Raw genomic sequence first — 57671 nt, forward strand, 5'->3', positions numbered from 1 at the left:
CGGCTTGGGCTCCGCCATCCATGGCTCCGCACAGTTTTGGAAAGGCCTCCCCGTAATACAGCCCCGACTACAGAGCTATCCTCAACAGACTTATCACTCGACAGGGATAATGTTGTCGGGGGCCGGCTCTGTCAATGACTTGCGCGCCAGATTGAGATGGCGGCACAGTCGGTAGGCTCAACCGCCGATATCACCCCACAACCACTGACACAGCGCCATGGCGGCAACCGGGGCGGTTTCGGTGCGTAAAACGCGGGGGCCGAGGGCAACGGGGAGGAAGCCGGCGGTTTCGGCAGCGGTGATTTCGTCCGGGCTTAGGCCGCCTTCGGGGCCGATCATCAGCGCGACGCGAGCGGGCTTGGCAAGGGTGTCCAGGGATTGTTCGGTGCGGTGGTGTAGAACCAGGCGCAAGTCGCAGTCACCCGAGCTTTCAAACCATTCCGACAGTGTCATCACCGGTACTATCTCGGGCACCCGGGCTCGGCCGCATTGTTCGGCGGCGCTGATAGCGACGGATTGCCAGTGGCGCAGGCGTTTGTCTTCACGGTCGCCTTTGAGTTTGACGTCGCAGCGTTCGGTGGTCAGCGGTACGATGCGGGTAACGCCCATTTCCACGGCTTTCTGAACGGCGTAGTCCATACGGTCGCCTTTCGACAGGGTTTGCCCGAGTACGACCTCCAGATGGGACTCGGTGACATTGGCGGACGGCGTTCCTACCTCGACCGACACGTGTTTCTTGCCGGCCTCGGTGATGGTGGCGGGGTAGTCGTTGCCGTCGCCATTGAACAGCAGCAGCTCCTGGCCGGGTTGCATGCGCAGCACACGGCCGACGTGTTGCGCTGCATTGTCGTCCAGGCCGGCCGTGGCGCCTTCACTCAGGGGTGAGTCGGTGTAGATGCGGGGGATGCGCATGGTGTTTGTCAGTCCCGTACGGCGATTTCGATGCCTTCTGTGGCCACTTGGGCCAGGTGGCGGATCTGTTCTTCGGTGATCACGTAAGGGGGCATAAAGTAGACTACGTTACCCAGTGGCCGCAATAGCGACTGGCGGGTGAGCGCATGCTGGTATACGCGGATGCCGCGCCGCTCCTGCCAGGGGAAGGGCTCTTTGGTGGCTTTGTTTTTCACCATTTCCACCGCCAGGGTCATGCCGTGCTGGCGGATGTCGCCGACGTTGGGGTGGTCCGCCAGGTGGGCGACGGAGTCTGCCATACAGGTGCTCAGGCGTTTGTTGTTTTCGATGACGTTGTCGTCGCGGAAGATGTCCAGGGTGGCCAGCGCCACGGCGCAACCGATGGGGTTGCCGGTGTAGCTGTGGCTGTGCAGGAAGGCCTTCAGGGTTTCGTAATCGTCGTAGAAGGCGTTGTAGACGGTGTCCGTTGTCAACACCACCGACAATGGCAGGTAGCCCGCGGTCAGGCCTTTGGACAGGCACATGAAATCCGGAGTGATACCGGACTGCTCGCAGGCGAACAGGGTGCCGGTGCGGCCGAAGCCAACTGCGATCTCGTCGGCGATCAGGTGCACGCCATATTTGTCGCAGGCTTCGCGCAGTTTGGTGTGGTAAATCGGATGGTGCATGCGCATGCCCCCTGCGCACTGAATCAGTGGTTCGACCACCACGGCACAGATTTCGTCATGCTTTTCGGCCAGTAGCGCGTCCATGGCCTCGAACTGCCGCAGCGCGTACTCCTCGTCGGTCTCGCCCGGCTCCTTGTTGAACGCATCCGGGGAGGGCGCGGTCATGACTTCCATCAGCAGCGGCTGATAGGTGTCCTTGTAGAGGGCAACATCGCCCAGTGCCAGTGCCCCCAGGGTTTCGCCATGGTAGCTGTTGCTCAGGTTGACGAAGTTTTTCTTGCCCGGTTTGCCCTGATTCTTCCAGTAGTGGAAGCTCATCTTGAGCGCGGCTTCAATCGCAGAAGAGCCGTTGTCGGCGTAGAAGCACTTATTGAGGCCTTCAGGGGTCACTTCGATCAGTCTCTCGGAGAGGCTGACCACCGGCTCGTGGGTAAACCCCGCCAGGATCACATGCTCCAACTGACCAATCTGCTCCTGAATAGCCGCGTTGATTCTGGGGTTCGCATGGCCGAACAGGTTGACCCACCAGGAGCTCACGGCGTCGATGTAGCGGTTGCTTTCGAAGTCCTCAAGCCAGACACCTTCGCCCCGTTTGATGGGCACCAGGGGCAAGGTGCCTTCGTGGTCTTTCATCTGGGTGCAGGGGTGCCATACGGATTTGAGGCCGCGGGCGACGAGGTCAGCGTTGCGCATGATAAATCTCCATCAAACGGTGGGGTTCTGTCAGGTTCCAACAAAAGGTCGGCTGTTAACCAGTGCGAATATTACAGTTAACAACGCCTGCTGACCACTATGCCATCCACCGATGACCGGCGGGCCAATGTGTGAATGAAACTCACCGCGCACAATCAGGCCATTCTTTTACGGAGGCCTTTATGGAACTGGAATTGAGACATTCATACGATGCTGGCCTGGACCGGGTGCTTGGGGCTTTCTTCGACGAGGCCCATATCCAGGAGAAAAACCAGCGGCTGGGTTCGCGCAATGTGAATATACCGGAGCTGACCCGTGACGACTTGTCCGCGAAGGTTGTGGTTGAGCGTGAAATGACGGCCTCCACCGAGGTGCCCGGCATCCTGGCGAGCTTTCACAAAGAGTGGAATCGCGTACGCCAGGAAGAGCACTGGTTCCGCAAGGACGACGGGGAATGGCATTGCGAGTTCCGGGTAAAAATTGAAGGCGTGCCCGCGAAGATCAAGGGCAATATGCGCCTGCAGGGCACAGACCAGGCCTGCATCAACTACGTTACGCTGAATGTCTGGTGCGAAGTGCCGTTACTGGGCAAGAAGATTGCGCGGTTTCTGGCGGATGATTCCCATACCAAGATCGAGAAGGAGTACAGGATCACCCGCCAGTTGCTTTAACGCGTCTGGCGGGGTAAGTCAGTGCGCCAACACCCGGCTCAGGAATGCCTGGGTGCGTTCATTCTGCGGATTGTCGAACACATCCGCCGGTTTGCCTTCCTCGACAATCTGGCCTTCGTGGATGTAGATCACGCGGTCGGCCACTTCCCGGGCGAAGCCCATTTCGTGGGTGACCACCATCATGGTCATACCTTCCTTGGCCAACTCTCGCATCACGTCCAGCACTTCGCCGATCATTTCCGGGTCCAGCGCGGAGGTGGGTTCGTCGAACAGCATCAGCCGGGGTTCCATGGCCAGTGCGCGGGCAATGGCTACGCGCTGCTGCTGGCCGCCCGAGAGCTGGCTGGGAAACTTGTCAGCCTGACTGCCGATACCGACGCGGTTCAACAGTCTCTCCGCCGTGGCGTTGGCGACGGTTTCGGGGGCATCCTTGACCTTCCTGGGCGCCAGCATGATGTTCTTTTTCACCGTCAGGTGCGGGAACAGGTTGAACTGCTGGAACACCATGCCGACTTCCTTGCGGATTTCAGCCAGGGCTTTCGGGTTGCCACTCTTCGGGGCAAGCTCGTTACCGTCCACCACCAGCTTGCCGGACTCGAACTCTTCCAGGCCGTTAACGCAGCGGATGAGGGTGGATTTGCCGGAGCCACTGGCGCCGATAACCACCACCACTTCGCCGGCTTCAACGGTCAGGTCAATTTCCTTGAGGACATGCAGGGTACCGAAGTACTTGTTCATGCCCTGCATTTGCACGATCTGTGTCATGGGTACCTATCCTTCAGACAGAAGCCAGTCCGCGCCGCTCTATCAGGCGGAGCACGAGTGAGAGGGAGAGGGTAATCGCGAGGTACATGATCGCCACCACGAAGTAGACCTCGAAGGCGGTAAAGGTGTTGGCGATGTACACCTGGCCCTGGCGAACCAGCTCGCCCACACCGATGACCGAGAACAGTGACGTGTCCTTGATACTCACGATCGCCTGATTGCCCAAGGGCGGAATCATGCGGCGGAAGGCCTGGGGCCAGATAATCGACCAGAAGGTCTGGGAGCGCGACAGGCCCAGCGACAGGCCGGCTTCGGTCTGGCCCTTGTCGATGGATTGCACGCCGCCCCGGACCACTTCGGAAATATAGGCGCCGGAGTTCAGGGCAATGGCGGCGATACCGGCGGTCAGCGGGTCAATCGGGCCGCCAACCAGATCGGGCAGACCGTAGAAGATAAACAGCACCTGCACGAGAATGGGGGTGCCGCGGAAAATTTCGATGTACGCGGTTGCGGGCCAGCGAAAAAACCATTTTTTGTTGATGCTCAGCAGGCCGAAAATAATGCCCAGCACAAAACCAATGGCGAGGCCGCCAAAAGAAATAAGCAGGGTATAGGGAATACCTTTGAGCAAATAAGGAACGGCGTTGATGGCTGCCTGCCAGTCAAACTGAAACTGGAATTCCACAGTGGATGTCTCCGTTGGATGGGGAGTTACCAGCCGGGGCGTTGTACACCCCGGCTGTGGTTTTCAGTTTTACATGTCTTCCGGCATGGGGCCGAACCACTTCTCGTAGATTTTCTTGTAGGTGCCGTCTTCCTTGATGGAAGCCAGGGCTTCGTTAACGTCATCCACCCACTCACTGCCGTTTTTCAGGGCGATGCCGTACTGCTGGCCTTCGTACAGCTTGCCAACGGTTTTAACTTTGCCTTCACCACGGGTGCTGGCGAAGTAGCCAACGTTAGGCGCATCGTAGAACACAGCGTCAACGGCGCCTGACATAAGCGCCATGTACATGTCTGAGCTGCCTGGGTAGGGCGTTACGCCGTCATTTTCGTCCAGCGTTTTCATCAGGTAGTCGTAGCTGGTGCTGCCGATCTTGGTGCCGATCTTCACACCTTCGAGGTCTGAAATTTCCTCGACTTTTCCATTGTCCTGGCGCACCAGGATGCGCAGGCCGGAGTCGTAATACGGATCGGAGAAATCAACGATTTCTTCACGCTCTTCGGTGATGGTGATCCCGGCAATGGCGATGTCCACGTTGCCCGTCTGCAGGGCAGGGATGATGCCGTTAAAGTCCATGGTGTTCAGGTCGATCTCAAAGCCGGCACGGTCTGCCACTTCGCGGATGATCTCCATGTCGAAACCGATCATCTCGCCGGTTTCCTGATCCATCATCTCGAACGGCACGAAGCTGGGGTCGGTGACGACGCGCAGGGTCTCTGCGCTGGCAGTGCCTGCGGCAACGGTAAGTGCCAGTGTTGCGCCAACCGTCTTAAGCCATTTGGTGCTCATACAATCTCCTGTTTTTACTTTTGTTGCCCGTGCACCCGGTGGAGTGCTCCAGAAATGCGGGCTGATCAAGCCTGTTCTTTCCGGGGGCGGTTTGTGGAACTGCAACCCTTACACTTTAGACCATCAGGCGGAGAAATGCAGAAAATCAAATGGTTGGAGGGGAGCCCTCTCCCATGGAGGGAGAGGGTTTGGGGAGCGTTGGGGAGAGTTGGGGAAAGCAGCGAATCTTAAAACGCAATCTTCTCCCGCTCACCAATCCCCAGGTTTTTCCAGATACTCTGGCTCGGTTCCGCCTGGTTCAGGGTATAGAAGTGAAGCCCGGGCGCCCCGGCGGCAAGCAGTTTCGCGCACATTTCGGTGACCACTTCCTCACCAAACTTGCGGATGCTGTCGCTGTCGTCGCCGTAGGCTTCCAGCTGCTTGCGGATCCAGCGGGGGATCTCCGCACCGCACATGTCCGAGAAGCGGGTCAGGTTGGAGAAGTTGACGATGGGCATAATGCCCGGCACCACCGGAATGGTAACGCCCATCTTCTCCAGACGGTCGATAAAGTAGAAGTAGCTGTCCGCGTTGAAGAAGTACTGGGTGATGGCGCTGTTGGCGCCTGCTTCAACCTTGCGGGCGAAGTTCTTCAGGTCGTCTTCCGCGGTGCGGGCCTGGGGGTGGAACTCCGGGTAGGCCGCTACTTCAATATTGAAGGTATCGCCGCTGTACTCGCGGATAAAGCTGACCAGCTCATTGGCGTACCGCAGTTCACCGGCGGCGCCCATGCCTGATGGCATGTCGCCACGCAGGGCGACGATGCGGTTGATGCCGTTGTCGCGATAGACATCCAGCAGTTCCGCAATGCTGTCGCGGGTGGCGCCCACGCAGGACAGATGCGGCGCGGTGGACACGCCCCGTTTGTGAAGGTCCAGCACCGTCTGCACAGTGCGGTCCCGGGTGGAGCCGCCGGCACCGAAGGTGACCGAGAAGAAATCCGGGTCAACCTCGGCCAGCGTATTGCGCACGCCCTGCAGCTTTTCCCAGCCCTTGTCGGTCTTGGGCGGGAAAAACTCAAAGCTGAAGCGGCGTTTGAACTGTTTCTGGGTTTCCATGCTGCTACCTGATCAGTACTTGTAACTTTCCGGCTTGTACGGGCCTTCGACCGGTACGCCAATATACTTCGCCTGCTCAGGTGTCATCTTGGTGATCACGCCACCAAAGCCTTCCACCATGGCGCGGGCCACTTCCTCGTCCAGATGCTTGGGCAGAACCTGAACATAGATACCCTTTTCGCGGGCCTCTTCGGGAAGGTCGGCGAACTTGCGCTCGAACAGGTACATCTGCGCCAGCACCTGGTTGGCGAAGGAACCGTCCATGATCCGTGACGGGTGACCGGTGGCGTTACCCAGGTTTACCAGGCGGCCTTCGGACAGCAGGATCAGATGGTCGTTGGCGACCTTGTCGCGATACACCACGTGCACCTGCGGTTTGACCTCGTCCCACTCCCAGTTCTTGCGCATGTAGGCGGTGTCGATTTCGTTGTCGAAGTGGCCGATGTTACACACCACGGCGCCGCTCTTGATCGCCTTGAGCATGTTGGCATCACATACGTTCATGTTGCCGGTGGTGGTGACTAGCAGGTCGGTGTTCTGCAGCAGTGCCTTGTCCACGCCTGCTTCAGTGCCGGTGTTGACACCATCGAGGTACGGCGACACCACTTCGAAACCGTCCATGCAGGCCTGCATGGCGCAGATCGGGTCGGCTTCGGTAACCTTCACGATCATGCCTTCCTGACGCAGGGACGCAGCAGAACCCTTGCCCACATCGCCGTAGCCGATGACCAGCGCTTTCTTGCCGGCCAGCAGGTGGTCGGTGGCGCGCTTGATGGCGTCGTTCAGGCTGTGGCGGCAGCCGTACTTGTTGTCGTTCTTGGACTTGGTCACTGCGTCGTTGACGTTGATGGCCGGCACTTTCAACTTGCCGTCCCGCAGCATTTCCTGCAGGCGGTGTACACCGGTGGTGGTTTCCTCGGTGACACCGTGGCAGTTAGCCAGAATCTCCGGATACTTTTCGTGGAGCAGGGCCGTCAGGTCGCCGCCGTCGTCCAGAATCATGTTGGGTTCCCAGCCCTCTACGTCGGCACCGACGGTGCGCTCCAGGCACCAGTCATACTCTTCGTCGGTCTCACCTTTCCAGGCGAAAACGGGGACACCACTCTCGGCGATCGCGGCGGCTGCCTGATCCTGGGTCGAGAAGATGTTGCACGATGACCAGCGCACTGTGGCGCCCAGCTCAACCAGTGTTTCGATCAGCACGGCGGTCTGGATAGTCATGTGAATGCAGCCCATGATGTTGGCGCCTTTCAGCGGCTGCTCGGTTTTGTACTTTTCACGCAGGGCCATCAGCGCAGGCATTTCGCCTTCGGCGATGTTGATTTCCTTACGGCCCCAGCCCGCGAGAGAGATATCGCGAACTTTGTAATCATCGAATTGCTTCAGTTTTTCTGCCGGAGTGCTCATGGTGTTCTCCCGTCGTATAAATAGTGGTGATGGTCGTGTGTACGACCGGTCTTCAAATCAAATACCAGCGGCATCCTTCAACAGGTCAGCCCGATCTGTCTTCTCCCATGGGAAGGCAGTAAACGTCTTGCCGCCAACCGTCATCTCAACCGGCTCGCGACCAAAGTGGCCGTAGGCCGCGGTGGCCCGATACATCGGGTGCAGCAGGTCCAGCATGTTGGTAATTGCATACGGGCGAAGGTCGAAGTGCTCGCGGACCAGCTTGATGATCTTGTCGTCGCTGATCTTGCCAGTGCCGAAGGTGTTCAGGGAGATGGACGTTGGCTGCGCCACGCCGATGGCGTAGGACACCTGGATCTCGCACTTTTCAGCCAGGCCAGCAGCAACAATGTTCTTGGCCACGTAACGGCCGGCGTAGGCCGCGGAACGGTCGACCTTGGACGGGTCCTTGCCGGAGAAGGCGCCGCCGCCGTGACGGGCCATGCCGCCGTAGGTGTCGACGATGATCTTGCGACCGGTCAGGCCGCAGTCGCCCACAGGGCCGCCGATCACGAACTTGCCAGTCGGGTTGATGTGGAACTGGGTATCCTTGTGCAGCAACTCCGCCGGCAGAGCGTGCTTGACGATCAGTTCCATGACGGCTTCTTTCAGATCTGCCTGGGACACGTCTTCGTCGTGCTGGGTGGACAGAACAATGGCATCGATGCCGGTGACCTTGCCGTTTTCATAGCGGCAGGTGACCTGGCTTTTCGCATCGGGGCGCAGCCATGGCAGCAAGCCGCTCTTGCGGGCTTCGGCCTGGCGTTGTACCAGACGGTGAGAGAAAGTGATCGGGGCCGGCATCAGCACGTCGGTTTCGTTGCTGGCGTAGCCGAACATCAGGCCCTGGTCGCCGGCGCCCTGGTCTTCCGGCTTCTGGCGGTCAACACCCTGGGCGATGTCCACGGACTGCTTGCCGATGATGTTGATAATGCCGCAGGTGTCACCGTCGTAGCCCACGGTAGAGGAGGTGTAGCCGATGTCCTTGATCACGCCGCGCACCAGGTCTTCCAGATCCACCCAGGCGCTGGTGGTGATTTCCCCACCGACGATAGCGACCCCGGTCTTTACCATGGTTTCGCACGCAACCCGGGCATGGGGGTCGTCAACCAGAATGGCGTCGAGGACGGCATCGGAAATCTGGTCAGCCAATTTATCAGGGTGGCCTTCAGAGACCGATTCGGAGGTAAAGACGCTGTAGTCAGACATAGGGTTGCTCCTCTGTGAGCGTTGCAAATTCGGGCCGGCAATGGATTTTTGAGTGGGGCCGGCAGTTTTGATGTTGGTATCGTAAATCAGTTTTCAGAGTCTGCATATTTCTATATCAAAAAAAGTTGATACAGTTTTATTTCTGTCCTATGTGGACTCTGCGGTTTTCCAGAATTCTCTCACCTGCACCTGGAAGCCGTTTCTCAGCCCGATGAACAGCGACTCACCAGCAACCAGGCCTGCATCGGTGGCCCAACTGGTAAGCTCTTCCGGTTCAAAGCCCAGCCACAGATCGCCGCAGGCTTCCTTCGCCCAATCCTGGTCATGGCTGCACAGATCGCTGACGAACAGGCAACCTCCGGTGTTCATCAATGCCGAGGCATCGAGAAAAATGTCCGCGGGGCTGGGTACGTGGTGCAGGACCATGTTGGCCACCACCAGATCAAAATCGTCACCACGAGCCAACAGGTTGTCGGTGACACCTTCAATCAGATCGACATTGTTCAGACGTTCTTCGATGCAGGTACGGGTGGCCTTGGCCAGCATGTCGCGGGAGTTATCCAGTGCCACCACGTGCCTGCAGATCTTCGAGAGCACTGGCAGGAATGCACCTTCACCGGGACCGATTTCCAGGGCCGTTTTCCAGTCATGACGCTCGGAACGATTACGAATCAGGTTCGCCACCGGTTCGGCGTAGAGGTCAAACGCGGCAATGAGTTCCTGTTGCTCCCGGAATTTTTCGGCGTAACGGGAGAAGAAGGCCTGGGACTGGTCCGCGCGCTGATTGCGGATGGCTTCGATCTTTTCCTGCAGATGCTCCGGCAGCGGAATACGGTCCACGCTCTGGAAAACCTGGCGGATGGTCTGGTCCGTCAGCTTGTCGCTTTCGAGGTTCAGGGGGCGCCGGTAGAAAATGGCGTTGCCTTCCCGCTGGGGTTCCAGCAGTCCTGCCTTGTGCATCACCTTCAAATGATGACTCATGCCCGACTGGCGCATCTCGAAGAGCTGGCTCAGCTCCAGTACACCGAAGGTGTCCCGACGCAACACCCGCAGAATCTCCAGGCGTAACGGGTCACCGCTCGCTTTGAAGATCGGTGCCAGGGCGTCCACGGAGGACAGGTCAGTTGCAGGTGTGGTCATGGATGTCATGGGAAAGAAGTGTAGGCATGTCTTTCCGGGCAATCAACATCTATATCAAAATAAATTGATATAGATTTAGATCTGTTTGAAAAATCAGATAAAATTTCTGTGCAAAAATTCCGGCGTTGAAAACATCCGTAAAACTTCCATAAAAAGAGTGTCGCCGATTTGCCCCGGTGGTCACTAATCGGCGAAAATACGCGCCTTCTTTTTAACCGTTCACCTTTTGCCGACCAAAAACTGGAGAAACGTCAATGCCGTCTCGCACAGATCTCGCCAACGCCATTCGCGCGCTGAGCATGGATGCGGTTCAGAAAGCCAAATCCGGCCACCCGGGCGCGCCCATGGGTATGGCGGACATCGCCGAGGTCCTCTGGAACGATTTCCTTAGCCACAACCCGGCAAATCCCAATTGGGCTAACCGTGACCGGTTTGTGCTGTCCAACGGCCATGGCTCCATGCTGCAGTATTCCCTGCTGCACCTGAGCGGCTATGACGTCTCCATTGATGACATCAAGAACTTCCGCCAACTGCACTCCAAAACCCCGGGCCACCCGGAATACGGCTACACGCCGGGTGTTGAAACCACCACCGGCCCGCTGGGACAGGGTATTGCCAATGCGGTCGGCTTTGCGCTGGCGGAGAAAACCCTGGCGGAGCAGTTCAACCGCCCTGGTCACAATGTTGTTGATCACTACACCTACGCCTTTCTGGGCGATGGCTGCCTGATGGAAGGCATCTCCCACGAGGTGTCTTCCCTGGCCGGTACATTGGGCCTTGGCAAGCTGATCATGTTCTACGACGACAACGGCATCTCCATCGACGGTGAAGTGGACGGCTGGTTTACCGACGACACGCCCAAACGTTTCGAAGCTTATGGCTGGCAGGTGATTCCCGAGGTTGATGGCCATAACCCGGAGGCCGTTCGCGCTGCCATTGAGGCCGGCCGGGCCAACACAACTCAGCCCACGCTGATTTGCTGCAAGACCATCATTGGTTTTGGTTCCCCCAACAAGCAAGGCACCGAAGCCTGTCACGGCGCTGCGCTGGGTGAGGACGAAATTGCACTGACCCGCGAGAAGCTGGGTTGGAACCACGGTGCTTTCGAGATCCCGTCGGAAGTATACGGTGCCTGGGATGCCCGTGAAAAAGGCGCTGCCGCGCAGACCGAGTGGGAACAGGCATTTGCCGCCTACGAAAAGGCGGAACCGGAACTGGCCGCTGAGCTCAAGCGTCGTATGGCCGGAGAACTGCCGGCGGACTTCTCCGAGAAGGCCCAGGCGTATATTCAGGAGTGCCAGGACAAAGGCGAAACTGTTGCCAGCCGCAAGGCGTCCCAGAACACCCTGAACGCCTATGGCCCGATGCTGCCGGAATTGTTGGGTGGCTCTGCCGACCTGGCAGGCTCCAACCTCACCATCTGGAATGGCAGTAAGCCACTGACCAAGGAAGACGCCAGCGGTAACTACGTTTACTACGGTGTTCGCGAATTCGGCATGGCAGCCATCATGAACGGCGTCGCCCTGCATGGCGGCTTCGTACCTTACGGCGCTACCTTCCTGATCTTTATGGAGTACTGCCGTAACGCCGTACGCATGGCCGCGTTGATGAAACAGCGCTCCATCTATGTGTTCACCCACGACTCCATTGGTCTGGGCGAAGATGGTCCTACGCATCAGCCCATCGAGCAGTTGGCGAGCCTGCGCACCACGCCTAATATGAGCACCTGGCGCCCGGCGGATGCCGTTGAGTCAGCGGTCGCCTGGAAAGCTGCCCTGGAGCGTGTCGATGGCCCGACTGCGCTGGTCTTCTCCCGTCAGGGACTGCCGCACCAGAAGCGTGATGCCGAGCAACTGGCCAACATCGCCAAGGGTGGCTACATCCTGTCAGACAGCGAAGGCACGCCGGACCTGATCCTCATCGCCACTGGTGGTGAAGTGGGGCTGGCTCAGGACGCAGCCGAAGCGCTGCGCCAGAAGGGTAACAAGGTTCGCGTGGTGTCCATGCCATCCACCGACACCTTCGACGCCCAGAGCGCCGCCTATAAGCAGGAAGTGCTGCCGCTCGAAGTGACCAACCGGGTCGCCGTCGAGGCCGCTATTGAAGATTACTGGTACAAGTACGTTGGCCTGGACGGCCGCGTGGTGGGCATGAGCACCTTCGGCGAGTCAGCGCCTGCTGGTGAGCTGTTCAAGGAATTCGGCTTTACGGTGGACAACATCATCGCCGTGGCCGGGGAGCTGCTGGAAGCCTGATGAGCACCGCTGCACCGTATCGCATCGCCATCAATGGATACGGCCGTATCGGCCAGTGCGTCTTGCGTGCACTCTACGAGAATCGTTTTCGCGATCACCTTCAGGTGGTCGCGATTAACGAGCTGGCGGACATCGATACCATTGCCCATCTCACCCGCTACGATTCCACCCATGGTCGATTCCAGGGTGAGATAAACGTTGAGGGCGATTCCCTGCTGGTAAACGGGGACCGTATTCGCGTCGTCCGTTGCGCCGAAGCATCGGAGCTGCCCTGGGACGAGCTGGGCATTGATCTGGTGCTGGAGTGCTCCGGTGCTTTCACCGACCGTGCGACGGCCGAGCAACACCTGAAGGCTGGTGCTGAACGCCTGCTGTTCTCACAACCGGCGGAATCCGATGTGGATCGCACCATTGTTTATGGCGTGAATCAGGACCAACTGGCCGAGTCCGATCGTATCGTGGCTGCTGCCTCCTGCACCACCAATTGCCTGGTACCGGTTATCCAGGTACTTGATGACGCATTGGGAGTGAAGCACGGCACCACGACCACCATCCACGCGGCCATGAATGACCAGCCGGTGATCGACGCCTACCACCATCAGGACCTGCGCCGAACCCGCAGCGCCCTGCACAATATTGTTCCGGTCGACACAGGTCTTGCGAAGGGCATTGAGCGCTTGCTGCCTCACATGGAAGGCAGGTTCAGCTCGGTGGCCATGCGGGTGCCCACCATGAACGTGTCGGCCATCGACATGGTGGTGAATGTCAGGGAAAACACCTCGGTGGAGGCGGTGAACAACTTACTAAAAAACGCCGCCCACGGCCCGCTGAAACACATTCTGGGCTACACCGATGAGCTTCTGGCCAGCTCCGATTTTAATCACGACGCCCACTCCGGCATCGTCGACGGAGGCCAGACGCGCGTAACCGGTGGCACCATGGTGAAGGTGCTGTGCTGGTTTGATAACGAGTGGGGGTTCGCAAATCGGATGCTGGACGTCAGCAAACACTGGCTCTCCAGCCACTGACACATTTTTTGATCAGGGGATGAACAACGATGACTATCAAGAGAATGACCGATCTGGACCTCGCCGGTAAGCGGGTACTGATTCGTGAAGACCTCAACGTACCGGTAAAAAATGGCGAAGTGTCCAGCGACGCCCGCATCCGTGCCTCGCTGCCGACGATTAAGGCGGCAAAGGACGCAGGCGCAAAGGTCATGCTGATGTCCCATCTCGGCCGCCCGGAAGAAGGCGTTTACGACGAAGCCTCCTCCATGAAACCGGTGGCCGACCACCTCAGCAAGGTACTGGGTCAGGAAGTTCGCCTGATCACCGATTACCTCGAGGGCGTTGATGTAGCCGACGGCGAAGTCGTCCTTTTCGAAAACGTCCGTTTCAACAAGGGCGAGAAAAAAGACGACGAAGAGCTTTCCAAAAAGTACGCTGCGTTGTGTGATGTCTACGTGATGGACGCCTTCGGCACCGCCCACCGCGCCCAGGCCTCTACCCATGGCGTTGCCCGCTTCGCCCCGGAAGCCTGCGCTGGCCCGCTGCTGGCCGCAGAGCTGGAAGCCCTCGGCAAAGCCCTGGATAACCCGGCCAAGCCCGTGGTTGCGATTGTCGGCGGCTCCAAAGTATCCACCAAACTGGACGTGCTCAACGCCCTGGAAAAAGTCTGCGACTCCATCATCGTCGGTGGCGGCATCGCCAACACCTTCCTGGCAGCCGCTGGCCATCCGGTCGGCAAATCCCTGTGTGAACACGACCTGATCGACACGGCCCGCGAAATCGCCTCCCGCGTTGAAATTCCGCTGCCTGTAGATGTAGTTGTCGCCAGCGAATTCGCTGAAACTGCGAAAGCCACCACTAAAAAAATTGACGACGTGACCGAAGACGACATGATTCTGGACGTCGGTCCCGAAACCGCCTCCAAATTCGCCGGCTTGCTGAAGTCCTCCAAGACCATTCTTTGGAACGGCCCGGTCGGCGTCTTCGAATTCGACCAGTTCAGCAACGGCACCCAATCCCTGGCGAAAGCCATCGCCGAAAGCGACGCTTTCTCCCTGGCTGGCGGCGGTGATACCGTTGCTGCCGTTGACAAGTACGGTGTGAGTGACAAAATCTCGTACATTTCCACCGGTGGCGGTGCTTTCCTGGAATTTGTGGAAGGAAAGACGTTACCAGCTGTCGCAGTTCTTGAAGAGCGCGGCGCATAGCAAAAGTTTGAATCGCAAGGAGGGCCGAGACGCTCTTCCGGGACCGTAAAAAACAGGGATGTTTTTTACGAGCCTACAGGGACGTATTCTCGGCGTGTCCCGGAAGAGCGTCTCGGCCCTCCGCAGCAGACTCCAAACTAGGTAAGTCTGCCAAAGACATTGTTTAATAAACCAAGGAGACAACCCCAATGGCCCTGATATCGATGCGGCAACTGCTGGACCACGCCGCCGAGCATGGTTACGGTGTGCCGGCGTACAACGTGAACAACCTTGAGCAGATGCGCGCGATCATGGAGGCGGCCGACAAGACCGACTCTCCGGTGATTGTTCAGGCCTCTGCCGGCGCCCGCAAATACGCCGGCGCCCCCTTCCTGCGTCACCTGATTCTGGCGGCCATTGAGGAGTTTCCCCATATTCCGGTGGTTATGCACCAGGATCACGGCACCAGCCCGTCCGTATGCCAGCGCTCCATTCAGTTAGGCTTCAGCTCCGTAATGATGGACGGCTCCCTGGGTGAAGACGGTAAGACTCCTACCGACTACGAATACAACGTCGACGTCACCCGCCGCACTGTGGAAATGGCCCACGCCTGTGGCGTCTCTGTAGAAGGCGAACTGGGATGCCTGGGCTCACTGGAAACCGGGCAGGCCGGCGAAGAAGACGGTATTGGCGCAGAGGGCACCCTGGACCACAGCCAGATGCTGACCGACCCGGAAGAAGCGGCGGATTTCGTCCAGAAAACCCACGTGGATGCCCTGGCCATTGCCATCGGTACCAGCCACGGCGCCTACAAGTTTACCCGTCCGCCGACCGGTGACATCCTGGCCATCGACCAGATCAAAGCCATCCACGCCCGCATCCCGGACACACATCTGGTCATGCACGGTTCCAGCTCCGTGCCTCAGGAGTGGCTGAAAATCATCAACGAATACGGCGGCGAAATTCCGGAAACCTACGGTGTGCCGGTTGAGGAAATCGTTGAAGGCATCAAGCACGGTGTTCGCAAGGTCAACATCGACACCGACCTGCGCCTGGCCAGCACCGGCGCAACCCGTCGCTTCCTGGCCCAGAACCCGGCCGAATTTGACCCGCGTAAATTCCTGAAGGAAACCATGAAGGCGATGACCGAAGTCTGCGTCGCCCGCTACGAAGCCTTCGGCACCGCGGGCAACGCCAGCAAGATCAAACCGGTTAACCTTGAACGCATGTTCGAGCGGTATGCTTCTGGTGAGCTGGATCCCAAGGTTCGATAAGCTTTGGAGTTTGCCCCTCCTTTGTAGCCTGCTGGCCTGGCGGGCTTGCACTGGTGGGAGGGACTGCTCAGAAAACGCCCGTAAATACGTCCATGTAGGGCTTGGTCGCGCCATCCCTGGCGCTCCACATTTCTGAGCAGTCTCTCCCCACCGGCGCCTGGTATCCTCAGGTTAGTCTTCAGACCGCAGACAACTGATACGCATCAATTCTGATACACCCCCACCTTGTAATTTCCACTTCCTCATCAAATATAGAATTAGTAATCGGGCGAAAAATGCCCGGCCATCAAAGCAGGTGTGAGGGAAAACATGGACTTCAAAGACTATTACGCCGTACTCGGTGTGAGCGAGTCTGCCTCCCCCGAGGACATCAAGAAGGCCTATCGCAAACTGGCCCGGAAATACCATCCGGATGTCAGCAAGGAAGAGAACGCCTCCGGCAAGTTCAAGGACGTCAGCGAGGCCTATGAAGTACTGAAAGACCCCGAAAAACGGGCCGAATACGACGAGCTTAAGAAATACGGCGCCCGGCAGGATGGGTCGTTTGAGCGTCCTCCCGGATGGGAGAGTGCCTCCGGCTTTGGGGGCGGTGGTTATACCGAGGCCGATGCGCGGCAGTTCAGCGACTTCTTCGAGGAAATCTTCGGCGGCGGCCGTCGCGCGGGAGCCGGATTTGGCTCCGCGTTTGGCGGTGGCTTCGGCGGCGCGCGTCAATCTATGCGCATGCGGGGTGAAGACGTTCATGCCCGGATCGCGCTGTTCCTGGAGGAAGCCTTCCACGGCTGCGAAAAGCAGGTGTCGTTTAACGTCCAGGAAGCCGACGCCCAAGGCCGCGTCGTACCGCGCCAGAAAACCCTCAACGTGAAGATCCCCGCTGGCATGAAAGAAGGGCAGCACATCCGCCTGAAAGGTCAGGGCGCTCCTGGCATGGGTGGTGCGGAGAACGGTGACCTGTTTATCGAGGTGGAATACGCACCGCACCCCCACTTTACGGTCGAAGGGCGGGATATAATGGTGACGGTTCCCATCGCACCCTGGGAGGCGGCTCTTGGCGCCTCGGTCACGGTTCCGACCGTGGGCTCGAAGGTGAACGTGAAGGTGCCCAAGGGCTCTTCCAGCGGTCGCAAGCTGCGCCTTAAAGGCAAGGGCCTGCCAGGCAAGCATCCTGGCGACCAGCTAGTGGTGTTGCAGATCGTGATGCCTGAGCGGCACAGCGAAAAAGCCGAGGAACTCTACAAGCAGTTGGCCGAGGCCGAAAAAGGATTCAATCCACGCAGCAAGTTGCATGTGTAAGCGGGGGATGAAGGATGACTGACAAAGACCATATCCTGAGCGTCGAACTGGTGGAACCAACCGCTACATTCACCTTGCGGGAAATATGCGAACGCGGGGACTGCCACGCCGAGTTTGTTATTAAACTGGTGAGCTACGGTGTGATCGCCCCGGTCGAGGAATCCCCGGAAGCGCGCCAGTGGCAATTTGATCTGGAGGCCCTCGCCCGTTTGCGAAAGGCCCAGCGTTTGCAGCGTGATCTTAAAATGAACCTACCGGGGTTGGCCATGTCCCTTGAGCTTCTCGACGAGGTCCAGGAGATGCGACGTGAGGTCGATCGCCTGAATCGACAATTGAGGCAATTTTTAGGCGAGGCATAGTCACCAGGTCGGCTGGCACACCCCTGTTCAAAACCGTGGAGCGCCAGGGATGGCGCGACCGAGCCCTACATGGACGTATCTACGGGCGTGTTTTGAACAGGGGTGTGCCAGCCGACCCACCCGCCAAGCTTGAAATGCTACTCCTTGTCCATCTTCTGCAACTCCGCATAAATCTTCTCCGCCTCCTCCATCAACGTGCCATGGGTACGTAAGTCACCATTGCGCTGGGCATGCAGCGCCTTCTGAAGCTTGGCTTCGTATTCCTTCTGCAGTTTCTTCTTTGGATCGCCCTTCAGGAATCCCAGCATTTTTTCACCTGTTTTCATTGATGTGTCTGGGAGCTTACGCCAATTGGGCACGAAAGTTCACAAACGAGTCCCCGTCTTGCTAACGGAACTCGTCTGTCGGATTCTCAGTTTCAAAGAATTTCACCGGGCCGTTACAAAATCCGTACACGATTGCGTCACTCCGTGGTCCGGGTTTTGCTCTATAGTCAATCATAAGTCTGGACGGGCAGGCCGAGCCCTGCCGCCGGAATGTGTGATTCACACGTGTTGATGGAGCCCGTATGACCCCTCGTTTTCTGAAGGCGCTGGTAACGAGCCGCTTGCTGCGACCTGTTTTCCTGATTCTGATCGTTGCCGGGGTGGTGCAGGTCGCCATGAGCCAGTGGCTGATATCCAATCAGGTGGACAGCCTGGTGGAGACCGCCGGTTCCGCCCTTGAGGCCAGCAGCCGTGAAGTCAGTGGGTCGTTTGGTGACACGCGTGAAGACGTTCGCAATCGCCTGCAGCTCATGCAGCAGAGGACCACGGAGGAGTTGGCGGGTGAACTGACGCGCCAGCAGACGGCCCAGCAGGAGCGGGTGGCGAACAACGTTCGGTCGGCAGTGATGTCTGAAGCGCAGGGGCTGGCGGAGGTGCTGGCCGCGGTTGCCGCGCCGCTGATCTGGGATCGGGACGTGCCGCGGTTGACGGATCTCATTGAGCTGGCGGATGCCCGGGAGTCGGTTCTTTTTGCAGTCTATTACGATCAGTACGGGGAAAGGCTGACCCGTTATGTCGATCGCACCGATGATCGCGTACGCACCTTAATGGAGCAGGGGGAGGGCCGTGGTGCGGCAAATAAGGTCCTGGATGCGGCAAGCCGCGACCCCAACGTGGTGATTATCACCGCCGATATCAAACCTCAGGGCACAGCGATTGGTCAGCTGAAAATGGGGCTCTCACTGGAAGGGATTAACCGTGATCTCGCTGCCCTGGAAGAAGAGTTCAGTGAGACCATCACCGGCAGTATCGACGCTCTGCGCCAGACATTGGAGGCTGAGACCGGGGAGGTCAACCAGCGCCTGCAGCAACAGCTTGCCACCATGGGTGGAGACACGCAGGCACGTATTGATAGCACCGTCGAGGCACTGGATCGTGAGGCGGGCAGCCTTTCCTCCAATCTCTCCTTCCTTGCCATCGGTTCTGTGGTTGTGCTGATCGTTCTGGTGGCGGCCGTGCTCGGCGGCGGCCTTCTTCCCCGTGTGCTCCGGTTGAGTTCGGCGATCTGGCAGATAGCCGACGGTGAGGCCGATCTGACCCGACGGGTATCCCTCAAGGGCCGCGACGAACTGACGGAAATGGCACGGGGCATGAACCAGTTCATTGCCCGCATCCAGGAGTTGGTGTCGGAGGTAAAATCCTCCGCCGAATCAGCCGCTGAGAGAGCCAGAGAACAAGGTCAGATCAGCCGCGATGCGGTATCGGCCGTTAATCGCCAACAGCAGGAAGTGGCGGAGGTGTCGGATACCATGTCGGCAATGTCGGGCAGCATTGCCGAAGTGGCTGACAGCGTCCAGGAAATCGCCGGTTCCGTCCAGAACGTGAACGCGGAGAGTGAGGCAACGGCATCGATTTCCCGTGATGTAAGAGGGCGTCTGGATCAGGTTGTTGCTAACGTGGAGCAGGCCGTCGCGGCGGTCAATGAACTGAACAGCCAGAGTACGGAAATTGATTCCGTACTGTCAGTAATCGGAGCCATTGCTGAGCAGACCAACCTGTTGGCGCTTAACGCTGCCATTGAAGCGGCGAGGGCGGGCGAATCCGGGCGAGGCTTTGCGGTCGTGGCCGATGAAGTGCGTACCCTGGCAAGCCGCACCCAGGAATCCACCACGGAAATTCAGGGCATTATTGATCGCCTTCAGCGGGGCAGCCGCCAGGCTGTGACCGTGATTGATCAGGTTTCGGGGCAGGTGGCGGAATCGTCCGCCGAATTCCGTCGCGCCGACGAGCACTTCGACCAGATCAACCAAATGCTGGGTAGTTTGCAGAAACGCGCGCTTGAGATTTCGGCGGTTGCGGAAGAACAGAGCAGGAACGCGGGGGAAGTCAGCGTCAGCGTGACGGACATTGCCCGCCTGTCCGGTGAAACCGTTGACGCCATTGAGCGCTCAGATCAGGCCAGCGGGCAGATCGGGGAACTACTGGACACCCTGCAGGGCAAGGCATCCCAGTTCCGGGTATAAGTGCGCTCGGCGGCTCTACTCACAGAGCCGCGCACGGGCACTCCGATATTCATCACCAATTCGCCCGACAAGATCGCTGACCGATACAACATCGGTGATCTGGCTGACGCCCTGGCCGGCGGACCAGACGGTTTTCCAGGCTTTGGCTTCGTCGTCCACGGGCTTGAGCTTATCGCCGTAATTCAGCTCACCGGCCTGGTTCAGCTTATCCATGGGGTAGCCGGCGGCTTCCAGACTCTGACGCATAAAATTGGCGGGAATCCCTGACACCGCCGGTGTGTGGATAATGTCGCCGGATACCGCCTCGATGATCATGTTCTGATAGGCTGCTTCCGCCCGCGATTCGGTGGTATTGATAAACCGTGTGCCCAGATAGCACAGGTCAGCGCCCATGGCTTGAGCCGCCAGGAGGTCTTCGCCTTTGGAAAGCCCGCCGGCGAGCAGGATCACGCCATCGAACACCTCGCGAATTTCGTGCACCAGCACGAATGGATTAATGGTGCCAGCGTGGCCGCCGGCACCGGCAGACACCGCGATAATGCCATCCACGCCTGCTTCGGCCGCTTTGCGGGCGTGTTTCTGGTTGGTGACATCGTGGAACACCAGGCCGCCGTAACTGTGCACCGCTTCAGTCACCTTGGTGGCGGCTCCCAGGGAGGTGATCACGATGGGCACCTGGTGTTTGACGCACAGGTCCAGATCGGCCTCCCAGCGCGGGTTCGTGCGATGAACGATGAGATTCACGGCGTAAGGCGCTGCTGTCTGGCCCGGATGGGTTTCCCGGAAGTCCTTCAGGCCTTCGTTCATCTGAATCACCCATTCCTCGAAGCCGTCGCTTGTGCGCTGGTTCAGGGCAGGGAAGCTGCCAACGATGCCCTGCTTGCAGCAGGCCAGCGCCATCTCCGGTCCGGAGATCAGAAACATGGGTGCCGCCACCAGCGGAAGACTCAGCGATGTCTTCAGGGATTCAGGTAAGGCCATGAGAATTCCTTAATTTTTGTTGGAACTTATGTAATGTATAAAGATCTTAGCGTGCTCATTACCGCATGAAAACGTCCACGAATGAATAAACAATAAGGAGCTCTACCATGGGCGAGGCAAAAAGAAGAAAAGAGACCGGCGCACCGCCGCCCAGCAGGAAGAAAGATCGTAAGTCGTTGTATATCGGCATCAGTGTCATCGTTCTTGTTTTTGTTGCGGTGGGCGTCTTTTTCCTGACCGCGAGTCCGGCCCCCACCTCGGATGAGTTGCCGGTTGCCGGCCCCAATGCCGACCCGTTTCCTGCCCAGCTGGATCGCTTCGGCGTCTCCGTTGGTAACGAAGACGCGCCCGTGGTGGTGCGGGAGTTCGCAGACTACCAGTGCCCCGCCTGCGCGCGTTTTTCGGACGCCAGCCAGCAGTTGAAACAGGAATACGTGGAGTCCGGCAAGGTGCGGTTTGTGTACTTTGATCTGCCACTCCAGCAACACGACAACGCCATGCCTGCGGCCCAGGCAGCGCGCTGTGCCGGTGACCAGGACAGCTATTGGGTCATGCACGACAAGTTGTTCGACATGCAGACCGAATGGAGTGGTTCCAGCAGCCCGGTTGATACCTTTAGCCGCTACGCTGAGGACCTGGGGCTCGATGAGCGCCGTTTCAGCCGGTGCATGACGACAGATCTTCACGTCGAAGAAATCGAACAGAGCCGTCGAGTGGCCATGCAGCTTCGCGTTACCAGTACCCCAACCGTGTTGGTGGACAATATCCGCCTGACCCGCCCCGGATGGGGGCAGTTGTCGGCGATGGTTGAGCGGGAGCTGGCCGGTTCCCAGCGATAATACGGCGACAGGTTCTCCCTGGAAAACTTCCGTACGGCGGGAGTTTTCCAGGCCGAAAACTGCAGCGCCGGGCATTGTTAATGACGTCCCTGTAACTCCCCGTAATACTCTCCTTCGTCCGTATTCGTTAGAATGGCTGCCTCGCGCCCGTCGGCGATTATCAACCATGCTCCGGATTTACGGTCCGGCCCGCAGGAGAAACCAGACTCATGAGCCAGGATGTTGTTGTCTGCGCGCTTTATAAGTTCGCAGTTCTGAATGATTACAAAGCCCTTCGTCAGCCATTGCTGGACCTGATGTTGGAGAAAGAGGTGCACGGCACATTGCTGCTGGCTCGTGAGGGCATTAACGGCACCATAGCCGGCAGCCGTGAAGGTGTGGATGCCATTCGCGACTGGTTGGAGGCTGACCAGCGGTTCGAGGGCATCGACTACAAAGAATCGTTCGTCGACATCCAGCCCTTCAAGCGAACCAAAGTGAAGCTCAAGAAAGAGATCGTCACCATGGGAGTGGAGGGCATTGACCCGAAACGGATCGTGGGTACTTATGTGGATCCCAAAGAGTGGAATGATCTTATTTCAGATCCGGACGTATTGGTGGTAGACACACGCAACCAATATGAAGTGGAGATCGGCACCTTTGAGAATGCCAGAAACCCGGCCACGGATACGTTTCGTGAGTTCCCGGAGTATGTCAAAGAGAACCTGGACCCTTCGAAACACAAGAAGGTGGCCATGTTCTGCACCGGCGGCATCCGTTGTGAAAAGTCCACGGCGTTCCTGAAGGAGCAGGGGTTTGATGAGGTCTACCACCTGAAGGGAGGTATTCTCCGGTACCTCGAGGAAGTCCCGGAATTACAAAGCCTGTGGCACGGGGAGTGTTTCGTATTTGATGACCGGGTAACGGTGAACCACAAGCTGGAACGGGGTGAGTTCGATCAGTGCCACGCGTGCCGCCGGCCGATCACCGAGGAAGACAAGCAGCGTCCGGAGTATGAGCAGGGCGTGAGTTGCCACCGTTGCATCGATTCGTTGACGGAGGAGCAGAAAGCCCGTTTTGCCGAGCGTGAGCGGCAAATGCGGTTGGCAGAACGGCGCGGCGAAGCCCATGTAGGTGGCGCAGCGGCGCGCATTGTAGCGGAGCGTAAAGCCCGGAAAAAGGCGGAGCGGGAACAGCAGGCCCGCAAGAGCGCCATGGGAGAGCGTTGCGCAAAATCCTGACAATAATCAAGGAGATTCCATGCAGTTCAGAGCAACCCTGGCGATCATTACTCTGACGGTATCGCCGACGATGGTCGTTGGCGCTGAGTTTGACAATTGGGAAGGTGAGGGGGAAGCGGGAGTGCTTGTCACGTCCGGCAACACCGAGGAGACCAATATCAACGGCCGTCTGGGCCTACTCCACGAAGTTTCAGAGTGGCGGAATACCGGTGATTTTCGTTCATATTATTCCGAAACCGATGACACCACAACGGCTGAAAAATACAGCGCTGAAGTGCAGTCTGATTACAAGTTCGAGGGCAGCCAATACCTGTTCGTACGCGGAGCGTATGAAGACGACCGTTTTTCCGGGTATGACTTCCAGTCCTCGTTGACCACCGGTTACGGTAACCGGGTCTGGCAACGTGGCAAGCGCTCTTTTCTTGATCTGTCTGTCGGTGGCGGTTATCGGTTTAACAGGCTCGAGGAACCGGAAGCAGACGGCAATCAAGAGGAGGAAGAAGCCATCGCGCGCTTGGCAGGAAAGTTCGACTACGCCCTCTCTGAGACTGCGTTGTTTCGTCAGAAGCTGAGTGCCGAAATCGGCTTGTCGGAGAACAACACCATCAGTGAGTCGGAAACATCCATACAGGCAACGGTTGTGGGTAACCTGTCAATGAAGGCTGCGTATCTGGTTCAGTATGTTTCAGATGAGCCTGAGGGCTCCGAAGACACCGATACTCAGGTGTCCGTGTCACTGCTCTACGGATTCTGACCAGGCGTTATACTCGATTCCTGAGCCCCAGCTCATCCGGGTAGGGGGTCAGGTATTTCTGGCTGCTGAGATAGTCCACCGGCTCCCGCCGCTGGGCCATCCGTAGCAACGTCATGGGCACCACCAAGGGCACCTCGCCCCGGTGGTAGGCGTCTATCTGCTCCATCAGTACCTGCCGGTCTTCGTCTGCCATGGCATCCCGCAGATAGCCCATCAGGTGCTGCATGGCGTTCACGTGGGAACCCCGGCTGACGCGCTGGGTCATCGCTTCCATGAACGACGAGATGTATCGGTCAGCAATGTCTTTCAACGGTTCTGATTTCAGGTCGCCGAGCATCGGCCCCAACTGCCGATAGATCTTCTCGGAATGAGCCAGTAGCTGGAACTTGTGGCGGGTATGGAACTCGATCAATGCACGGGCGGTGAGGTTGTCGGCAGCCACGTTCTGCATCCAGTCATCGTAGGCAAATACCCGCTCTATAAAGTTTTCCCTCAGCATGTCGTCGTTCAGACGGCCCTCTTCTTCCACCGGCATCAGCGGGTAGCGACGAATCAGTGCCTCGGCAAACAGGCCCCGGCCATCCCTGCGGGTGACATTGCCGTCTTCATTGTGCACCTTGATGCGCTCCATGCCGCAGCTGGGAGACTTGGCCATCAGGATGTAGCCCCGCAAATCCGCCAGAGTCGGTAGAACCTGGTCGATAAATCCCTGCATGGCATCCGTATGGTCCGCCGTGCCTTTGGTTTCGATCAGCTTCAGGCCGTCGTGATATTCACGCAGGTGAATGGCGGGCCGGGGCACACCGAGGCCCGCTTCCAGCTCCGGGCAGATGGAACGAAACTCGAAATGGCGGGAAAGCACCTGGGTGCAGAAGCGGGAATGCTTGTGGCCGCCATCATGGCGGACTTCCTTGCCCAACAGGCAGGTGCTGATGCCAACGGGAATACCTGTCACTGTCAGTCTCCGAATCGAAAAAGATCCTTTAAAGTACGCTTTTCCAGTTTAAACCGATCATCTGCAATGTTAAAAGCGGCGTGATGAATCACTCAGCGGGAGGCTGATCGCGCCAGGGTCAGGGCGTAGATTTCCCGCATGTCCCGGGCAAACTGCTCGACGGAATAGTCCGCCGCGAACGTCAGTGCGTGGTCGGCCAGTTCCTGACGCAAGGCATCGTCTTCCAGCATCTGTTGCACTCGCTCACACCACTGGTCCTGTTTTTCCGGCGTTTTGAAGCCGTTGTAGCCATGGCGCACCACGTCCTCGATGCCACTGGAACGCACCGCCACCACCGGTAACCCGGCTGCCATGGCCTCCAGGATCACCATGCCCTGGGTTTCGGATTTGGAAGCAAACAGGAACGCGTCGCCCAGGTGATACCAGGTGGCCATATCGTCCGGCGGGATGGAGCCGACGAGTGTAAAGCAATCCTGAAGTCCCAGCTCATCAATGCGCTGCTGCAGTCGTTCGTGCTGGTGCCCTTCACCAATCATCAGGAACCGGAAAGGGCGGTCGGTGCGCCGGCGAAGCTCCTCAATGGCATCGATCATGAAATCAATGTTCTTCTCGTTGGACAGCCGCGAGACGCTGACAAACACGGTCTCATCGCTGATGCCCAGGGAGTCCCGTAGTTTGCGAACATCACCGTCGTCCACTTCCTGAAATGTCTGGTACTCAATGCCCGTAGGCTGCACGAATGTGGGGCTTTTCACGCCGATCATCCGCAGGTACTCCTCGGTGGAGTCGGTGGGCACAATCACACCATCGCATTTGTTGGCGAAGCGTTTGATCAGCTCGTGGGAGATCAGGTTGCGGAACAGATTGCCCGGCAGCGGCACGAAATGGGCGTAGTGCTCAAGTCGGGTGTGGTAGGTGTACACCGCCGGTACTTTCAGGCGCCGAGCCACGAACAGCCCCAGCGAGCCCAGCCAGATGGGGTGGTGAATGTGGATGATGTCGGGTTTGAACGCTCTCACCTGTCGGCGGATTCTTGCCAGGAAGACGTTGGCAAGGCGGAACTCCCGTTTCTCCCCCATAGCCAGCAGGGACGGCACCCGCACCACGTCGGTTTCCTCGGGCGGCTGATCGCGATAGCGGGGGCAAACGATGAGGATGATGTCCCCAAGGGTTTCCAGACCTTTGCGCAGGCGTGCGATGGAGATGGGCACGCCGCCAATGAACGGCAGGTAGTTGTTGGTGAACATGGCCACCCGCAAGGGTTTCGACAGCCAGGGCTGGGGGTCCAGATCGTAGTCCGGGTAGTAGTCCTTCGCCACGAAAATGGCGGTGTAAAGCTTGGTGCTGATCAGCACGAACACTGCCACCAGCAGGATGAAGTTTACATAGCCCACATAAAACAGCGAGTAGATAAAGAACCACAGGGATTCCAGGGTACTCAATACAGGGTGTTGTCTCGCTTCCAGGCGCACCATCGAATGGCTGATTTCGCCGTCGTCGCTCACATCAACGCGCACATAGTGGTAAAAACTGGTGTCGTTGTTCAGAACCAGCCCGCCCGCTCCGCCGGTGGTGATGAAACGTGTATCACCCTCGACCTGATCCGCATACAGCGACAGGTTCGCTGAAAACACCATATCCACATCGTGCCGGTCGATGGCGTCCATCAGGGCGGTGCGGAACTCAGGGGGGTGCAGGAAATCATTATCCTGCTCGAAAGGGGCTTCCTGATCCGGGTGGAGCGGCGGGTGACCGATGAAGAGAAAGCGCAGCCGGTTGGGCTCCTGGCTTAACAGGTCATTGAGCCAGCGGATCTGCCATCGCCAGGGCGTCTTGCCGGTGCTGTCGAGGAAGATCAGGCGGGCGCCGCCGGCCTTGATGCTGAAGAAGTGAGGGCCGAAGTAATCGTAAAACCGGTAACTGCCAAAGTTCTCGTACTCGTTCTCACCAAAGGTCAGCAGGTAGGGAATATCCAGATGGGAGAGTGTGCCCTGGATGGCCCGGTACTTGTCTTCGCCGCCGCCACTCACCGCGTTACCGGCGGACACCACAAAATCCACGCCGGACTGGTTGAGGGCCGGTATCATGCGTTCCTCGAAAACCCCCACGGAATTATTGATGTTGCCCACAACCGCAAAACTGAAACCGCCATCATCGGAGAGCGTATCTTGGATCTGTGCGACCTGCTCTGTGTGCTCGGCCTCGAACTCCGGCGCGAACAGGTTGAGGTAGGCCTTGTACCCGATCAGCAGCACAACAATCGTCAGGCTGATGTAGAACGGCACTTTTAACGGGTGGCGGCGTTTCATGTGGTTTGCTTCCTGTTTTTCACCAGTTCCCGCTGCAGTATCACCAGGCCTGCCAGCATGCCGAGGTAGATGGTGATGAATCTCCAGCTAATGGTCACCAGTACCAGGTGATTGGCCGTGAGTATGTCCCGGAAGAAACTGCCGAACACCCCTTCCGAAATGCCAGACGCGCCGGGTGTGGGTGAAAAGTACATCACAAAAGTTGTGACCACCAGCAGTCCCGTGCTCACCAGGTAGTCTACCTCGTAATCCAGTGTTGAGATCAGCAACGCTGGAAAACTGAAGAGACTGAGCAGGAACACAAAGGTGAACAGCACCGATAGCGCAACGAACCGTTTGGGGCCCCTGAGGTAGTCGCCAAAGCTGTGGGAGAATCGCATCATCTCCCGCTTGGCCTTGAACTGCCAGCGTCGATGCCGGCGTTCACTGATCAGGTGAAACCGGTGCAGTGAGCTCAAAAGCCGGCCCAAGGGTGCAATCAGCCAATGGGTGCGGAACAGCACCACCATGAAAAAGCCGAGGTACAGGAGGATCAGCACGGCGAGCACCGGCCCCAGTTCACCGACCAGGGGTTGATTGTCCAGAGCGCTGAGCGTGAGCAGGAATACCGGTGTGAGGGAAAAGATAAAGATCACCGCGATCACGGTGCGGATGGTGGTGGCCGCCGTGGCGCGGCCCACCGGCACGCCATGATGCTGGAGATACCAGATCTGCGCAAAGCCGCCCCCGGTGGCCATGGGCGTCACATTGGAGAAAAACAGGTTGATGAACACCAACCGGAAAATCGCCGGGAAGGGCAAGCGGTGCCCCAGCGCCCGCAGGGTGAAATGCAGCCGTAGGCCGTCAGATGCGAAATAAACGACCAACAGGCCAATGATGGAGGCGAGCGCTTGTGGCGAGACCAGGCGCGTGTCGAAGGTTACGCTGCGCCCGGCAAACTGGTCGTAAACCGCGTAGAGCCCGGCGGCGGTCATTGCGATAAATATCAGGCTGAAAACAGTAAGCCTGCGCCAGGACGCGCGCTGCTGATAATCTTGATCCGGGATGTTGGTCATGAACTGCCCGCCGTTAAGAGACGGGCAGTTTACTGTTGGTGGCGGGGGGCTTGTCCAGTGTCTTACTAGTGGCCATACACCATCATGGTGGTGTTTTTAATGGCAAAATCCGTGAACTGTACGGAGCCGATACTGGTGCCACCGACTTTGAACACCGGCATATCGATGTCTGCGCGGAAATCCACCTCATGGATGGAAAGGCCTTCTTTGCCGGAGGCGGCGCTGGTGCCGCGGGAGAGCTTTGCCGTGGCACTCGCCATCCCAAAGTGGCCCAGGGTGTCATCGCCCCGACGATTGTGGATCTGCAGTCCTTCAATACCAACGGCAGCAAAGTTGAACAGCAGGATCACGTCGGCGGCGTCCCAGTCCAGGCTGCCGTCGGTGATTTCAAAGTGGGTATCCAACTGAAGTTCCGAGCCTGACACCACGTTGCCATTGGCCAGCGTACGGGTGTTGTTACCCTGATTGCGAATCACCAGATCAGTAGGGCCGATATAACCTTGCAGCATGATGTTGGAGAACAGGCTTGCGGTACCGCCGGACCCTGTGGCCTCGACACTGTCCACTGCCAACTCGAAATCCACGGCCTGCAGGTAATCGTCCAGGCTGGTCGGGTCGCCGTAATCTGTGGCACCCAGGTGAATCACCAGGTCACCGCTATCAAACTGTTTGCCATAACCACCACCCACGGCATAGCGGGCGAGGGCATCGGCCACATCCGGATTGGAGACATCCAGAAGGCCGGCGTCGGCGCGGCGGGCAATCTCGGAGAAGCCGTATTCAAGCACCTCATCCTGGCCGGCAATGTCCAGCGTCAGCTTGAGGTTGTCCAGCACTGTATCGTTCTGACCGGACAGGCGAATGCCATTAACGTTCAGCGAGCCTTCATCCGTCCAGCTCAGGCGGTCCATCTCAATCTTGGTTTCCATTTCGATGGTGACGCCAGTCTGGCCAGTGACGTTGCCCAGGGTACTGTCATCCAGCGGGCGGAAGTCGGCCATCACCGGCAACGACAGGCTGGCGGTCAGGCTCAGGGTAAAGAACCTGCGCAGGGCAGGTTTGAATGGTTTCAGGCGCTTGCGGGCGTTTCGACGTGTCATGGTGGCCCCGGATCGTTGTTGTTATGCCGGCTTCAGACCGGTCTCAGTCGTTTTGTAGCCGCAGGGGACAACCTGACCAGCGCAGCGGACTTATGAGTTTGTTACAGACTGTTACGATAGGTGGGATAGGGAAAGGTGTCTGTGAGTTGAGTCACAGACTCGGTCAGGCCGAAGGGGCCAACGCCTGCTGGATCAGCGCCTTTTGATGGGCGCCGAAATCCGCCACCAGTGCCCCGGATTCACCAGCATCCCGCGCCAGGATGGCTTTTGTTAGATTGGTGAAAAACAGGCCCGTGCGGTCCAGATCCTGCCGGTAACGATCCGCGCTCAGATAGTAGGCCCGGCTGACAGCGGGCTTGAAGTTGGTCAGCGCCTCCGTGAGGTAGGGATTGCCAACTACCCGGCAGCAGACGTCCATCACTTCAAAGCTCGCTTCCACAATGGCCGTGATGTTGGCGTCCTTGCGCTGCATCTGGCCAGTGACGTGTCCAACCGCTGACAACAACGCGGTTTTGTCCTCTTCCCGCCAACGCTCACACAAACGCCGCGCCAGCATGATCAGCAGGTGCATGTACACGTCATAAAGCTCTGAGGCATGCACCGCATCCAGCTTGGTGGCCGACGCGCCCTTGCGCGGGGTGATTTCAATCAGGTGCCAGCGTTCCAGGGTATACAGGGCCTCTTTCACCGATGCCCGGCTTACCTTCAGTTCTGTGGCGGTCGTCGCCTCCTGCAAACGCTCGCCCGGCTTTATCTGCCCGGTCATGATGCGTTCAGCCAGATAGTTGGCGATCTGCTCGGCGAGGGTGTTAGGAACCTGGAAATCCATTGACTGAAGCGCGCTCCTGACATTCAAAGCCGTGATGGCGTTGGAAAATACCACAGAATCTTAACCTTAATGCCGGAAAGAATCAGTAGTTGGCAATGGGCTGCTATCCTATGTAGACGTCAAAGGATCACAAGTCCCGACGCTAATTCAACAAAAACGAGGTGAACGACATGCGAAAGCTATTTCTGGCCCTGGGCGCGACCGCGCTGATCGGTGTTTCTCCGGCACAGGCGGATACCAATCTCTCCATTGCCACGGGCGGCACCGGTGGTACCTATTACCCTCTCGGGGGTGGCCTCGCGGAGTTGATCAGTCAGCATATTGAAGGGTACAGCGCGGTTGCCGAAGTCACTGGCGCTTCGGTTGAAAATATGGGGCTGGTTCATCGCCAGGATTCGGACCTGGCGATTGCCCTGGCAGACACCGTTCATCAGGCCTATAACGGTGGCGAACGTTTCAATGGCAACAAGCTGGATGTGCTGGCCATTGCTTCGCTTTATCCGAACGCGGTTCAGATTGTCACCCTGGCGGACTCGGGCATTACGTCGCTGGCAGATCTGGCTGGCAAGCGTGTGTCTGTCGGTGCGCCGGGCAGCGGTACCGAAGTGAACGCCAAGGCCCTGCTGGAGACTAACGGCATGAGCTTCGACGATTTCGACGAGCGCGGCCTGAACTTCAATGAATCCGCAGATGCCATTCGCGATGGCGACATCGACGCCGCGTTCTGGAGTGTTGGCCCGCCAACAAGTTCTATTGTCAGCCTTGCCACCACCCGTGACATTGCACTGATACCACTCTCCGAGAATGAAATCGCTAACGCCAGAGCAGAAGTGCCGGTGTTTGCGCCCTACAAGCTGCGTTCCGGTACCTACGAGGGTGTCGATACGGATATTTCAACGATTGGCATTCCCAACGTCCTTACCGTCAACAGCGCCATGTCGGAAGACCTTGCCTACAAAGTCACCAAGTTGCTCTTCGAAAAGGTGGAAGCTCTGAGGGCGATCCATCCGGCCGCTGACGACACCACCGTAGAGTTCAGTCTGGATTCCACGCCCATTCCCCTCCATCCGGGTGCCATTCGCTATTACGAGGAAATAGGGGCAGAAGTGCCGGAGGCACTGCGCCAGTAATCGGGAATCCGTCGTCATCATTCGTCGGTTCATGGTTTACAGGGCCTGTTGTCTGGCCGTGTCACTGCTGTGGGGATTATGGCCCACAGCAGTTAGCGCTCAGAGCAAAGCGGTCTGGCAACTGTCGGTGTCTGATACCAGCCAGACGTCGCTGGTTCAGCTCGGCCTGCCCGAGGGCGGGCGGTGGTGCCTGATCTGGAATCACTCGGTGCAGGGGTTTCCTGTGACGGACTGCTTTCGCATGGAAGCGGACCAGTTGATTCTGGACAGTAGCCACACACCGGACTTTGCCGCCGGCCTTGGCCATACCCGTGGTCGGGGCACACTGACGTCGGATGACGACCACGGCTACCGCATCGTCGATATGCAGGTACCCATACCTAATAATCGTCTCTCGCTGCGCGTTGGCGCCTTGTCGGTGAATCACCGCATTGAGGTGGATTCGCGCGTGGTGAGTCTAAGCCGTCTGGCCGCTGACAAACTCGTTGAGATTCGAGTACGGCCTGCAGAGGATAAAGGAAGCACGCTTCAATGAGTCAAGAAACGGCCATCTACCTGAAAACCAATGGCGCATGGCAGCCGACCAGAATGAGTGGGCCCAGGGCACTGCTCTGGCTGATCGCACTGATTGGTATCGGCCTATCGCTGTTTCAGCTATACAGCGCCGGTATTCAACCGCTGGGACTGTTCTATCAACGGGGCATTCACCTGGCGTTGGTGATGATGCTGTGCTTTCTGCTGTTCGGGCCCCGTCCTGGCCGACCGCGTGGCGCCATAACGGCGTTGATTGATACCGGCTTTTTGATAGCCTCGGGCGCATCCGGTTTCTATCTGGTCTGGTTTCTCGATGAGATTACCGGTCGGGCCGGGTTCTGGAACCAGACCGATATTGTTATGGCGTGGGTATGCACCATCACCTTGCTGGAGGCCAGCCGCCGGGCGGTAGGCACCGGGCTGACGGTGATCGGTGTGATTGCCATCCTCTACGCAATGAGTGGCCAGCGTGGGCCGCTGTCGGAGCTGGGGGAGTGGCTGCCGGGCATTCTCAACCATCGCGGCTACTCCCTCGACCGTATCGGTGCCCAGTTGTATCTGGGGCAGGAGGGTATTTTCGGCCTGCCGTTGGGCGTTGCTGCTACGTTCGTGTTCATCTTTGTGCTGTTCGGCGCCATGCTGGAAGTGACCGGCGCAGGCCGCTTCTTCATCGATCTGGCGTTTGCGGCCACTGGCCGTCAGCGCGGCGGCCCTGCTAAAGCCGCGGTTCTGGCATCGGCCAGCATGGGGTCCATCTCCGGTAGCGCCATCGCCAACGTGGTGACTACGGGCGCGTTTACGATTCCGCTGATGAAAAAACTGGGTTTTCGTCCGGCCCAGGCGGGCGGCATTGAAGCCGCAGCCAGTACCGGTGGCCAGATCATGCCGCCGCTGATGGGCGCCGGCGCTTTCCTGATTGCGGAATACACCCGTGTGCCGTACCTCGACATTGTAAAAGTCAGTGTGTTTCCGGCCCTGCTGTACTTCGCCACGGTGTACCTGCTCGTTCACATCTGTGCGGTGAAGCAGGGCATGAAGGGCCTGCCTTCCAGTGAACTCCCCCAGCTCCGGGAAGTGATGGCTTGCGGCTGGTACTTCCTGTTGCCGATCATCATGCTGGTGTACCTGCTGGTGATGGGCATCTCCCCCATGCGGGTCGGATTTTATGCCGTGGTCGGCATCATTGGTATCGCCGGGCTGAACGGCCTGTACCTTGCCTATAAACAGGGGCGGGCGGACAACCAGCTTGGAAAAGCCCTGACGCATGCGCTGCGTGAAGGCGTTGTAAAACTGCTGCAGGGCCTCGAACTTGGTGCCCGCAACGCGGTTCCCGTCAGCATTGCCTGCGCCATTGCCGGCATTGTGGTGGCGGTGGTCGGCCTGACCGGGCTGGGCCTCAAGTTCTCATCAATGATGATTGCATTCGCCGACGGCAACATTCTGATGGCGCTGTTCCTGGTAGTCATCGCCAGCCTGATTCTGGGCCTGGGGCTGCCGGTAACCGCCAGCTACATCGTACTGATCGTGCTGGTGGGGCCGGCGTTGACCAACGAGTTCGGTATCCCGCTGTTGGTCGCTCACCTGTTGGTGTTCTGGTACTCCCAGGATTCCAACGTCACGCCGCCTGTGGCGCTGGCCGCTTTCGCGGGGGCGGCGATCGCGGGCAGTAAAACCATGGAAACCAGCGTACAGGCCTGGAAGTTCGCCAAGGGCCTTTATCTCATTCCGCTGTTCATGGTGTTCAACCCTGTGATCATCGAAGGGGGGCCGTTACCGCTGGTTCTCTGGAACGGCTTCATCGCCATACTCGCCCTTGCGGCCTTTGCAGCGGCGCTTGAAGGCTTTCTGTTCACCCACATGAAACCCTGGATGCGACTGGCATTGAGTGGCGCGGTGATCGCAATCTTTTACCCGGACCTGCAAGTGGAAGTCGCCGGTGTGGTCGCGATGCTGGTACTGCTGGCCATGAATTACTGGCACCGACGTCGGGAACTGCATGGGGCCGGAGCCCCCGAAACAGAGGAGCAATCACAGTGAGATAGCGCGATTGGGGCTGTATTGCTAAATGCAGTGATTAAAAAGTACCACGGTTTTCTTGACGACTGTTATATTGTAGGACAATAATGCAGTTAACAAGAAGCGATCGCCCAGATCGAAAGTAACAGCCGATGAGGGAAAACACGTGAGTACGAAACCATTGATCCTGAGCACCGAGTCCGCCCGCCGGAAAGTGCTGCTGACACTCAAGAAATACAGCTACCTGATCGCCATGCTGCCCCTGGCCCTGCCGCCCCTGTTGTTGGCGGCCGGGCAAGCCACCGGATGGGTCAACCTGTTCGCCTGGGGCGTGCCGGTGGTCGTCTTCGGCATCATCCCCATCCTCGACCTGCTGCTGGGCAAAGACGCCCTTAACCCGGACGAGGAAGCCGATACCCCACGCATGAACACCGAACTCTTCTACAAGTTCATCACCCTGGGCTGGGTTGCCGCCTTTGCGGTGTTGCTGGTGTGGAGCATGTTCGTGCTGGCGTCCGGCCTGTTCAATGTGGCCGGTGGCATCGGCTGGATCTTCTCCGTCGGCATCGTTGGCGGCCTGGGCATCAACGTTGCCCACGAACTCATCCACAAAGACGGCAAACTCGAAACCTGGGCCGGCGGCTTCCTGCTGTCACTGGTCAGCTACGCCGGCTTCAAAGTCGAACACCTGCGCGGCCACCACGTGCACGTCTCCACCCCGGAAGACGCCTCGTCCTCGCGCTACAACCAGTCCCTCTACAACTTCCTGCCCCAGGCCTATGCCCGCAACTTCATCAACGCCTGGAAACTGGAAGCCAAACGCCTCGAGAAAAAAGGCCATAACGCCCTCAGCTGGCGCAACGAACTCATCTGGTGGTACAGCATCACCGCGCTGGCCTTCACGGCCTTCACCGTCGCCTTTGGCTGGCTCGGCGCCGTGTTCTTCCTCGGCCAGAGCTTCATCGCCCTCAACCTGCTGGAGATCGTCAACTACCTCGAACACTACGGCCTCCACCGTCGCAAGCTCAAAAACGGCCGCTACGAACGCACCGGCCCGGAACACAGCTGGAACTCCAACTACTTCCTCACCAACGTCTTCCTGTTCCACCTCCAACGCCACAGCGACCACCACGCCTGGGCCAAACGCCGCTACCAGGTCCTCCGCCACCACGAAATAGCACCCCAGCTCCCCGCCGGCTACGCCGCCATGGTGGTCCTGGCCATGATCCCGCCACTGTGGAAAAAGGTGATGAACCCGAGGGTAGAGGCGTACTACGAAGGCGAAGAACACCAATTGGCGTGAGTCGAGACAAATACAGGAGGCACACGCCTAAAGGCGTTACCTGGAAAGTCAGATCGGTCCGAGCGGGTATGCCCCTCCCAGACCGTGCATTGCCAGGGATGGCAATGCCGAGCCCCCATGGATGGGTTAACGGCGTGTCTGGGAGGGGCATACCCGCTTGGACCAGCCCCCCAACCATGCAATCAAAAAAGCTTCCAAGGCCCCACAGGTTTTGTGTCTCTGACTGTGGGGCCTTTTTTTGCCCTTGAAATCTCCCCGCAACGCACGCAAGTATAATGGTTGAATCCTGAACCCATAAAAGGGAGCTCCCATGCCCAAACACTTCGAACAAGCCTCCGGCCTGCACGAAGCAACCGTCCCCGAAACCGAAGGCTACGTCTTCAACCAAACCATGATGCGCATCAAAGACCCCGAGCGCTCCATGGACTTCTACACCCGGGTAATGGGCATGCGCCTCGTCAGAAAACTCGACTTCCCGGAAATGAAATTCACCCTCTACTTCCTCGCCTACCTCGACGACCGCCAGGCCAACATGGTCCCCAACGACGACGCTCACCGCACCACCTTCATCTTTGGCCGCGAAGCCATGCTCGAACTGACCCACAACTGGGGCACCGAAAACGATGAAGAGTTTGGCTACCATAATGGCAACGACGAGCCCCAGGGCTTTGGCCACATCGGCGTAGCGGTGCCGGACGTATACAGTGCCTGCGATCGCTTTGAAAAACTGGGCGTGGACTTCGTCAAGAAGCCGGACGACGGCAAAATGAAGGGCCTGGCGTTCATCAAGGACCCGGACGGCTACTGGATCGAAATCCTGCAGCCGAACATGCTCGAAAAGCAGCGCCGGGTAGAAGAGGAAGAGTAAACCGCCTGAATCGGCGTTATCAGGCAGTGTCGGGACGACTCCCGACACTGCTGCGAGAGGCCACGATCACCGCCGCCGTCAGAATCAACGCCCCGGCAATACCGATCACCCCCAATTCCTCACCCAGAATCACCCACGCAAGCATGGCCACGAACAGCGGCTCCAGAGTCACGATAATGCTCGACAGAGTAGCCGGTGTTGTCTTCATACCGCTGAAGAAACTCACGTACCCCAGGCAGGTCGGCACAATACCGATGTAGGCCACCATCAGCCACTGCGAAAATTCCAGGCTTTGTAGCCCGTCAAAACCACCGCTCAGCGCAACCACAGGCAGCAGGATCAGCGCGGCGGTAAAAAAGCAGATGAACGCCGTGGTGAACACCGGAGTGCCGGTGGAGGTGTACCGACTGGTGAGTGTGAAGCCTGCGTAAACCAGCGCGGCCAGAACCGCCACCAGAATACCACCGAGGCGAAGATGGCCAGCACTGTCCATGTCGCTGATCACCAGCATCGCGGTGCCGGCAATGGCGGCAGCCAACGCCAGCATTGTCACCACGCCCGGTTTCTCACCCAGCAGCGGCGCCGCCATGATGGCGACAAGCACGGGTGCCAGGCACAGGGCAATCAGCGTGGCGATACCTGCGCCGGTCATATCCACGGCCAGCAGGTAGCTGCCCTGATAGACCGCCTGGAAGAAGCCCAGGGCCAAAAGCGGAACCAGAGCTTTACGGGTGAACTTTGGCGGAGAGGTTGCACTGCGAGCGAGTGCGCGCTGCTCCCTGAGCATCAGCCCAAAGAAGAAGGGTAAAGCGACCGCCAGGCGCAGGAAACCCAGTGTCACTGCCTGCAGGTCGGAGCCGGAAAACAGGAATTTTGCCACGATACCCGTGGTCGCCCAGAGCAGGGCGGCCAGGGCAATCAGTAATGCGCCTCGGATCATTCAATAACCAGTACGATGAGTTCCTTGGGACCGTGAACACCGTAAGCGAGAGTTTGCTCGATATCAGCGGTCTTCGAAGGCCCGGAGACTAACAGCGCATTGGTTGGCATGCCAGCGGCCCAGTTCTGGGATTGCATCGCATCGTGGAACGTGGTGTACAACTCACTGGCCTTCAGGATCGCAATATGGATGGGCGGCACCAGGCTCATCAGCCGGGGTTCATCCGCGGTCGGCCAAAGAATCAGCGACCCGGTTTCGGCAATGCCGCCCCGGGTAGAGGTGATGCCGGCGTCCACCTCGTTGAACAGTGCTTCCTGCCAGCTTTCGATGGGCTCGTCGTACACCAGCAGTTGCGGCAGGTCCTCGCGGTCTTTGGTGGCGCTTCTCAGGGCCTGGCCGATCTCATGTTCCTTGGCAATCAGCAGGGTCTGGGCGCCGCGGCTCTGAAGGATTTCAGCCAACCGGTCAATCCAGCCGGATTCCGTGGTGCGATGCACTTCCCCATGAACCGATTCGATGGTCCGTTCGAACATGTCCAGCCGTTCAGCGGTGCTCCAGTCCGGAAGATCAAGCACTGAAAAATCGCACTCCGGGGCCGTCAGTTCACCGCCGGTGCGGTTGCGCAGGCGCTGGAGAATGGCGTCTCTGGAACTCATTGGCCACGCTCCTTCATCCGTTCGTGGAGGGTTTTGGGCGCCAGTTTTGGCGCGGTTCGGTATTGCGTCCAGGCGCCCATCTTGCCTGGTTGCAGCTTGCGGAATCGTGCGCCCAGGCTGGTGCCAAGGCGATAGAGGCCTGGTTTGGCGTGCATCCAGCTCCAGCCCTTCCAGATCATGGCTTCCACGCCACTGCGCTTGGCACCGTGGCCGCGCACCTTGGCCGGATGCAGCTTGTCACCGTCCACGGATTCCTGTCGCAGCCGCACCAGCAGGTCCGGAATCGGGATCTTAACGGGGCAGACTTCACCACATGCCCCACACAGGCTTGAGGCCGTCGGCAGATGCCGGCCTTCATCAAGGCCCACCATATGCGGCATCAGGATTTTACCAATGGGGCCGGGATAGGTGGTGCCATAAGTATGGCCGCCCACCCGCGTATACACCGGGCAGTGGTTCATGCAGGCGCCGCAACGGATGCAGCGCAGGGTGTCCAGCAGCTCGTCGTCCTGATAGATGGTGGAGCGGCCATTGTCCACCAACACCACGTGAACCTCTTCCGGGCCGTCCATCTCGTTGGGCTTGCGGGGGCCGGAAATCATATTGAAGTAAGTGGTAATGTGCTGGCCGGTGGCGGAACGGGTCAATAACGCCAGCAGGGCGGTGACATCTTCCAGGTTGGGCACCACCTTCTCGATGCCGGTCACGGCAATGTGGCAGGGCGGTACGGTGGTGGTCATACGGCCATTGCCTTCGTTTTCCACCAGGCACAGGGTGCCGGTTTCGGCCACGGCGAAGTTAACGCCGGAAATGCCCACGTCGGCATTGCGGAACTTTTCCCGCAACTGCAGCCGGGCGTTCGCGGTCAGGTATTCCACATCGTTGGAGAGGTCGGTGCCGGTTTTGTCGTGCAGCAGTTGGGAGATCTCGCCAGTGTTCTTGTGAATTGCCGGCATGATGATGTGCGAGGGTGTTTCTTCCGCCAGTTGCACAATGTACTCGCCAAGGTCGGACTCCAGCGCCTCGATGCCCTGTTCCTCAAGGTAATGGTTCAGCTCCATTTCCTCAGAGACCATGGACTTGCCTTTGATCGCCGTCTTGGCGTCCCGCGCCACGCAGATATCGCGCACGATACGGCAGGCTTCATCACCGTCGGTGGCCCAATGCACGGTAATGCCGTTCTCGGTCAGCTTCTGTTCCAGTTGCTCCAGCAAATCCGGCAGGCTGGCCAGGGCCCGCATGCGAATGTTGGCACCCAAGTCCCGAAGGGTTTCCAGGTCCCAACCTTCAAAGGCGGACTTGCGCTTGGTCATCAGACCGTCCATCGCCTTGCGAAAGTTCTGGCGAACCTGCGGGTTGTGGATGGCCGCCCGGGCGCGCGGGTGGAACTCTTTTACATCGATGTGATGGGCGGAATGGTGTGAAGAGCCGTGTGTTGTCTCGCTCATGACTGTTCACCTCCACTGCTGGTGCGTTCCCAGAGGAAACTCAGAATGTGCTGGCCGGTCACCGGCTTCTGGTTTTTCTCAGCGTACCCGGCGATGTTCATCAAACATCCGCAGTCCGTGGTGACAAACTCTTTGGCGCCGGTGTCCACCAGGGTGTCCACTTTCTCGCTGACCATGGCCCCGGAAATTTCCGGATGGCGCACCGCGAAGGTACCGCCAAAGCCGCAGCATTCCTCCGCTCGAACCTGTTCTACCAGGTTGACGTTTTTTAGCTGCCCCAGCAGCTTGGGGCCGACTTCCGCCACACCCATTTCACGGCGGGCGGAGCAGGAGGTGTGCATGGCTACGGTGGTGGGTTCACCCAGGTCATCCAGTTTGATGTGGCACACGTTCACCAGAAAGTCCGTCAGCTCCCATACCCGCCCGGCAATTTCAGCGGCCGCAACTTCATCGGAGGTGTCCTTGAACAACGCCGGGTAATGCTTGCGCATCATGCCGCCACAGGAACCGGAGGGCACCACAATCGGCCAGTCTTCCGGAAACAGCCCGAGTTGGGCGTGGGCGACTGCGCGGGCTTCGTCGTGATAGCCGGAGGTGTAGGCAGGCTGGCCACAGCAGGTCTGGTCTTCGGGGTAGATGACCTGAATGCCTTCCCGCTCCAGCAACTGGATGCCGGCCATGCCCGCATCGGGATAGAACATGTCGACCAGGCAGGTGCCGTAGAAATAGACCTTGGAAGGTTTGGCCGGGTAAACCTTGATGGGATCAACCATAGTGCCGTCGCTCGCGATTATTATTGTCTCTCTGAGCCACAATAATAGGGCGGGGCCCTGGTAGTTGCCAGGCGACTTTATGGGGAGTCTGCGTGCTCGGAAAACGGGTGGGTTGGTAGCTGGTGATTTGGGAGCGGGCAGTGGCAGCCGGCCACTGCCCGAATAGCGTTATTCGACCGTCAGGCGCTCGGCGTTCTTTTCAACCGTGCGCTCACCAATGCCCTTGACGTTGGTCAGGTCGTTGCGGGACTGGAAAGGACCGTTGGCATCGCGATAGGCCACAATCGCTTCGGCTTTGCTCTGCCCGATGCCGTTGAGACTGGCCAGGGTTTCGATGTCGGCGGTGTTGATGTTGATGGTGGCGGGTTCAGCGTGGGCGAAACCGGTGAACAGGCTGAACAGAAGGACCATCATGGCGATAAAGGGGGTGCGTTTCATGCTTGCGTTGCTCCTGAGAGTGATTTTACGTGTCTGATTATTCGTCAGGACGTAAAAGCGGCGGAGCTGGTTGAATAGAAAAGACGGTAACCGGTGGGATGGGGAAGTGCACGGACAGGAACACATTCCCTATGCTCCTGAGCCCGTGGCTGACCCCATGCCTGATCCTTCAGGCTGCGCAACATCCTGTGCGCGTCTTCCCTGTTGTTCGTCCCTGCAGCCCTGATTCCCTGGGCAACTCCTGATCCCTGGAGTTATCTTCCCTGAGCCAGCTTTCCCTGCCAGCTTTTCATCCTTGACGTTGACCATTCTACATGGGAGCTATTCTCAAGAAATCGGACATTCGCTCCCTCATCTGTGCGATATCTCTTACAGATTTGTAATCAAACGGACAGGTGGAAATTGAACGTATGTTCATGCATTTTCTGGATTTTCCCGTTTACAGCTCCGGTGCACGATTAAGGGTCTGGAGCACCAGAGTTGACCATTCTGTTGCCCCATTTGTTGACAATAACCGGAGGCCAGTTGGCATCAGAATAAAAACAATATTTAAAACAACAGGTTATTTTTTAAGTTCATAGAGTTGCAGGTTTGTGGGTTTGTCGCATCGTAATAGTGCGCTTAGCGGAGTGGCGATTCATCGTGGTGCATTACTGCTGGTTCGAAAGCCCGGTAAGTGGTTATCAAATATCATTTAACTGACTGAAAAATAAGGCGTGTTTTTCATTCTGGAACAGCTGATGCAGAGGTGTTGGTGCATTTTGGGGCAATAACACCAATCAATCCGAAAAGGATGCACAACATGACGATTAGAAAACACGTGAAACTGGGCCTGTCAGCGCTGGCTCTCTCAATGTCTCTTAACGCAGCGGCCGCCGAAGATCCCATTAAGGTCGGCATTCTCCACTCCCTCTCCGGCACCATGGCCATCAGTGAAACCGTGCTGAAAGACACCGTCGAAATGCTCATCGCCAAGCAGAATGCCGAAGGTGGTGTTCTGGGCCGTGAACTGGAAGCGGTTGTGGTTGACCCCGCGTCCAACTGGCCGCTGTTCGCCGAAAAGGCCCGTGAGCTTCTGGCTCAGGAAAAAGTGGATGTCATTTTCGGCAACTGGACCTCGGTTTCCCGTAAATCCGTCCTGCCGGTGGTTGAAGAACTCAACGGCCTGCTGTTCTACCCGGTTCAGTACGAAGGTGAAGAATCTTCCGAGAACGTTTTCTATACCGGTGCCGCTCCCAACCAGCAGGCCATTCCTGCGGTGGACTACCTGATGAACAACATCGGCGTTGAACGCTGGGTGCTGGCCGGTACCGACTACGTGTACCCGCGCACCACCAACAAAATCCTTGAGACTTACCTGATGGATCAGGGCGTTGCCAAGGAAGACATCATGATCAACTACACGCCTTTCGGTCACTCCGACTGGCAGAACATCGTGTCTGACATCAAGCGTTTCGGCTCTGCGGGTAAGAAGACCGCCGTGGTCTCCACCATCAACGGCGACGCCAATGTGCCGTTCTACCGTGAACTGGGTAACCAGGGCATCTCCGCTTCCGACATTCCGGTGGTGGCGTTTTCCGTGGGTGAGCAGGAGCTTTCCGGTATCGACACCGGCCCGCTGGTTGGACACCTGGCTGCCTGGAATTACTTCATGAGTGTGGACAGCGATGCCAACTACGACTTCATCGACCAGTGGATCGAGCACACCGGCAACGAAGAAGCCGTCACCAACGACCCGATGGAAGCCCACTATATCGGCTTCAACATGTACATCGAAGCGGTGAAGAAAGCAGGCACCACCGACGTGGACGCGGTTAAAGACGCCATCATCGGCGTGAGCGTACCGAACCTCACCGGTGGCTACGCCACCATGATGCCCAACCACCACATCACCAAGCCGGTGCTGATCGGTGAAATCCAGGACAACGGCCAGTTCTCCGTGGTCTGGGAAACCCCGTCTACCGTAGCTGGCGATGCCTGGTCTGACTTCCTGCCGGGTTCCCGTGACCTGATCGCCGACTGGCGCAAGCCGATGTTCTGCGGAAGTTTCAACACTGCAACCGGCAAGTGCGGCGCCTCCGCTGGAGAAATGGCGGCTGAAGAAGCCGAATAAGGCATAGCAGCCAACAGCGCAATACAGACAACCGGGAGCGGCGATGCTGCCCCGGTTGTCGCCCCCGCAACTCGCTTTCAACCGACAGGACACCATCATGAGCATCCTTCGATCGCTCACATTGCTGCTTATCGCCCTGGTTTCCGTGCTGTCGCTTCCGGCCTCCGCCCAGGAAGACGACCCCGGAAAGGCCCTGCTGAATAACCTTGCAGAAGCGCCGGCCAGCCGCGTGGAAGAGGCCATCAATGCCATCGTCAGCAGCGGTGATGAAAGAGCCAGGGGCTGGCTCGAAGCTTATGGCAACAACCGACTGAGCCGGATAGACGACACCGGCCAGGTCGTGATCGTACTGAACAACCGGGGCCGGGACTGGGAAATCGCCAACCCGCTGACCGGAGAGATCATGGGCGAAATGTCCCGCCGCGAGCTGGACCGAATCGCCATCAATAACCGGATACGGGGCCAGCTTGAGGGCATTCTTGCCATGCTGGACCTGAACGCCGCAGACCCTGACGTGCGTGAAGCCTCCGCACAGGACATGATGGGCAAAGTGGACGCTTCCCTGGTCGAGCCGCTGCAAGCGCAGTTGGAACGGGAAGAGAACGCCTCGGTGCGCAACCGAATCGAAGAGGCACTGGCCATTTACAGAGTGGGTGAGGGTAATCTTGAGGCCGTGGACGTACTGGCCGGCAGCCTTCATCCCCGTGCACGGGCCGCCCTGAGCGAAGCCGTGCGGGGCGACAACCCGGCCCTGGCCACCAAGGCCCAGCAGGCCCTCGGCACCATTGAACAGAAACTGAAACTCAACCGCGCCGCCGAAACCCTCTATTTCGGCCTCAGCCTGGGTTCCGTATTGGTACTTGCTGCCATCGGCCTTGCCATCACCTTCGGCGTGATGGGCGTCATCAACATGGCCCACGGCGAATTGATCATGCTGGGTGCCTACACCACCTGGGGCATGCAGCAACTGTTGCCGGGCCAGCCTGGCCTGGCACTGATTCTCTCGATTCCCGCCGGCTTCCTGGTGGCGGCCACCGCCGGCATCATCATCGAGCGCAGCGTAATCCAGTTCCTCAAGGGCCGCCCGCTGGAAACCCTGCTGGCCACCTTTGGCATCAGCCTCATCCTGCAGCAATTGGTGCGTACCGTGATCTCGCCCCAGAACCGCACCGTGGTGACACCGGAGTGGATGAGCGGCTCGCTGGTGATCAACGACGCCCTGTCGCTGACCTTGAACCGCCTCTATGTACTGGCGTTCGCACTGATTGTCTTCGCCGCGCTGATGATGATCATGCGCAAAACCCGCCTCGGCCTGGAAGTGCGTGCCGTCACCCAGAACCGCGCCATGGCCCGCTCCATGGGCATCCGTGCGACCCGCGTGGACATCATGACCTTCGCCTTGGGCTCCGGCGTTGCCGGCCTGGCCGGTGTGGCGTTGTCCCAGCTCACCAACGTGGGCCCCAACCTGGGCCAGAACTACATCATCGACTCGTTCATGGTGGTGGTGTTCGGTGGCGTGGGCAACCTGTGGGGCACGCTCATCGCCGGGTTGTCGCTGGGCACCATCAACCAGTTGCTGGAACCCTGGGCTGGTGCCGTACTCGCGAAGATCATTGTGCTGGTCTTCATCATCCTGTTCATTCAAAAACGGCCGAAGGGGCTCTTCCCCCAGAAAGGCCGGGCTGCGGAGGGTTAAGGTATGTGGTTGACTCAACCCTTGCGTGAGCGATCCACGCAGATTTTCCTGGGCGTTCTGTTTGCAGCCCTGGCCATCGTGACCTTCCTTCACGTGGCCATGCCGGAAGACAGCGCCCTGTATGTCAGCGCCTACACCGTGACATTGCTGGGCAAATACCTGTGCTACGCCTTGCTCGCGGTGGCTGTGGATCTGGTGTGGGGGTACCTCGGTATCCTCAGCCTGGGCCATGGCGCCTTCTTTGCCATCGGCGGCTACGCCATGGGCATGTACCTGATGCGCCAGATCGGCGATCGCGGCACCTACGGCGATCCCATCCTGCCGGACTTCATGGTGTTCCTGAACTGGCAGGAACTGCCCTGGTACTGGCTCGGGTTCGACATGGCCTGGTTTGCCTTCATCATGGTGCTACTGGCCCCGGGCCTGTTGGCGCTGGTGTTCGGCTTCCTCGCCTTCCGTTCGCGGGTCACCGGCGTGTACCTGTCCATCATCACCCAGGCGCTGACCTTCGCGCTGATGCTGGCGTTCTTCCGCAACGAGATGGGCTTCGGCGGCAACAATGGCCTGACCGACTTCCGCGACATCCTCGGCTTCAACCTGCGCACCGACGCCACCCGTTTGGGGTTGTTCATCGCCACTGGCATCGCCCTGGCCATCGGCTATGTGATCTGCCGCGGCATCGTCACCAGCAAGCTGGGCCGGGTCAGCATCGCCTGCCGCGACGCCGAAGCTCGTGCCCGCTTCCTGGGTTATCGGGTGGACCGGGTGCAGCTGTTCGTGTTCGTGGTCTCCGCCATGCTGGCGGGTGTGGCTGGCGCCTTGTACGTGCCCCAGGTGGGCATCATCAACCCCAGCGAATTCTCGCCCCTGTTCTCCATTGAAGTGGTGGTCTGGGTCGCCCTCGGCGGCCGCGCAACCCTCTATGGCGCGGTGATCGGCGCGGTACTGGTGAACTACGCCAAAACCGTGTTCACCGGCGTGATGCCGGATGCCTGGCTGTTCGCCCTGGGTGGTCTGTTCGTGCTGGTCACCGTGTTCCTGCCCAAGGGCATCGCCGGCCTGATGGCCAGCCGCCGCAAGGGCAAACAGGATGAACAGGACACCCCAACCGCACCAGCCACTACGGAGGCGACCGCATGAGCATTATCGAGGAGCTTTCCAACCGCGACCGGGTGTTCGAATTCCTGACCCCCGCGGTCTCCCCCGTGGACACCCGCCACGGACCGATCCTGTACATGGAAGACGTCAACGTGAGCTTCGATGGCTTCCGGGCCATCAACAACCTCAACATGACCATCGACGACGGCGAACTGCGCTGCATCATCGGGCCGAACGGCGCGGGCAAAACCACCATGATGGACATCATCACCGGTAAAACCGCCCCGGACACCGGTTCGGTCTGGTTCGGCAGCCGTCACAACCTGCTGACCATGAACGAGCCGGAAATCGCCACCCTCGGCATCGGCCGCAAGTTCCAGAAGCCCACCGTATTCGAAGCCTTAACGGTGTTCGAAAACCTCGAACTGGCCATGGCCACCGACAAGCGGGTGATCCCCACTTTGCGGGCCGCCATGAAAGCGGAGTTTCGCGAACGGATCGGCGAAGTGCTGGAAACCATCGGTTTGCAGGAACTGCGAAGCCAGCTGGCGGGCATCCTCTCCCACGGCCAGAAGCAGTGGCTGGAAATCGGCATGTTGCTGATGCAGAAGCCGCGCCTGCTGCTGGTGGACGAACCCGTCGCCGGCATGACCGAACAGGAAATGGAACGCACCGCCGAACTGCTTACCAGCCTCGCCGGCAAGCAGTCGGTTGTGGTGGTGGAGCACGACATGGGCTTCGTGCGCTCCATCGCCCGCAAGGTCACCGTATTGCACCAGGGCAGCGTGTTGGCGGAAGGCAGCATGGACCAGGTCTCCAACGACCCGGAAGTGATCAAGGTGTATCTCGGGGAGGAGGAGGCGTAATGCTCAAGATCGAAAAACTGAACCAGTTCTACGGCGAAAGCCACACCCTGTGGGAACTGGAACTGGACGTGCCCAAAGGCCAGTGCACCTGCGTGATGGGCCGCAACGGCGTGGGCAAAACCACCTTGATGAAATGCGTGATGGGGGAGGAAACCACCAGCAGCGGCAGCATCCAGTTTGATGGCGGCACCGAACTGACCAAACAGAAACTGGAAGAGCGCTCTCGCCTGGGCATCGGATACGTGCCGCAGGGCCGGCAGATTTTCCCGTTGCTGACCGTGGAAGAAAACCTGCGCACCGGCCTGGCCGTGCGCAAGGACGGCAGCAAGAAAATCCCCGAGCGCATCTACGAACTGTTCCCCGTGCTCAAGGAAATGAAAAACCGCCGTGGCGGCGACCTCTCTGGCGGCCAGCAGCAACAGCTCGCCATCGGCCGCGCCCTGGTGATCGAGCCTCAGTTGCTGATCCTCGACGAACCCGGCGAAGGCATCCAGCCCAACATCGTCGCCCAGATCGGCGAAGTCATCCGCCGGTTGATCAAGGAAGACGGCCTGACGGTGTTGCTGGTAGAGCAGAAACTGCCCTTCGCCCGCAAATACGCCGACCGCTTCGCCATCATGGACCGCGGCCGCCGCGTCGCCGAGGGCGAGATTGCCGAGCTGTCTGATGAACTCATCAAGAAGCACCTGACGGTATGACCGCCTACGAATCGATCGCCCTCAACGCTACCGACGCGGTTCACGACTCCGGCCACCGCTTCGACGCGGACCGGCGCTGGGCCGCCACCCTGGACCTGGCCTTCGACGCCAAGCAGGAGCAGGGCGCGCAGGTTACCCGCATGACCCGCACCCGGTTCAAAGGGCCGTTGCGGGTACAGCGACCGTTCTACCCGGAAGGCAAAACCGGCTGCTGCCACGTGTACCTGCTGCACCCGCCCGGCGGCCTGGTCAGCGGCGATGCCCTGACTATCAACGTAACGGTTGGAAGCGGCGCCCACACCCTGGTGACCACCCCGGCGGCGGCGAAACTCTACAAAGCCGACCGCAACGGCGTGGCCTGGGCGCAGCACACACACCTGAACGTCGCCAGCGGCGGCGTTCTTGAATACCTGCCCCAGGAAACCCTCGGCTTCAACGGCTCCCGGGGCGAGCAGACCACCACCATCGAACTGGAAACCGGCGCCAAGTGCCTGGGCTGGGAAATCCTCGCCCTGGGCCGACCGGCCAGCAACCTGCCGTTCGTTACTGGCCATATGGAACAACGCTTCAGCCTGAGTATGAACGGCAAACCGCTATGGCTGGAACGCCAACTGTTAGACCCCACACACGCCCGTTTCAACGGCAAATGGGGGCAGGGCGGCGCCACCGTTCAGGCGACCTTGTGGGTGGTTGGTTTGGAAGACGAAGCCGGCGCCATCGAAGCCATCCGTGAACAACTGCCGGCTTCAGCCCACTGGGCCATCACACGCCGGCATGGCGTTGTGTTGTTGCGGTACCTGGGTAATGAAAGAAACGAAGCCTGGGATGTTTGCCAGCGGGCCTGGGAGGTACTTCGGCCTCTGTTGGCCGGCCAGTCCGCGGTTGTTCCGCGGATCTGGTTGACTTGATGGTTGGTGCGGGAACAGGGCGGGGCGAACCGTCCGGGGCACGCTGTGAATACGTCCATGTACGCTTGACGAAAACATCCATGTTTTCGACATCCCCGGACGGTTCGCCCCGCCCTGTTAAGCGGAAAAATGAGTTAGCGCACTAGCTCGATAGGGTCAGAAACAACTATTTGGAACAACGGAAGTTAATCCAACAGGCAACTCAGAATTCAGACAAGGCAGGAGGGAAGGGGTGCACGGGATCGTAAAAAACATGGATGTTTTTTCCGAGCGTACAGGGACGTATTCACCGCGTATCCCGTGCACCCCTTCCCTCCTGCCGACAAACTCCAGAACCCGAGGAGAACAAAAATGGAATTAACCCCAAGAGACAAAGACAAACTGCTCCTCTTCACAGCAGCACTGTTAGCAGAGCGCCGCAAGGCCAAAGGCCTGAAGCTGAATTACCCAGAAGCCGTCGCCCTCATCAGCGCCGAAATCATGGAAGGCGCCCGCGAAGGCCGCACCGTGGCTGAAATGATGACCGCCGGCACCGAAATCCTCACCCGCGACGACGTCATGGAAGGCGTGGCCGACATGGTCGACGAAGTCCAGGTAGAAGCCACCTTCCCCGACGGCACCAAACTCGTCACCGTCCACAACCCCATAGTTTGAGGAGGCTGCCATGATCCCCGGCGAATACCAGTTAAAAGACGGTGACATCGAACTCTGCGAAGGCCGCCAACGCATCACCATCGAAGTCGGCAACACCGGCGACCGACCGATCCAGGTGGGATCCCACTACCACTTCGCCGAAACCAATCCCGCTCTCGATTTTGATCGGGCCAAGGCAAAGGGCTACCGCCTAGACGTCGCCGCCGGCACCGCCATCCGCTTCGAACCCGGCCAAACGAGAGAAGTGACCCTTATCCCGTTCGCCGGAAAACGCGAAATCTACGGTTTCCGCCAAGAAGTCATGGGAAAACTCGACAAGAACTGAGGACAACAGGAGCAAGGGGTTAAAGAAGGCCCGAATGAACTCTGAGGGTCGGGCGGATAGGGCTTTGCAGGAATGTGCGGAGCCATGGATGGCGGAGCCCAAGCGCACATGGATGTGCTTGTAGCGTTTCCTGGAAAGCCCTATCCGACCGGCCCCGGCACCCAAGCACCAAGCCACGAGAACCCAGGCACCCAAGCAAAAACGAGGGACAGCATGAAGATAACAAGACAAGCCTACGCCGACATGTACGGCCCCACAGTGGGTGACCGAGTCCGCCTGGGCAACACCGAACTGTGGATCCAGGTTGAAAGCGACGCCACCCACTACGGCGATGAAGTAAAATTCGGCGGCGGCAAAGTCATCCGCGATGGCATGGGCCAAAGCCAACGGGCTGATGACACCGTGATGGACACCGTCATCACCAACGCCCTGATACTCGATTGGTGGGGCATCGTAAAAGCCGATGTCGGCCTGCAAAACGGCAGAATCGCCGCCATCGGCAAAGCCGGCAACCCAGACACCCAGCCGGACGTTACCATCGTCATCGGCCCCGGCACCGAAATCATCGCCGGTGAAGGCAAAATCCTCACGGCTGGTGGCATCGACGCCCACATCCACTTCATCTGCCCCCAGCAGATCGAAGAAGCCCTGATGAGCGGCATCACCACCATGCTCGGCGGCGGCACCGGCCCGGCGACGGGCAGCAACGCCACCACCTGCACCCCCGGCCCCTGGCACATCGGCAAAATGCTCCAGGCCGTCGACGACATGCCCATGAACATCGGCTTCCTCGGCAAAGGCAACGCCAGCCTGCCAGAGTCCCTCGAACTGCAGATCAAAGCTGGCGCCATGGGCCTCAAACTCCACGAAGACTGGGGCACCACACCGGCTTCCATCGACAACTGCCTCACCGTAGCGGACAAGTTCGACGTACAGATCGCCATCCACACCGACACCCTCAACGAATCCGGGTTTGTGGAAGACACCCTCGCCGCGTTCAAAGGCCGCTGCATCCACACCTACCACACCGAAGGCGCCGGCGGCGGCCATGCCCCCGATATCATCACCGCCTGCTCCAAGGATTACGTACTGCCGTCCTCCACCAACCCCACACGGCCGTACACCGTCAACACCATCGACGAACACCTCGACATGCTGATGGTCTGCCACCACCTGGACCCCAACATCCCGGAAGACGTGGCCTTCGCCGATTCCCGCATTCGCCGCGAGACCATCGCCGCGGAAGACATCCTCCAGGACATGGGCGTGATCTCCATGATCGCCTCCGACTCCCAGGCCATGGGGCGGGTGGGGGAAGTGGTGTGCCGCACCTGGCAGACCGCCCACAAGATGAAAGTGCAGCGCGGCCTGCTGCCGGACGACGAGCAGCTGGGTGCCGACAACCTGCGCGCCAAACGCTACATCGCCAAATACACCATCAACCCCGCCATCACCCACGGCATCGCGCACGAAGTGGGTTCCGTGGAAGTGGGCAAGCTGGCGGACCTGGTGCTGTGGGACCCGGCCTTCTTTGGCGTAAAACCCGCGCTCATTGTGAAAGGCGGCATGATTGCAGCGGCCCCCATGGGCGATCCCAACGCCTCCATTCCCACGCCCCAGCCCGTGCACTACCGCATGATGTTCGGGGCGCTGGGCCGGGCCGCCAGTGCCACCCGCCTGAGCTTTGTCAGCCAGGCCGCGCTGGATGCGGGCATTGGCAAGGAATTGGGGCTGAACAGCACCCTCGCGGCCTGTAAAAACGTGCGCAATGTTCGCAAGGGCGACCTCAAACTCAACGACGCCTGCCCGCACCTGACCGTGGACCCACAAACCTACGAAGTGCACGCCGATGGCGAACTGCTTACCTGCGAGCCAGCCACCGAACTGCCACTGGCGCAGCTATATCATCTTTTTTAAGGACCCCGACATGCTTGAGCTGACACAGAGAATCGGCCCAGTGGAAATCAGCGAAATCCACGACCATTTAACGCTGCCCTTCGAACTGCGCATGCGCGGCCGCCTGCGCGCCAGGACCGATACCGGATACGACGTTGGCCTGTTCCTCGACCGCGGCCCCGTGCTGCGAGAGGGCGAATTCCTGCAGGCCCAAAGCGGCGAAATCATCCGCATCCGCGCCGCCGACGAACCCGTGGTCACTGCCCGCATCGAACCCGGCCTGCCGTTGGCACGGTTGTGCTACCACCTCGGCAACCGTCATGTGTCGCTATCCATCGGCAGCGAAGACACCGCAACAGATGGAAAGACCGGATGGGTGCGCTTCCCGCCGGACCACGTACTGGAAGAACTGGCCGAACGCCTGGGCGCCACCCTGGTACACCACCAGGCTCCCTTTGATCCGGAGCCCGGCGCATACGCCCAAGCAGGGCATGCCCACGGCCATGGCCATTCACACGATCACAGCCACGGGCACAACCATGACCGCCCTCATGCTCACTGACAGCAGCCAGACAGCCGTCGGCGACCTGTCCCTGCTGGGCCTGATGCAACTGGTCAGCCCCGCACTGCCCATTGGCGCCTTCGCCTGGTCCCAGGGACTGGAAAGCGCCTTCGAACTGGGCTGGGTGAACAACGAAGGCCAATTGGGCGACTGGCTGGAAGGCGTGCTGGAAGATGGCCTCACTCGCTGCGAGCTGCCTTTGCTGGTACGCCTGCAAAACGCCTGGGCCAACAGCGACAGCGCCGAATTGGCCCCCTGGAACCAATGGCTGCACGCCACCCGCGAAACCGCCGAACTGAGCGACGAAGACACCCGCCTGGGCTCTGCGCTCATTCGACTGCTGGGCAGCTTGGAACTGCTACCAGCGGAAGGCCGAATGCCGGAAGACCCCGGCTACGTCACCGTCTTCGCCTGGGCCGCCCACATGCGCCACGTACCCGTGCGCCAAACCCTGCTCGGCTTCGCCTGGGCCTGGCTGGAAAACCAACTCGCCGTCGCCTGCAAAGCCATGCCCCTGGGCCACACCGCCGCCCAACGGCTGACCGAACGGTTACGCCCCAAACTGGTACACGCCGTCGACCAGGCTCTGATTAGAGAAGACAACGAACTCGGCCCGATATTGCCAGGTCTCGCGCTCGCAAGCGCACACCACGAAACCCAGTATTCACGGCTTTTCAGAAGCTGAACAAAAACGATCTTGATTAGAGAAACGGAGAACACGCCATGAAACATTGTCTGAGAGTAGGAGTCGGCGGCCCGGTCGGCTCAGGTAAAACCGCCTTGCTGCGCCAACTCTGCAAAGCCCTGAAAGATCACTACGACATCGCCGTCGTCACCAACGACATCTACACCAGGGAAGACGCCGACTTCCTCCTGAAACACGATGCCCTCCCAGCCGACCGCATCCTCGGCGTGGAAACCGGCGGCTGCCCCCACACCGCCATCCGCGAAGACGCCTCCATGAACCTCGCGGCCATCGATGACCTGCAAAACCGACACCCCAACCTGGAACTGGTCCTGGTGGAATCCGGCGGTGACAATCTCTCCGCCACCTTCAGCCCGGAGCTGTCCGACCTCACCCTTTACGTCATCGACGTCTCCGCTGGCGACAAAATCCCCCGCAAAGGCGGCCCCGGCATCACCAAATCCGACCTGCTGATCATCAACAAGATCGACATCGCCGAACAGGTACACGCCTCCCTCGATGTGATGGACCGGGACTCAAAGAAAATGCGCGGGGAGCGCCCGTTTGTGTTCACCAACCTGTACGACGGAGTAGGGCTGGAAACCATCATCAGCTTCATCCTCGAACGCGGCATGCTGCCGGAACGGCGCCCGAACAACGTGGCCGAAACCGCCTGACACCGACCCACAAACACCGAATTCAGCAACACAAGGAAGAACACCATGAACCAGACCACCAAACTCCTTATGGCCGCCGGCCTACTACTCACCGCCACCACCGCAGCCGCTCACACCGGCCATGGCGCCCACGCTGAAAGCGGCTTCCTCAGCGGCCTGCTGCACCCCATGCTGGGCCTGGACCACTTGTTGGCCATGGCCGCTATCGGGTTCTGGAGTGTGCGCCAGAATAACCTCATGAAGAACGCCACCCCGGCTTTCGTGATCGGCGGCATGATCCTGGGCGCAGCCCTGGCCTGGGGCGGTCTGAGCCTGCCCGGCGTTGAAATTGGCATCACTTTCTCCGTACTGGTGGCCGGCATTCTCATCGCTACTCTGGCCAAACTGCCGACTGCCATTGGCGGCACTCTTGTAGGTGCCTTCATGCTGTTCCACGGCTTCGCCCACGGTATAGAAATGCCCGCAGGTGCCACGCTCGCGGCTTACCTGGTCGGTTTCTCCATCGCTACTCTCGCTATCACAATGGTTGGGCGTGGGCTGGGTAGCCTGATGCTGAAGGCGGATAGCCGATTCAGTCGTGGTGTTGGTGGTGTGCTGGCGGTTGCTGGGGCGTATCTGGCTGCGGCATAAGATCTAGAGCCGTCCTTTTGGGCTTATAGCCCGGTACGGCAGCAAAAAATCCCCGAGCCCAGGTTACTGATTCTTGATGAGCCGGAGGAGGGGATTCAGCCGAATATTGTTGCGCGGAAGTATGCAGATCGGTTTGCCGTCCTCGACCGCGGACGGCGGGTTGTGGAGGACGAGATTGCTGGGCTGACGGATGAGCTGATTAAAAAGCACTTGACTGTACGATTGGTTAAAGCAAAAAAGTTGCGAAAGAATGCCTAAGGCTGCTCGGGGAGCCGAGTGGCTTTTATGCATCTGGTTTACCAAATTTTACGTCCTACGTGTAGGAAGTTTCCTCACGGTTAGGCTAGTGTGTAGTCATAAGAAACGGATAGATGCTGCTGTTAAGGATAACGGATGGACCATACCCAGAAACTCCAGAACCCGCTGCACCATAACTACAAACCTGGAAAAACGCTACGAAGCCTTTCGGGCCAGGGCGACCAGCAGGTGTATTCGTTGGTAAGGAAGTTTTATGATCGAGTTTAACAACAAAGATTTTTTCAAACTTTCCCGGTTTTCAGTCTGCTGTAGCTAAAAGGTCATTTGGCTATCTACGGGGAAAGAACACCGTTCTAAAACCCGTTAATAAGCCCGCTAGTCAGCAACTTATTCCCGATTGGGAGTAAGTAAGAGCGAACTGAACAAATAAAAACTCGGGCATAAACGGCACTATAGAGTGTGAATTAAGATTCGTATCCGGAGGACGCGTGACTTTATCCATCCATGCCGAGGTAGCTTCAACTTTCTCTTTGGCAGCACAACAAAACGCATACCCCGTGCTAAAAAGGGTGTTGGTCACCTGTTCGGAGGAGGCTGACAGCACAGTAGCGAAAAACGTCACGGATATACGCGTTAGACTGACCTGCGAACCGCAGTTCGTTGAGGCTGAAGAGTGGTTAATCGACCGCCTTGAACCGGGCCAATCGATCAAGCTCCAGGATCGGCCGTTAAAACCCCACTACGACAAACTGAACGGATTGACCGAAGAGGTAGTGGTCCGACTGGTATTCGCGGTGTCCTATGTAGACGCTGGGGGTCAAGCTCAGGAGCTATTTGCCAATCACCAGGTCAACATCCTGCCCGCCGATTACTGGGGCGGAGAGTCTCGGCAGGCTGAACTGTTAGCCGCCTTTGTTCAGCCAAACGTACATACCGTTGAGTCAATTACCAGCCGTGTCGCCCTGAATTTAAGAAACGCAGGGCAGAACAGCGCGATAGATGGTTATCAGTCGAATACGCGAGAGCGCCCTTTCCTATTTGGCTCGGCTCTCTGGTCAACTCTATTCAATGAGCGGCTGATGTACCTTTCGCCGCCGAATGGATGGGCAAAGCTTGGGCAACGCATCCGCCCTGCTGCCGATATTCTTGAACACAAAACGGCCGCTTGCCTTGATACATCGGTGCTTTTTGCCAGTTGCCTGGAAAATATGGGGCTAAATCCTGTTATAGCACTTACTAAAACCCATGCTTTCGCTGGTTTTTGGTTAATCGATGAATGCTTCCCCGTGCTCACGAACGATGACCCAATCGATTTGCGCAAGCGCATGGATACCTCAGATATCGTTATGTTTGAGACCACACTCATCACAAACGATACGCCGGTTACGTTCAAGCAGGCGATTGAACGCGCGAAGACGTTACTCGAAGAAGATCGCGAGTCTGAGTTCGTGATGCTGATCGATATCAAGCAGGCACGGGCGAGACGAGTCAAGCCAATCGGAGTCGTTGAAGAAAAGCCAAAAGCGGATGCTCAATTGGGTGAACACGACCAATCCCCGGAGGAGCTGGGAATAGATGCAGCGCCCCCTCTTCCGCCGGTGCGGGCCGATGAGCGGGTGATCGAGGATACACCAGATACCCGCGTGGATATGTGGCAGCGCAAGCTGTTGGATTTAACCAAGAGAAACCCGCTTCTCAACGTTAAAAGCTCGGCTTTAAAGCTCTTTTGCCCTGATCTAGCGACTCTTGAAGACATGCTAGCCGCGGACGAGGTCTTCAGCTTTATTTCAGCCGAGGAGACGCCACTGGTTGATGACGAAAGAAGCACTGAAGCGTTTCGTCTGAGCACGGGCGCCGATCTTCATCGTGAGTTCGCACTTCAACAGCTCAACAACAAAAAGTTAATCATTAATGACACAGTTAAGCGCAAAGACGCCAAGCTGGTCGATTTACTGCGTAAGGCGAAAAATGATCTTGAAGAAGGTGGTAGCAATACTCTTTTTCTCGCAATCGGAATGCTGCGTTGGAAAGAAATCCCTGAAAGCGATAAATCGTACCGCGCTCCTTTGATCTTGTTGCCGGTTAAGCTAGAGCGTCGTAGCGCCCAGGCCCCTGTGAAAATGCGCCAACTTCCGGATGAGGAGCCTATTTTTAATCTCACGCTCATCGAGATGCTTCAGACTGACTACGACATTAATCTTGACCGACTGCGGCATGAGCTTCCTGAAGATGAATCTGGTGTAGACGTTGAAGGAATTTGGAACATCGTTCGCGCAGCGATACAAGAGCAGCCCGGGTTCATTGTGGTCGAGGAAATTGTTCTCGGCTCCTTCTCGTTTGCAAAATATTTGATGTGGAAGGACCTCAGGGATCGAACTGAGCTCCTTAAACAAAGCCCCTTTGTCGAACATTTGGTTGATCACCCATCTGAGGCTTACCAGCAAGAAGGCGCTTTCATCAAGCGCGATCAAGTGGATGAAAAGATCAAACCTGAGTCCTTCTACGCTCCGCTCAACTGCGACTCCTCTCAAATGGTTGCTGTCGAAGCTTCCTCCCATCCACAGGACTTTGTGTTGGAGGGGCCGCCTGGAACCGGTAAATCGGAGACGATCGCCAATATCATTTGCCACAACCTTGCTCTCGGCCGGAAGGTTCTGTTCGTCGCGGAAAAGATGGCGGCATTGCAGGTCGTATATCGCAGGATGGAGAAAGTTGGACTTGCACATCTGTGTTTGGAGCTACATTCCAATAAAGCAAACAAAAGATCTGTATTAGATCAATTGGGGGCTGCTTGGTCTCATCGTGAATCCGCAGCTCAGACCGACTGGATAAGCAAAGCACAAAAGCTAGAAGAAGTTCGCGAGGGGCTAAACACTTACGTAGCTGAGCTGCATCGCCGGCATGCGCTAGGCCTTTCAGCCCGCGACGCCATGGCCCGCGTTGTTCGATTTGAATACGAGCATCCATTGAGACTCTCATGGAGCAACGATTTATCGCAGGCCCCTGTTAAGACCGAAGCGGATCTGGATCCCTATCTAGAGACCGCGCGCGAGCTTGGCATTGCCTTTGGACAAATTGAAGACCTCGACCCAGATAGGTTCGCCTCGATCACTCAGATCGAGTTCTCTAACCAATGGCAAACCGAAGTTATTTCTCTTGCTAACCGACTGGTTCTCGCCACCGATCGAGCGATTTCCAGTGCCGATGCGCTACTCTCGGCACTGGGCTTACAAATTGATCAGATTTCGACGCGTACCGTCTCTCAACTATCAAGCCTTAGAGCACTTTGCGACTTGGCTATGACGGGGGAAGTGGATTTTGCACTGCAGAGCGGAGGCCCAGGACGGGTCAAAGCGTTGAGAGAAAGCGTCGCATTGCACCGGCAGCTGCATGAGCAGGTTGATTCATTTGGATACAACCTCAAGTGGCCAATGCTTGAGGAGTTTGATTGGGAGCAATGGATCAGTCAGCGAAATGAAGCGACCGGACTGTTTGGTTTCATTAAACGTTACAGTCTACGCAAAACCATCAAAACGGCCGGGCTGGACAAAATTGATGATCTATCGGTCCTTGAATTGGGGATCGAGGCCCGAGAAACACTTAGGAAATTGAAGTCCGTGTCGTCGAATATCGAGGGCTCGTCGGCTTGGACCGGTGTCGATGCAGATGGCGACCAGCTGTCTCAAAAACTCGATAAGGGCGAAACAGCGATCACACTCTTTAAAAGGTTTGTTAGCGCTTTTTCGGACCCCGCAGATGTTGTCAGCGTTCTCCGGAAGCAGTTGGTTGAGGGGCGAGATTTCTTGTCAGAAAGCTCCAAGATCGTAACTACAGCACGTCGATTGGATGAAGACCACCAAGCGTTGGCATCCTTAATCAGCGACGCGGAGGCGCTTAATGTCTCCGTCAATACTGATCATGAGCTCTTTAAGGTCGGTGCCGACTTCCGAGCAATTGGCGAGCAAGCTCAGCGTTTGAATCGCTGGTGCCGATGGCTGGCCATGAAGAAAGTGGCTTTAAGCTACGAACTCGAACCTTTGTCTGCGGCGCTCGAAAGTCGGGCAATTTCACCGAAAGACTGTGAAGATAACGCGATGACCGCATTGTGTGTTTGGTTAGCGCCCAAGCTGATTGATCAAAGCCCATCACTCGTCCAGTTTGCGGGGGCGTTCCATGAATCGACGATCGGGCGATTCAGGGAGTTGGACGCCGACGTATCTGAAACAACAGCTGAATACATCGTCGCGAAAACAGCAGGGAACGTGCCTGATCGCAATACATCTAATACTCCGCCTGAGTATGGCGTTCTGGCCAGGGAGCTTACAAAAAAATCGCGGCACAAACCTGTCAGGGCACTGGTCAACGAGATGGGTAGCAGCCTGACCGACCTCGTACCCTGCTTTATGATGTCGCCACTTTCGGTTGCCCAATTCCTACCTGCTGATTTTGCACTCTT

Annotated in this window: 51 protein-coding genes and 1 pseudogene (1 of these 52 only partly in view); 31 read left to right on the top strand and 21 right to left on the bottom strand. The window is 58.4% G+C overall.

Translation table 11 applies throughout. The features are described 5' to 3' along the window. Positions 1-177 precede the first annotated feature (177 nt). A complete protein-coding gene (locus B2590_RS07775; RefSeq protein ID WP_127401834.1) occupies positions 178-912 on the bottom strand; it encodes a 16S rRNA (uracil(1498)-N(3))-methyltransferase in 735 nt (244 codons plus the stop codon). 8 nt (positions 913-920) lie between these two features. Next, a complete protein-coding gene (locus B2590_RS07780) occupies positions 921-2273 on the bottom strand; it encodes an adenosylmethionine--8-amino-7-oxononanoate transaminase (protein WP_041334068.1) in 1353 nt (450 codons plus the stop codon). 182 nt (positions 2274-2455) lie between these two features. On the opposite strand from B2590_RS07780, the gene B2590_RS07785 reads away from it, so the two are divergent. Beyond that, entirely contained in the window at positions 2456-2944 is a 489-nt protein-coding gene (locus B2590_RS07785) for a DUF2505 domain-containing protein (RefSeq protein WP_036208948.1), read from the top strand. Positions 2945-2962: 18 nt separating this feature from the next. On the opposite strand, the gene B2590_RS07790 is transcribed toward B2590_RS07785, so the two are convergent. The 7 genes from B2590_RS07790 to B2590_RS07820 all read right to left on the bottom strand — a co-directional run bounded on the left by B2590_RS07790 (position 2963) and on the right by B2590_RS07820 (position 10123). Next, positions 2963-3709, bottom strand: a complete 747-nt coding sequence (locus B2590_RS07790; RefSeq protein WP_036208977.1) for an amino acid ABC transporter ATP-binding protein — start codon at positions 3707-3709, stop codon at positions 2963-2965. Positions 3710-3722: 13 nt separating this feature from the next. Further along, positions 3723-4394, bottom strand: coding sequence for an amino acid ABC transporter permease (locus B2590_RS07795; RefSeq protein ID WP_041334074.1), 672 nt, complete (start codon positions 4392-4394; stop codon positions 3723-3725). Positions 4395-4463: 69 nt separating this feature from the next. Continuing rightward, the gene (locus B2590_RS07800; RefSeq protein ID WP_075194435.1) at positions 4464-5222 is read right to left on the bottom strand and encodes a transporter substrate-binding domain-containing protein; all 759 of its coding nucleotides are present in this window, start codon (positions 5220-5222) and stop codon (positions 4464-4466) included. Between the two features lie 227 nt (positions 5223-5449). Beyond that, the gene (gene metF / locus B2590_RS07805; RefSeq protein ID WP_041334077.1) at positions 5450-6319 is read right to left on the bottom strand and encodes a methylenetetrahydrofolate reductase [NAD(P)H]; all 870 of its coding nucleotides are present in this window, start codon (positions 6317-6319) and stop codon (positions 5450-5452) included. Between the two features lie 12 nt (positions 6320-6331). Then, positions 6332-7726, bottom strand: coding sequence for an adenosylhomocysteinase (gene ahcY, locus B2590_RS07810; RefSeq protein ID WP_087148966.1), 1395 nt, complete (start codon positions 7724-7726; stop codon positions 6332-6334). 57 nt (positions 7727-7783) lie between these two features. Further along, a complete protein-coding gene (gene metK / locus B2590_RS07815; RefSeq protein WP_085679302.1) occupies positions 7784-8974 on the bottom strand; it encodes a methionine adenosyltransferase in 1191 nt (396 codons plus the stop codon). 147 nt (positions 8975-9121) lie between these two features. Beyond that, entirely contained in the window at positions 9122-10123 is a 1002-nt protein-coding gene (locus B2590_RS07820) for a metalloregulator ArsR/SmtB family transcription factor (protein ID WP_036208990.1), read from the bottom strand. 245 nt (positions 10124-10368) lie between these two features. Here B2590_RS07820 and tkt point away from each other — a divergent pair, with 245 nt between their 5' ends. The 6 genes from tkt (at position 10369) to B2590_RS07850 (ending at position 17492) form a co-directional block, all read left to right on the top strand. Then, a complete protein-coding gene (gene tkt / locus B2590_RS07825) occupies positions 10369-12369 on the top strand; it encodes a transketolase (protein ID WP_199447842.1) in 2001 nt (666 codons plus the stop codon). Continuing rightward, positions 12369-13397: a type I glyceraldehyde-3-phosphate dehydrogenase gene (gene gap, locus B2590_RS07830; protein ID WP_041334079.1), complete on the top strand. Its 1029-nt coding sequence runs from the start codon at positions 12369-12371 to the stop codon at positions 13395-13397. The genes tkt and gap overlap by 1 nt, the downstream gene beginning before the upstream one ends. A gap of 29 nt (positions 13398-13426) precedes the next feature. Next, a complete protein-coding gene (locus B2590_RS07835) occupies positions 13427-14587 on the top strand; it encodes a phosphoglycerate kinase (RefSeq protein WP_036208998.1) in 1161 nt (386 codons plus the stop codon). Between the two features lie 188 nt (positions 14588-14775). Next, complete coding sequence (fba, locus tag B2590_RS07840) at positions 14776-15840, top strand: class II fructose-bisphosphate aldolase (protein ID WP_036209001.1); 1065 nt, start codon at positions 14776-14778, stop codon at positions 15838-15840. A gap of 309 nt (positions 15841-16149) precedes the next feature. Further along, positions 16150-17133, top strand: coding sequence for a DnaJ C-terminal domain-containing protein (locus tag B2590_RS07845; protein WP_041335577.1), 984 nt, complete (start codon positions 16150-16152; stop codon positions 17131-17133). Positions 17134-17147: 14 nt separating this feature from the next. After that, entirely contained in the window at positions 17148-17492 is a 345-nt protein-coding gene (locus B2590_RS07850; RefSeq protein WP_041335575.1) for a chaperone modulator CbpM, read from the top strand. A gap of 137 nt (positions 17493-17629) precedes the next feature. Here the strand turns inward: B2590_RS07850 and B2590_RS07855 are convergent, their stop codons facing one another. Then, a complete protein-coding gene (locus tag B2590_RS07855) occupies positions 17630-17800 on the bottom strand; it encodes a DUF6435 family protein (RefSeq protein ID WP_126813158.1) in 171 nt (56 codons plus the stop codon). A gap of 260 nt (positions 17801-18060) precedes the next feature. On the opposite strand from B2590_RS07855, the gene B2590_RS07860 reads away from it, so the two are divergent. Next, on the top strand, positions 18061-20001 hold the full coding sequence (locus B2590_RS07860; RefSeq protein WP_075194438.1) for a methyl-accepting chemotaxis protein: 1941 nt from the start codon (positions 18061-18063) through the stop codon (positions 19999-20001). Positions 20002-20016: 15 nt separating this feature from the next. On the opposite strand, the gene B2590_RS07865 is transcribed toward B2590_RS07860, so the two are convergent. Beyond that, the gene (locus tag B2590_RS07865; RefSeq protein ID WP_075194439.1) at positions 20017-20982 is read right to left on the bottom strand and encodes an NAD(P)H-dependent flavin oxidoreductase; all 966 of its coding nucleotides are present in this window, start codon (positions 20980-20982) and stop codon (positions 20017-20019) included. Positions 20983-21089: 107 nt separating this feature from the next. On the opposite strand from B2590_RS07865, the gene B2590_RS07870 reads away from it, so the two are divergent. The 3 genes from B2590_RS07870 to B2590_RS07880 all read left to right on the top strand — a co-directional run bounded on the left by B2590_RS07870 (position 21090) and on the right by B2590_RS07880 (position 23795). Continuing rightward, positions 21090-21821 (top strand): DsbA family protein, encoded by a 732-nt coding sequence (locus B2590_RS07870; RefSeq protein ID WP_286811414.1) that lies wholly within the window; start codon positions 21090-21092, stop codon positions 21819-21821. Positions 21822-22030: 209 nt separating this feature from the next. Continuing rightward, positions 22031-23041 carry a rhodanese-related sulfurtransferase gene (locus B2590_RS07875; protein WP_036209033.1) on the top strand — a complete coding sequence of 337 codons (1011 nt, stop codon included), beginning with the start codon at positions 22031-22033 and terminating at the stop codon, positions 23039-23041. Between the two features lie 19 nt (positions 23042-23060). After that, positions 23061-23795, top strand: coding sequence for a DUF481 domain-containing protein (locus tag B2590_RS07880; RefSeq protein WP_041335563.1), 735 nt, complete (start codon positions 23061-23063; stop codon positions 23793-23795). A gap of 7 nt (positions 23796-23802) precedes the next feature. Here the strand turns inward: B2590_RS07880 and B2590_RS07885 are convergent, their stop codons facing one another. The 5 genes from B2590_RS07885 to B2590_RS07905 form a co-directional block, all read right to left on the bottom strand. Beyond that, a complete protein-coding gene (locus B2590_RS07885; RefSeq protein WP_041335560.1) occupies positions 23803-24750 on the bottom strand; it encodes a YbgA family protein in 948 nt (315 codons plus the stop codon). Between the two features lie 92 nt (positions 24751-24842). Next, positions 24843-27059 carry a glycosyltransferase gene (locus tag B2590_RS07890; RefSeq protein ID WP_286811415.1) on the bottom strand — a complete coding sequence of 739 codons (2217 nt, stop codon included), beginning with the start codon at positions 27057-27059 and terminating at the stop codon, positions 24843-24845. Further along, entirely contained in the window at positions 27056-28114 is a 1059-nt protein-coding gene (locus tag B2590_RS07895) for a lysylphosphatidylglycerol synthase transmembrane domain-containing protein (protein WP_286811416.1), read from the bottom strand. The genes B2590_RS07890 and B2590_RS07895 overlap by 4 nt, the downstream gene beginning before the upstream one ends. Before the next feature lie 65 nt (positions 28115-28179). Further along, positions 28180-29214: a DUF6160 family protein gene (locus B2590_RS07900; protein ID WP_286811417.1), complete on the bottom strand. Its 1035-nt coding sequence runs from the start codon at positions 29212-29214 to the stop codon at positions 28180-28182. 163 nt (positions 29215-29377) lie between these two features. Continuing rightward, positions 29378-30043 carry a GntR family transcriptional regulator gene (locus B2590_RS07905; protein WP_286811418.1) on the bottom strand — a complete coding sequence of 222 codons (666 nt, stop codon included), beginning with the start codon at positions 30041-30043 and terminating at the stop codon, positions 29378-29380. Between the two features lie 170 nt (positions 30044-30213). Here B2590_RS07905 and B2590_RS07910 point away from each other — a divergent pair, with 170 nt between their 5' ends. The 5 genes from B2590_RS07910 (at position 30214) to gloA (ending at position 35894) form a co-directional block, all read left to right on the top strand. Continuing rightward, the gene (locus B2590_RS07910; protein WP_269399694.1) at positions 30214-31173 is read left to right on the top strand and encodes a TAXI family TRAP transporter solute-binding subunit; all 960 of its coding nucleotides are present in this window, start codon (positions 30214-30216) and stop codon (positions 31171-31173) included. A 127-nt stretch (positions 31174-31300) separates the two neighbouring features. After that, entirely contained in the window at positions 31301-31708 is a 408-nt protein-coding gene (locus tag B2590_RS07915) for a DUF1850 domain-containing protein (protein WP_286749308.1), read from the top strand. Beyond that, positions 31705-33744 (top strand): TRAP transporter permease, encoded by a 2040-nt coding sequence (locus B2590_RS07920; RefSeq protein ID WP_286811419.1) that lies wholly within the window; start codon positions 31705-31707, stop codon positions 33742-33744. The genes B2590_RS07915 and B2590_RS07920 overlap by 4 nt, the downstream gene beginning before the upstream one ends. A 145-nt stretch (positions 33745-33889) precedes the next feature. Continuing rightward, positions 33890-35026: an alkane 1-monooxygenase gene (locus B2590_RS07925; RefSeq protein ID WP_091642976.1), complete on the top strand. Its 1137-nt coding sequence runs from the start codon at positions 33890-33892 to the stop codon at positions 35024-35026. Between the two features lie 310 nt (positions 35027-35336). Continuing rightward, on the top strand, positions 35337-35894 hold the full coding sequence (gloA, locus tag B2590_RS07930; protein ID WP_036209049.1) for a lactoylglutathione lyase: 558 nt from the start codon (positions 35337-35339) through the stop codon (positions 35892-35894). A 19-nt stretch (positions 35895-35913) separates the two neighbouring features. Here gloA and B2590_RS07935 read toward each other — a convergent pair whose 3' ends face one another. The 5 genes from B2590_RS07935 to B2590_RS07955 form a co-directional block, all read right to left on the bottom strand. Next, positions 35914-36834 (bottom strand): DMT family transporter, encoded by a 921-nt coding sequence (locus tag B2590_RS07935; protein WP_036209051.1) that lies wholly within the window; start codon positions 36832-36834, stop codon positions 35914-35916. Then, positions 36831-37490 (bottom strand): LutC/YkgG family protein, encoded by a 660-nt coding sequence (locus B2590_RS07940; RefSeq protein ID WP_036209053.1) that lies wholly within the window; start codon positions 37488-37490, stop codon positions 36831-36833. The genes B2590_RS07935 and B2590_RS07940 overlap by 4 nt, the downstream gene beginning before the upstream one ends. Further along, positions 37487-38938 carry a LutB/LldF family L-lactate oxidation iron-sulfur protein gene (locus B2590_RS07945; protein ID WP_213479631.1) on the bottom strand — a complete coding sequence of 484 codons (1452 nt, stop codon included), beginning with the start codon at positions 38936-38938 and terminating at the stop codon, positions 37487-37489. Before B2590_RS07945 ends, B2590_RS07940 begins: the two co-directional genes overlap by 4 nt. After that, positions 38935-39711: a (Fe-S)-binding protein gene (locus B2590_RS07950; protein ID WP_041335553.1), complete on the bottom strand. Its 777-nt coding sequence runs from the start codon at positions 39709-39711 to the stop codon at positions 38935-38937. The genes B2590_RS07945 and B2590_RS07950 overlap by 4 nt, the downstream gene beginning before the upstream one ends. Positions 39712-39879: 168 nt before the next feature. Then, positions 39880-40149: a ComEA family DNA-binding protein gene (locus B2590_RS07955; RefSeq protein ID WP_007155578.1), complete on the bottom strand. Its 270-nt coding sequence runs from the start codon at positions 40147-40149 to the stop codon at positions 39880-39882. 802 nt (positions 40150-40951) lie between these two features. Between B2590_RS07955 and urtA the strand changes: the two genes are divergently transcribed. The 15 genes and pseudogenes from urtA to B2590_RS08025 all read left to right on the top strand — a co-directional run. Beyond that, positions 40952-42262 (top strand): urea ABC transporter substrate-binding protein, encoded by a 1311-nt coding sequence (urtA, locus tag B2590_RS07960; protein WP_007155577.1) that lies wholly within the window; start codon positions 40952-40954, stop codon positions 42260-42262. Between the two features lie 97 nt (positions 42263-42359). Beyond that, the gene (urtB, locus tag B2590_RS07965) at positions 42360-43958 is read left to right on the top strand and encodes an urea ABC transporter permease subunit UrtB (protein WP_286847916.1); all 1599 of its coding nucleotides are present in this window, start codon (positions 42360-42362) and stop codon (positions 43956-43958) included. Between the two features lie 3 nt (positions 43959-43961). Then, positions 43962-45098, top strand: coding sequence for an urea ABC transporter permease subunit UrtC (urtC, locus tag B2590_RS07970; RefSeq protein WP_286811455.1), 1137 nt, complete (start codon positions 43962-43964; stop codon positions 45096-45098). Next, positions 45095-45922: an urea ABC transporter ATP-binding protein UrtD gene (urtD, locus tag B2590_RS07975; protein WP_286811456.1), complete on the top strand. Its 828-nt coding sequence runs from the start codon at positions 45095-45097 to the stop codon at positions 45920-45922. The genes urtC and urtD overlap by 4 nt, the downstream gene beginning before the upstream one ends. Further along, entirely contained in the window at positions 45922-46620 is a 699-nt protein-coding gene (urtE, locus tag B2590_RS07980; protein WP_091642994.1) for an urea ABC transporter ATP-binding subunit UrtE, read from the top strand. Before urtD ends, urtE begins: the two co-directional genes overlap by 1 nt. Then, the gene (locus B2590_RS07985) at positions 46617-47528 is read left to right on the top strand and encodes an urease accessory protein UreD (protein ID WP_286811457.1); all 912 of its coding nucleotides are present in this window, start codon (positions 46617-46619) and stop codon (positions 47526-47528) included. The genes urtE and B2590_RS07985 overlap by 4 nt, the downstream gene beginning before the upstream one ends. A 351-nt stretch (positions 47529-47879) precedes the next feature. Then, on the top strand, positions 47880-48182 hold the full coding sequence (gene ureA, locus B2590_RS07990) for an urease subunit gamma (protein WP_007152777.1): 303 nt from the start codon (positions 47880-47882) through the stop codon (positions 48180-48182). Positions 48183-48192: 10 nt separating this feature from the next. Next, positions 48193-48507, top strand: coding sequence for an urease subunit beta (locus tag B2590_RS07995; RefSeq protein ID WP_286811458.1), 315 nt, complete (start codon positions 48193-48195; stop codon positions 48505-48507). Between the two features lie 213 nt (positions 48508-48720). Further along, on the top strand, positions 48721-50424 hold the full coding sequence (gene ureC, locus B2590_RS08000) for an urease subunit alpha (protein ID WP_286811459.1): 1704 nt from the start codon (positions 48721-48723) through the stop codon (positions 50422-50424). A 10-nt stretch (positions 50425-50434) separates the two neighbouring features. Beyond that, a complete protein-coding gene (gene ureE / locus B2590_RS08005) occupies positions 50435-50965 on the top strand; it encodes an urease accessory protein UreE (protein ID WP_286811460.1) in 531 nt (176 codons plus the stop codon). Beyond that, positions 50955-51650, top strand: a complete 696-nt coding sequence (locus B2590_RS08010) for an urease accessory protein UreF (RefSeq protein ID WP_286811464.1) — start codon at positions 50955-50957, stop codon at positions 51648-51650. The genes ureE and B2590_RS08010 overlap by 11 nt, the downstream gene beginning before the upstream one ends. Before the next feature lie 38 nt (positions 51651-51688). Then, the gene (ureG, locus tag B2590_RS08015) at positions 51689-52327 is read left to right on the top strand and encodes an urease accessory protein UreG (RefSeq protein WP_041335536.1); all 639 of its coding nucleotides are present in this window, start codon (positions 51689-51691) and stop codon (positions 52325-52327) included. A 45-nt stretch (positions 52328-52372) separates the two neighbouring features. Then, the gene (locus B2590_RS08020) at positions 52373-52957 is read left to right on the top strand and encodes a HupE/UreJ family protein (RefSeq protein ID WP_286811461.1); all 585 of its coding nucleotides are present in this window, start codon (positions 52373-52375) and stop codon (positions 52955-52957) included. Positions 52958-53011: 54 nt separating this feature from the next. Next, positions 53012-53215 (top strand): annotated as a pseudogene (locus B2590_RS19210) (hypothetical protein); the annotation flags it as partial. Positions 53216-53703: 488 nt separating this feature from the next. Further along, positions 53704-57671: the 5' portion of a DUF4011 domain-containing protein gene (locus B2590_RS08025; RefSeq protein ID WP_286811462.1), read on the top strand. 1948 nt of this gene lie beyond the right edge of the window; the window shows 3968 of its 5916 coding nt (coding positions 1-3968); its start codon is at positions 53704-53706; the stop codon falls past the right edge of the window.

The sequence above is a fragment of the Marinobacter sp. UBA3604 genome, assembly GCF_002375325.1.
Taxonomy (GTDB): domain Bacteria; phylum Pseudomonadota; class Gammaproteobacteria; order Pseudomonadales; family Oleiphilaceae; genus Marinobacter; species Marinobacter salarius.

Coding starts and splice junctions, on each gene's coding strand:
- B2590_RS07775 (WP_127401834.1), bottom strand. CDS start 912: ATGCGCATCCCCCGCATCTACACCGACTCACCCCTGAGTGAAGGCGCC.
- B2590_RS07780 (WP_041334068.1), bottom strand. CDS start 2,273: ATGCGCAACGCTGACCTCGTCGCCCGCGGCCTCAAATCCGTATGGCAC.
- B2590_RS07785 (WP_036208948.1), top strand. CDS start 2,456: ATGGAACTGGAATTGAGACATTCATACGATGCTGGCCTGGACCGGGTG.
- B2590_RS07790 (WP_036208977.1), bottom strand. CDS start 3,709: ATGACACAGATCGTGCAAATGCAGGGCATGAACAAGTACTTCGGTACC.
- B2590_RS07800 (WP_075194435.1), bottom strand. CDS start 5,222: ATGAGCACCAAATGGCTTAAGACGGTTGGCGCAACACTGGCACTTACC.
- metF (WP_041334077.1), bottom strand. CDS start 6,319: ATGGAAACCCAGAAACAGTTCAAACGCCGCTTCAGCTTTGAGTTTTTC.
- ahcY (WP_087148966.1), bottom strand. CDS start 7,726: ATGAGCACTCCGGCAGAAAAACTGAAGCAATTCGATGATTACAAAGTT.
- metK (WP_085679302.1), bottom strand. CDS start 8,974: ATGTCTGACTACAGCGTCTTTACCTCCGAATCGGTCTCTGAAGGCCAC.
- B2590_RS07820 (WP_036208990.1), bottom strand. CDS start 10,123: ATGACATCCATGACCACACCTGCAACTGACCTGTCCTCCGTGGACGCC.
- tkt (WP_199447842.1), top strand. CDS start 10,369: ATGCCGTCTCGCACAGATCTCGCCAACGCCATTCGCGCGCTGAGCATG.
- gap (WP_041334079.1), top strand. CDS start 12,369: ATGAGCACCGCTGCACCGTATCGCATCGCCATCAATGGATACGGCCGT.
- B2590_RS07835 (WP_036208998.1), top strand. CDS start 13,427: ATGACTATCAAGAGAATGACCGATCTGGACCTCGCCGGTAAGCGGGTA.
- fba (WP_036209001.1), top strand. CDS start 14,776: ATGGCCCTGATATCGATGCGGCAACTGCTGGACCACGCCGCCGAGCAT.
- B2590_RS07845 (WP_041335577.1), top strand. CDS start 16,150: ATGGACTTCAAAGACTATTACGCCGTACTCGGTGTGAGCGAGTCTGCC.
- B2590_RS07850 (WP_041335575.1), top strand. CDS start 17,148: ATGACTGACAAAGACCATATCCTGAGCGTCGAACTGGTGGAACCAACC.
- B2590_RS07855 (WP_126813158.1), bottom strand. CDS start 17,800: ATGCTGGGATTCCTGAAGGGCGATCCAAAGAAGAAACTGCAGAAGGAA.
- B2590_RS07860 (WP_075194438.1), top strand. CDS start 18,061: ATGACCCCTCGTTTTCTGAAGGCGCTGGTAACGAGCCGCTTGCTGCGA.
- B2590_RS07865 (WP_075194439.1), bottom strand. CDS start 20,982: ATGGCCTTACCTGAATCCCTGAAGACATCGCTGAGTCTTCCGCTGGTG.
- B2590_RS07870 (WP_286811414.1), top strand. CDS start 21,090: ATGGGCGAGGCAAAAAGAAGAAAAGAGACCGGCGCACCGCCGCCCAGC.
- B2590_RS07875 (WP_036209033.1), top strand. CDS start 22,031: ATGAGCCAGGATGTTGTTGTCTGCGCGCTTTATAAGTTCGCAGTTCTG.
- B2590_RS07880 (WP_041335563.1), top strand. CDS start 23,061: ATGCAGTTCAGAGCAACCCTGGCGATCATTACTCTGACGGTATCGCCG.
- B2590_RS07890 (WP_286811415.1), bottom strand. CDS start 27,059: ATGAAACGCCGCCACCCGTTAAAAGTGCCGTTCTACATCAGCCTGACG.
- B2590_RS07895 (WP_286811416.1), bottom strand. CDS start 28,114: ATGACCAACATCCCGGATCAAGATTATCAGCAGCGCGCGTCCTGGCGC.
- B2590_RS07900 (WP_286811417.1), bottom strand. CDS start 29,214: ATGACACGTCGAAACGCCCGCAAGCGCCTGAAACCATTCAAACCTGCC.
- B2590_RS07905 (WP_286811418.1), bottom strand. CDS start 30,043: ATGGATTTCCAGGTTCCTAACACCCTCGCCGAGCAGATCGCCAACTAT.
- B2590_RS07910 (WP_269399694.1), top strand. CDS start 30,214: ATGCGAAAGCTATTTCTGGCCCTGGGCGCGACCGCGCTGATCGGTGTT.
- B2590_RS07920 (WP_286811419.1), top strand. CDS start 31,705: ATGAGTCAAGAAACGGCCATCTACCTGAAAACCAATGGCGCATGGCAG.
- gloA (WP_036209049.1), top strand. CDS start 35,337: ATGCCCAAACACTTCGAACAAGCCTCCGGCCTGCACGAAGCAACCGTC.
- B2590_RS07935 (WP_036209051.1), bottom strand. CDS start 36,834: ATGATCCGAGGCGCATTACTGATTGCCCTGGCCGCCCTGCTCTGGGCG.
- B2590_RS07940 (WP_036209053.1), bottom strand. CDS start 37,490: ATGAGTTCCAGAGACGCCATTCTCCAGCGCCTGCGCAACCGCACCGGC.
- B2590_RS07945 (WP_213479631.1), bottom strand. CDS start 38,938: ATGAGCGAGACAACACACGGCTCTTCACACCATTCCGCCCATCACATC.
- B2590_RS07950 (WP_041335553.1), bottom strand. CDS start 39,711: ATGGTTGATCCCATCAAGGTTTACCCGGCCAAACCTTCCAAGGTCTAT.
- B2590_RS07955 (WP_007155578.1), bottom strand. CDS start 40,149: ATGAAACGCACCCCCTTTATCGCCATGATGGTCCTTCTGTTCAGCCTG.
- urtA (WP_007155577.1), top strand. CDS start 40,952: ATGACGATTAGAAAACACGTGAAACTGGGCCTGTCAGCGCTGGCTCTC.
- urtB (WP_286847916.1), top strand. CDS start 42,360: ATGAGCATCCTTCGATCGCTCACATTGCTGCTTATCGCCCTGGTTTCC.
- urtC (WP_286811455.1), top strand. CDS start 43,962: ATGTGGTTGACTCAACCCTTGCGTGAGCGATCCACGCAGATTTTCCTG.
- urtD (WP_286811456.1), top strand. CDS start 45,095: ATGAGCATTATCGAGGAGCTTTCCAACCGCGACCGGGTGTTCGAATTC.
- urtE (WP_091642994.1), top strand. CDS start 45,922: ATGCTCAAGATCGAAAAACTGAACCAGTTCTACGGCGAAAGCCACACC.
- B2590_RS07985 (WP_286811457.1), top strand. CDS start 46,617: ATGACCGCCTACGAATCGATCGCCCTCAACGCTACCGACGCGGTTCAC.
- ureA (WP_007152777.1), top strand. CDS start 47,880: ATGGAATTAACCCCAAGAGACAAAGACAAACTGCTCCTCTTCACAGCA.
- B2590_RS07995 (WP_286811458.1), top strand. CDS start 48,193: ATGATCCCCGGCGAATACCAGTTAAAAGACGGTGACATCGAACTCTGC.
- ureC (WP_286811459.1), top strand. CDS start 48,721: ATGAAGATAACAAGACAAGCCTACGCCGACATGTACGGCCCCACAGTG.
- ureE (WP_286811460.1), top strand. CDS start 50,435: ATGCTTGAGCTGACACAGAGAATCGGCCCAGTGGAAATCAGCGAAATC.
- B2590_RS08010 (WP_286811464.1), top strand. CDS start 50,955: ATGCTCACTGACAGCAGCCAGACAGCCGTCGGCGACCTGTCCCTGCTG.
- ureG (WP_041335536.1), top strand. CDS start 51,689: ATGAAACATTGTCTGAGAGTAGGAGTCGGCGGCCCGGTCGGCTCAGGT.
- B2590_RS08020 (WP_286811461.1), top strand. CDS start 52,373: ATGAACCAGACCACCAAACTCCTTATGGCCGCCGGCCTACTACTCACC.